General features: G+C 64.0%; 41 protein-coding genes, 1 tRNA gene and 1 pseudogene. 23 read left to right on the top strand and 20 right to left on the bottom strand.

Translation table 11 applies throughout. From position 1 onward, the window contains the following. Positions 1 to 270: 270 nt before the first annotated feature. From ABB26_RS16775 to ABB26_RS16750, 5 genes are all read left to right on the top strand, one after another. A complete protein-coding gene (locus ABB26_RS16775) occupies positions 271 to 1,353 on the top strand; it encodes an efflux RND transporter periplasmic adaptor subunit (protein ID WP_057635864.1) in 1,083 nt (360 codons plus the stop codon). Further along, positions 1,350 to 4,475 (top strand): efflux RND transporter permease subunit, encoded by a 3,126-nt coding sequence (locus ABB26_RS16770; protein ID WP_057635863.1) that lies wholly within the window; start codon positions 1,350 to 1,352, stop codon positions 4,473 to 4,475. Before ABB26_RS16775 ends, ABB26_RS16770 begins: the two co-directional genes overlap by 4 nt. Positions 4,476 to 4,783: 308 nt before the next feature. Then, positions 4,784 to 5,005, top strand: coding sequence for a GNAT family N-acetyltransferase (locus ABB26_RS19475; RefSeq protein WP_057635861.1), 222 nt, complete (start codon positions 4,784 to 4,786; stop codon positions 5,003 to 5,005). 145 nt (positions 5,006 to 5,150) lie between these two features. Beyond that, the gene (locus tag ABB26_RS16755) at positions 5,151 to 6,596 is read left to right on the top strand and encodes an alanine/glycine:cation symporter family protein (protein WP_425477273.1); all 1,446 of its coding nucleotides are present in this window, start codon (positions 5,151 to 5,153) and stop codon (positions 6,594 to 6,596) included. A 15-nt stretch (positions 6,597 to 6,611) separates the two neighbouring features. Next, positions 6,612 to 7,460 (top strand): TrmH family RNA methyltransferase, encoded by an 849-nt coding sequence (locus ABB26_RS16750; RefSeq protein WP_057635860.1) that lies wholly within the window; start codon positions 6,612 to 6,614, stop codon positions 7,458 to 7,460. A 400-nt stretch (positions 7,461 to 7,860) separates the two neighbouring features. Here the strand turns inward: ABB26_RS16750 and ABB26_RS16745 are convergent, their stop codons facing one another. The 4 genes from ABB26_RS16745 to ABB26_RS16730 form a co-directional block, all read right to left on the bottom strand. Beyond that, a complete protein-coding gene (locus tag ABB26_RS16745; protein ID WP_057635859.1) occupies positions 7,861 to 9,276 on the bottom strand; it encodes a M20/M25/M40 family metallo-hydrolase in 1,416 nt (471 codons plus the stop codon). A gap of 96 nt (positions 9,277 to 9,372) precedes the next feature. Further along, the gene (mscL, locus tag ABB26_RS16740; RefSeq protein ID WP_057635858.1) at positions 9,373 to 9,786 is read right to left on the bottom strand and encodes a large-conductance mechanosensitive channel protein MscL; all 414 of its coding nucleotides are present in this window, start codon (positions 9,784 to 9,786) and stop codon (positions 9,373 to 9,375) included. A 58-nt stretch (positions 9,787 to 9,844) separates the two neighbouring features. Next, positions 9,845 to 10,549, bottom strand: coding sequence for a fumarylacetoacetate hydrolase family protein (locus tag ABB26_RS16735; RefSeq protein ID WP_057635857.1), 705 nt, complete (start codon positions 10,547 to 10,549; stop codon positions 9,845 to 9,847). 361 nt (positions 10,550 to 10,910) lie between these two features. After that, on the bottom strand, positions 10,911 to 11,192 hold the full coding sequence (locus ABB26_RS16730; protein ID WP_057635856.1) for a hypothetical protein: 282 nt from the start codon (positions 11,190 to 11,192) through the stop codon (positions 10,911 to 10,913). Positions 11,193 to 11,367: 175 nt separating this feature from the next. Between ABB26_RS16730 and ABB26_RS16725 the strand changes: the two genes are divergently transcribed. Beyond that, positions 11,368 to 11,715 (top strand): Rieske (2Fe-2S) protein, encoded by a 348-nt coding sequence (locus ABB26_RS16725; RefSeq protein WP_057635855.1) that lies wholly within the window; start codon positions 11,368 to 11,370, stop codon positions 11,713 to 11,715. A 216-nt stretch (positions 11,716 to 11,931) separates the two neighbouring features. Here ABB26_RS16725 and ABB26_RS16720 read toward each other — a convergent pair whose 3' ends face one another. From ABB26_RS16720 to thiS, 4 genes are all read right to left on the bottom strand, one after another. After that, positions 11,932 to 13,779: an SLC13 family permease gene (locus tag ABB26_RS16720; RefSeq protein ID WP_057635854.1), complete on the bottom strand. Its 1,848-nt coding sequence runs from the start codon at positions 13,777 to 13,779 to the stop codon at positions 11,932 to 11,934. A gap of 118 nt (positions 13,780 to 13,897) precedes the next feature. Then, positions 13,898 to 14,650 carry a tRNA (guanosine(46)-N7)-methyltransferase TrmB gene (trmB, locus tag ABB26_RS16715; protein ID WP_057635853.1) on the bottom strand — a complete coding sequence of 251 codons (753 nt, stop codon included), beginning with the start codon at positions 14,648 to 14,650 and terminating at the stop codon, positions 13,898 to 13,900. Beyond that, entirely contained in the window at positions 14,650 to 15,444 is a 795-nt protein-coding gene (locus ABB26_RS16710) for a thiazole synthase (RefSeq protein WP_057635852.1), read from the bottom strand. Before ABB26_RS16710 ends, trmB begins: the two co-directional genes overlap by 1 nt. 187 nt (positions 15,445 to 15,631) lie before the next feature. Then, the gene (thiS, locus tag ABB26_RS16705; protein WP_057635851.1) at positions 15,632 to 15,832 is read right to left on the bottom strand and encodes a sulfur carrier protein ThiS; all 201 of its coding nucleotides are present in this window, start codon (positions 15,830 to 15,832) and stop codon (positions 15,632 to 15,634) included. Between the two features lie 171 nt (positions 15,833 to 16,003). Here thiS and ABB26_RS16700 point away from each other — a divergent pair, with 171 nt between their 5' ends. Both ABB26_RS16700 and ABB26_RS16695 read left to right on the top strand, forming a co-directional pair. Beyond that, positions 16,004 to 17,794, top strand: coding sequence for an autotransporter outer membrane beta-barrel domain-containing protein (locus ABB26_RS16700; protein WP_169790161.1), 1,791 nt, complete (start codon positions 16,004 to 16,006; stop codon positions 17,792 to 17,794). Between the two features lie 141 nt (positions 17,795 to 17,935). Then, positions 17,936 to 18,009 (top strand) — tRNA-Gly (locus tag ABB26_RS16695). A 14-nt stretch (positions 18,010 to 18,023) separates the two neighbouring features. Here the strand turns inward: ABB26_RS16695 and ABB26_RS19560 are convergent. Further along, positions 18,024 to 18,146: a hypothetical protein gene (locus ABB26_RS19560; RefSeq protein WP_275452824.1), complete on the bottom strand. Its 123-nt coding sequence runs from the start codon at positions 18,144 to 18,146 to the stop codon at positions 18,024 to 18,026. Positions 18,147 to 18,197: 51 nt separating this feature from the next. Here ABB26_RS19560 and rimK point away from each other — a divergent pair, with 51 nt between their 5' ends. From rimK to ABB26_RS16675, 4 genes are all read left to right on the top strand, one after another. Continuing rightward, positions 18,198 to 19,073, top strand: coding sequence for a 30S ribosomal protein S6--L-glutamate ligase (gene rimK, locus ABB26_RS16690; RefSeq protein WP_057635849.1), 876 nt, complete (start codon positions 18,198 to 18,200; stop codon positions 19,071 to 19,073). 237 nt (positions 19,074 to 19,310) lie between these two features. After that, a complete protein-coding gene (locus tag ABB26_RS16685; protein WP_152982723.1) occupies positions 19,311 to 19,757 on the top strand; it encodes a hypothetical protein in 447 nt (148 codons plus the stop codon). Between the two features lie 145 nt (positions 19,758 to 19,902). Continuing rightward, positions 19,903 to 20,580 carry a response regulator transcription factor gene (locus ABB26_RS16680; protein WP_057635848.1) on the top strand — a complete coding sequence of 226 codons (678 nt, stop codon included), beginning with the start codon at positions 19,903 to 19,905 and terminating at the stop codon, positions 20,578 to 20,580. Beyond that, positions 20,573 to 21,916 (top strand): sensor histidine kinase, encoded by a 1,344-nt coding sequence (locus ABB26_RS16675; protein WP_057635847.1) that lies wholly within the window; start codon positions 20,573 to 20,575, stop codon positions 21,914 to 21,916. The genes ABB26_RS16680 and ABB26_RS16675 overlap by 8 nt, the downstream gene beginning before the upstream one ends. A gap of 191 nt (positions 21,917 to 22,107) precedes the next feature. Here ABB26_RS16675 and coaE read toward each other — a convergent pair whose 3' ends face one another. From coaE to ABB26_RS16660, 3 genes are all read right to left on the bottom strand, one after another. Then, positions 22,108 to 22,734: a dephospho-CoA kinase gene (gene coaE, locus ABB26_RS16670; protein ID WP_057635846.1), complete on the bottom strand. Its 627-nt coding sequence runs from the start codon at positions 22,732 to 22,734 to the stop codon at positions 22,108 to 22,110. Positions 22,735 to 23,004: 270 nt separating this feature from the next. Beyond that, positions 23,005 to 23,871, bottom strand: a complete 867-nt coding sequence (locus ABB26_RS16665) for a prepilin peptidase (RefSeq protein WP_057635845.1) — start codon at positions 23,869 to 23,871, stop codon at positions 23,005 to 23,007. Between the two features lie 7 nt (positions 23,872 to 23,878). Further along, complete coding sequence (locus tag ABB26_RS16660) at positions 23,879 to 25,138, bottom strand: type II secretion system F family protein (RefSeq protein WP_057635844.1); 1,260 nt, start codon at positions 25,136 to 25,138, stop codon at positions 23,879 to 23,881. A gap of 552 nt (positions 25,139 to 25,690) precedes the next feature. On the opposite strand from ABB26_RS16660, the gene ABB26_RS19720 reads away from it, so the two are divergent. From ABB26_RS19720 to pilB, 3 genes are all read left to right on the top strand, one after another. After that, complete coding sequence (locus ABB26_RS19720) at positions 25,691 to 26,038, top strand: prepilin-type N-terminal cleavage/methylation domain-containing protein (protein ID WP_057635843.1); 348 nt, start codon at positions 25,691 to 25,693, stop codon at positions 26,036 to 26,038. A gap of 184 nt (positions 26,039 to 26,222) precedes the next feature. Continuing rightward, entirely contained in the window at positions 26,223 to 26,561 is a 339-nt protein-coding gene (locus ABB26_RS19715) for a type II secretion system protein (RefSeq protein ID WP_083490895.1), read from the top strand. A gap of 182 nt (positions 26,562 to 26,743) precedes the next feature. Continuing rightward, entirely contained in the window at positions 26,744 to 28,474 is a 1,731-nt protein-coding gene (gene pilB / locus ABB26_RS16645) for a type IV-A pilus assembly ATPase PilB (RefSeq protein ID WP_057635842.1), read from the top strand. 132 nt (positions 28,475 to 28,606) lie between these two features. Here pilB and ABB26_RS16640 read toward each other — a convergent pair whose 3' ends face one another. After that, positions 28,607 to 30,004 carry a sigma-54-dependent transcriptional regulator gene (locus tag ABB26_RS16640; protein WP_057635841.1) on the bottom strand — a complete coding sequence of 466 codons (1,398 nt, stop codon included), beginning with the start codon at positions 30,002 to 30,004 and terminating at the stop codon, positions 28,607 to 28,609. Positions 30,005 to 30,063: 59 nt separating this feature from the next. Continuing rightward, on the bottom strand, positions 30,064 to 31,686 hold the full coding sequence (locus tag ABB26_RS16635; protein ID WP_057635840.1) for a sensor histidine kinase: 1,623 nt from the start codon (positions 31,684 to 31,686) through the stop codon (positions 30,064 to 30,066). A gap of 258 nt (positions 31,687 to 31,944) precedes the next feature. On the opposite strand from ABB26_RS16635, the gene sucC reads away from it, so the two are divergent. From sucC to ABB26_RS16620, 4 genes and pseudogenes are all read left to right on the top strand, one after another. Beyond that, on the top strand, positions 31,945 to 33,114 hold the full coding sequence (gene sucC / locus ABB26_RS16630; protein ID WP_057635839.1) for an ADP-forming succinate--CoA ligase subunit beta: 1,170 nt from the start codon (positions 31,945 to 31,947) through the stop codon (positions 33,112 to 33,114). A 21-nt stretch (positions 33,115 to 33,135) separates the two neighbouring features. Continuing rightward, entirely contained in the window at positions 33,136 to 34,011 is an 876-nt protein-coding gene (gene sucD, locus ABB26_RS16625) for a succinate--CoA ligase subunit alpha (protein ID WP_017356169.1), read from the top strand. A 437-nt stretch (positions 34,012 to 34,448) separates the two neighbouring features. Continuing rightward, positions 34,449 to 34,784: pseudogene (locus ABB26_RS19260) on the top strand (endonuclease domain-containing protein); the annotation flags it as partial. 45 nt (positions 34,785 to 34,829) lie between these two features. Then, a complete protein-coding gene (locus ABB26_RS16620; RefSeq protein WP_057635865.1) occupies positions 34,830 to 36,467 on the top strand; it encodes an NAD+ synthase in 1,638 nt (545 codons plus the stop codon). Between the two features lie 248 nt (positions 36,468 to 36,715). On the opposite strand, the gene ABB26_RS16615 is transcribed toward ABB26_RS16620, so the two are convergent. After that, complete coding sequence (locus tag ABB26_RS16615; protein ID WP_057635838.1) at positions 36,716 to 37,597, bottom strand: outer membrane protein assembly factor BamD; 882 nt, start codon at positions 37,595 to 37,597, stop codon at positions 36,716 to 36,718. A 113-nt stretch (positions 37,598 to 37,710) separates the two neighbouring features. Between ABB26_RS16615 and rluD the strand changes: the two genes are divergently transcribed. The 4 genes from rluD to ABB26_RS16595 are packed head-to-tail and all read left to right on the top strand — an operon-like array spanning position 37,711 to position 40,409. Next, positions 37,711 to 38,700: a 23S rRNA pseudouridine(1911/1915/1917) synthase RluD gene (rluD, locus tag ABB26_RS16610; protein WP_057635837.1), complete on the top strand. Its 990-nt coding sequence runs from the start codon at positions 37,711 to 37,713 to the stop codon at positions 38,698 to 38,700. Continuing rightward, on the top strand, positions 38,700 to 39,479 hold the full coding sequence (gene pgeF, locus ABB26_RS16605; protein WP_057635836.1) for a peptidoglycan editing factor PgeF: 780 nt from the start codon (positions 38,700 to 38,702) through the stop codon (positions 39,477 to 39,479). Before rluD ends, pgeF begins: the two co-directional genes overlap by 1 nt. Before the next feature lie 2 nt (positions 39,480 to 39,481). Next, on the top strand, positions 39,482 to 40,015 hold the full coding sequence (locus ABB26_RS16600) for a DUF4166 domain-containing protein (protein WP_211261984.1): 534 nt from the start codon (positions 39,482 to 39,484) through the stop codon (positions 40,013 to 40,015). Further along, positions 40,005 to 40,409 (top strand): thiol-disulfide oxidoreductase DCC family protein, encoded by a 405-nt coding sequence (locus ABB26_RS16595; RefSeq protein ID WP_057635834.1) that lies wholly within the window; start codon positions 40,005 to 40,007, stop codon positions 40,407 to 40,409. Before ABB26_RS16600 ends, ABB26_RS16595 begins: the two co-directional genes overlap by 11 nt. Positions 40,410 to 40,436: 27 nt before the next feature. On the opposite strand, the gene otsA is transcribed toward ABB26_RS16595, so the two are convergent. The 5 genes from otsA to ABB26_RS16570 all read right to left on the bottom strand — a co-directional run. Continuing rightward, positions 40,437 to 41,807: an alpha,alpha-trehalose-phosphate synthase (UDP-forming) gene (otsA, locus tag ABB26_RS16590; RefSeq protein WP_057635833.1), complete on the bottom strand. Its 1,371-nt coding sequence runs from the start codon at positions 41,805 to 41,807 to the stop codon at positions 40,437 to 40,439. Further along, complete coding sequence (locus ABB26_RS16585; protein ID WP_057635832.1) at positions 41,804 to 43,585, bottom strand: glycoside hydrolase family 15 protein; 1,782 nt, start codon at positions 43,583 to 43,585, stop codon at positions 41,804 to 41,806. Before ABB26_RS16585 ends, otsA begins: the two co-directional genes overlap by 4 nt. Before the next feature lie 15 nt (positions 43,586 to 43,600). Continuing rightward, entirely contained in the window at positions 43,601 to 44,356 is a 756-nt protein-coding gene (otsB, locus tag ABB26_RS16580) for a trehalose-phosphatase (RefSeq protein WP_057635831.1), read from the bottom strand. A 135-nt stretch (positions 44,357 to 44,491) separates the two neighbouring features. Further along, on the bottom strand, positions 44,492 to 45,823 hold the full coding sequence (locus ABB26_RS16575) for an OmpA family protein (protein WP_057635830.1): 1,332 nt from the start codon (positions 45,821 to 45,823) through the stop codon (positions 44,492 to 44,494). 235 nt (positions 45,824 to 46,058) lie between these two features. Next, a partial coding sequence (locus tag ABB26_RS16570; RefSeq protein ID WP_057635829.1) for a TonB-dependent receptor plug domain-containing protein occupies positions 46,059 to 48,153 on the bottom strand: 2,095 nt, incomplete at its 5' end.

The raw sequence follows: 48,153 nt of genomic DNA, 5'->3' as shown, positions 1-48,153 counted from the left end.
GGGAGAAGGTGCCCGAAGGGCGGATGAGGGCAGCTCTTGGCCGTTGGTGTGGTGAACAGGCTGAAAAGCTGAAAAGCTTTAAAAAAGCGCCCTCATCCGGTGCTGCGCACCACCTTCTCCCGCAGGCGGGAGAAGAGAGCAGAGCCAAAGCCAGAGCGCCATTTGGCTCACACCAATTCAGATACAAGTCGCTATTCCCCCCCTAACGGCACATTCGGCCGTCATCTGCCGTCGCTAGACTGCTTGATCGTGTATCAGGCGGGACTGCGTATGTTGGGGCGTTTTGCCGTCACCGTAGTGGGTGGCACTGTCTTGGCGCTGGCATTGGCCGGTTGCAATCGCAAGGGCGCAGAAGCGCCGCGCAGCGCGGGCGAGGCCGTGCTTGTCACTACCCAGTTGGTGCAGACATCGGCATGGAGCGACACGCTGCAGGCCATCGGTACCGCCAAGGCGCGTGAGTCGATCATCGTCACCGCCAAGGTGAGTGAGATCGTGGACAAGGTGCACTTCGAGAGTGGCCAGCAGGTCACTGCTGGTACGCCGCTGGTCACCCTGCGCGGCGACGCCCAACAGGCCGCCCTGGCCCAGGCCCAGGCAACCTTTGCCGAAGCCGACCGGCTGTACCTGCGCCAGCGTGAACTGGCCGCGCAGCAGTTGGTGGCGCACTCCACGCTGGATACGCAGAAGGCAATCCGCGATGGCGCCGAGGCCCGCGTGCGGCAGATGCGGGCGGACATCACCGACCGCCAGGTGCGGGCGCCGTTCGCTGGCGTCATGGGCATCCGCCAGATCAGCCCCGGCTCGCTGGTCAGCCCGACCACCACCATCGCCACGCTGGATGACATCTCGCGCGTGCATGTTGATTTCCAGGTGCCCGAGGCCGAACTGGCCTCGCTCAAGGCGGGCGACAAGGTCACCGGCAGCAGCATCGCCTACCCGGGCCGCAGCTTTGAAGGTGACGTGAGCACGATTGAAGCGCGTGTGGACCCGGGCAGCCGCGCGGTCACCGTACGTGCCGATTTCGCCAATGCCGACCACGCGCTGCGCCCGGGCATGCTGCTGGACGTGCGTCTGTTCCGTCCCGAGCGCCAGGCACTGGTGATCCCGGAGATCGCGGTGGTGCAGGTGGGCCGTGACTCCTTCGTGTATCGGGTGAAGGACGATGCCAGCGTCGAACGCGTGGATGTCCGTACCGGCACCCGCCGCTCCGGCGTGGTGGAAATCGTTGATGGCCTGGCCGCCGGCGAGCGCATCGTGATCGACGGTACCGGCAAGTTGCGCCCGGGCATCCGCGTCCAGGATGCCAAGCCGGCCAAGGCCGCCGCGCCGGTTGCACAGGCGAGGGCCGGATGAAGCTCTCCGATCTTTCGATCAAGCGGCCGGTACTGGCCGTGGTGATGAGCCTGCTGCTGGTGGTGCTGGGCGTGATGTCGTTCAACCGCCTGACCCTGCGCGAGTTGCCGGCCATCGACCCGCCCATCGTCTCGGTTTCGGTGGACTACACCGGCGCCTCGGCGGCGGTGATCGAAAGTCGTGTCACCCAGGTGCTGGAAGATGCGCTGGCCGGTATCGAAGGCATCGACACGATCAACGCGCGCAGCACCAATGGTCGCGCCTCGGTGAGCATCGAGTTCACCGCCAACCGCGATATCGAAGCGGCGGCCAATGACGTGCGCGACGCGGTCAGCCGCGTTGCCGATCGCATGCCGGAAGAGACCCGCCCACCGGAAATCGCCAAGGTCGAGAGCGATGCCGACCCGATCATCTGGTTCAACATGGCCTCCTCGGCGATGGACACGCTGGAGCTCAGCGACTACGCCGAGCGCTACGTGGTGGACCGTTTCTCCAGCATCGATGGCGTGGCACAGGTACGTATCGGTGGCCGCCAGCGTTATGCCATGCGCATCTGGCTGGACCGCGACCAGTTGGCTGCGCGTGGGCTGACCGTCGGCGAGGTGGAAACCGCGCTGCGCAACGAGAACGTGGAGCTGCCGGCTGGTCGCATCGAGTCGGCCGACCGCGATTTCACCCTGCGCGTGGAGCGCAGCTACGTGGCGCCGAGCGACTTTGCCAGCATCCCGCTGGGCAAGGGCAACGATGGTTACGTGGTACGGCTGGGTGATGTGGCCAAGGTGGAACTGGCCTCGTCCGAGCGCCGTGCCTATTACCGCAGCAACGGCGAGCCGGGCATCGGCCTGGGCATCGTCAAGACCTCCACCGCCAACGCGCTGGACGTGGCCCGCCTCACCCGCGCCGAGGCCGAGCGCATCGGCGCAACCCTGCCCAAGGGCACGCAGATTTTCGTCGCCTTCGACAACACCACCTTCATCGAGGCGGCGGTCGAGCGTGTGTACTGGACACTGGCCGAAGCGATGCTGCTGGTGCTGGTGGTGATCTGGCTGTTCCTGGGCAGCCTGCGTGCGGCGCTGATCCCGGCGGTGACGGTGCCGGTGTGTCTGGTGGCCGCGTTCATCGCACTGTTCGCGTTCGGGTTCTCGATCAATCTGTTCACCCTGCTGGCGCTGGTGCTGTGTATCGGTCTGGTGGTGGACGACGCCATCGTGGTGGTCGAGAACGTGCAGCGCCGTATCGACCTGGGCGAACCGCCGTTGGTGGCCGCCCGTCGCGGCACCACGCAGGTGGCCTTCGCGGTGATCGCCACCACTGCGGTGCTGGTGGCGGTGTTCCTGCCGGTGGGCTTTCTGGAAGGCAATACCGGCCGTCTGTTCCGCGAGTTGGCGGTGGCCCTGGCTTCGGCGGTGGCGTTGTCGGCCTTCGTCGCGCTGACGCTGACCCCGATGATGGCGTCCAAGCTGCTCAAGCCACACAGCGAACAGAAGACCAGCCGTCTGCATGGCTTCATCAATCGTCAGCTTGGGCACGTGTCGGCTGCCTACGGCCGCGTGCTGGACAAGCACGTGCAGCGCACCTGGATCTTCGGCCTGGTGATACTGGCCGCGCTCGGTACCAGCTGGGGCTTGTTCAAGCTGCTGCCGTCGGAACTGGCCCCGGCCGAGGACCGCGGTTCGTTCCAGATCACGATTGATGGCCCGGAAGGTGCCGGCTACGACTACACCGTCGGCCAGGTGCAGCAGGTCGAGCAGATCGTTTCGCGCTTTGTCGGACCGGATGAGCCCATCGTCCGCGCCAACCCGCGCGTGCCCGGTGGCTGGGGCAACAGCGAGGAAATGCACACCGGCCGCATCAGCGTGTTCCTGCAGCCGTGGCGCGACCGCACCGAGGCCACCACCGATGTGGCCAATGACCTGCAGAAGCAACTCAACGACCTGAGCGGCGTGCGGGTGCGTACGATGGTCGGTGGCGGGCTGGTGCGCAGCATGGGCCAGCCGTTCCAGATCGTACTGGGAGGGCCGGAATACGCGGAGATCGCGCAATGGCGTGACCGACTGCTGCAGCGTATGGACGCTTACCCCGGGCTGGTGGGCGCCGATTCGGATTACAAGGAAACCCGGCCGCAGATGCGGGTCAACATCGACCGCCAGCGTGCGGCTGACCTGGGCATCTCGGTCACCGACATCGGCCGCGCGCTGGAAACCATGATGGGCTCGCGCCGCGTCACCACCTTCGTGGACAACGGCGAGGAGTACGACGTGCTGGTGCAGGCCGGTCGCGAAGGCCGTGCCTCGCCGGCCGACCTGGCGGCGATCCAGGTGCGTGCGCGTTCGGGCGAACTGGTGCCGCTGTCCAACCTGGTCAGCCTCAGCGAAGTCGCAGAGGCAGGCAGCCTCAACCGCTTCAACCGTCTGCGTGCGATCACGATCAGCGCCAACATCGCGCCCGGCCACACCCTGGGCGAAACCATCGCCTGGGTGCAGGACGTGGCCCGCGAGGAACTGCCGGACTACGCGCAGATCGACTGGAAGGGGGAATCGCGCGAGTACCAGAGTGCCGGCGGCGCGGTATTGCTGACCTTCGCCATGGCCTTGCTGGTGGTGTACCTGGTGCTGGCCGCGCAGTTCGAGAGCTTCATCCACCCGCTGGTGATCATGCTGACCGTGCCGTTGGGCGTGCTTGGCGCCTTTGTCGGCCTCTATATCAGTGGCGGCACACTCAACCTGTTCAGCCAGATCGGCATCGTCATGCTGGTTGGCCTGGCGGCCAAGAACGGCATCCTGATCGTCGAGTTCGCCAACCAGCTGCGCGATGAAGGCCGCAACGTGCATCAGGCCATCGTCGAATCCTCGGTGGTGCGCCTGCGCCCGATCCTGATGACCTCGATCGCCACCGTGGTGGGTGCGATCCCGCTGGTCGCTGCGGGCGGCCCGGGTTCGGCCAGTCGCGGCACCATCGGCATCGTGGTGATCTTCGGCGTCGCTGTTTCCACTTTCCTGTCGTTGTTCGTGGTGCCGGCGTTCTACGCGTTGCTTGCGCCATACACACAGTCGCCGGAAACGGTGGCCAACGAGCTGGAGAAGCTGGAGAAGCAGACCCCGTCGGTTGGGGGCCATGCCTGACCGCAGCTGGCGGGTGCATGACGGCCGCGCGCAACTGCGGCCATGGCCGCAGGACGGGTTCGACTCCCCCTGCTGCTGCATGCCCACGTTGCCGCTGTGTCGCGGGGGCTGAGCACGTGCTTTCCGTCCCCCTGTCCCCGCGCCGATGGCCGGGCCTTTCTGGCCGGTGAGGTGATCGACCTGGGCGGGCAGGCGTTCGCACGGGTCATTGGCGGGCAAGCGTGTGCCGGCATCAGCGTCAGCCGGGGGCGGGGCGAGCGCCGCTTCAGTGCGACAGGTTCGGCCAGCGCCCTGGGGGACAGGGCGTGATGGCATCGGTGGTCGCCGCCCATGCGCCCTGGGTGATGCGGGAGCTGGGCCTGGCTCGGCTGGCAGCGCAGGTCATGGCGTACAACCCCGCCTCGGCGCGGGGGCTGGTCAAGAACGGATTCATCGAAGACGGCGTGGAGCGCCAATCGTTGTTCAAGGACGGGGCGCTGCATGACATGCGCTGCTTCGCCCGTTTTGAGTCATTTCTGCAATTGCCGTAGGGGCTCTGCACATCGCGGCTTAATCGTGGAAGAATCGGTCGGTCCCGGGACCCGGGGCTTGCTCACCTTCAGCTTTCCGGGGAACTACGTGGAATCTATCGTCGAATACATCAACGGCATCATCTGGAGCAACGCGCTCATCTTCATGTGCCTGGGCGCGGGCCTGTGGTTCACCCTGCGCACCCGTTTCATGCAGATTCGCGGATTTGCCGAGATGTGCCGCCTTACCGTGCGCGGGGAAAAATCCGACGCAGGTGTTTCTTCCTTCCAGGCGTTGGCCATGTCGATGGCCGGGCGCATGGGCATCGGCAACATCGCCGGCGTGGCCACGGCCATCGCCTACGGCGGCCCGGGCGCGATCTTCTGGATGTGGGTGATGGGCTTCCTGGGGGCGTCCACGTCCTACGTGGAATCCACGCTGGCTCAGATCTACAAGGTCAAGGACGCTGAAGGCCGTTACCGTGGCGGCCCGGCGTATTACATCGAGAAGGCCATGGGCCTGAAGTGGTACGCGGTGGCTTTCGCCGTGGCCACCGTCATCGCTGCGGGCTTCCTGCTGCCGGGCGTGCAGGCCAATGCGATCGCTGACAGTGCGGCCAACGTGATGTGCTCCGGTGCAGACGCATGCGCCTCGCTGGGCGGCGCTGGCAACGTGAAGCTGTGGATTGGCCTGATTGTCGCGGCGCTGCTGGGCGTGATCATCTTCGGCGGTGTCAAGCGCATCGCCAGCTTCGCCGAAGTGGTGGTGCCGTTCATGGCACTGGGTTTCATCCTGATGGCCATCGTGGTGATGATGCTCAACGCCAGCAAGGTGCCGACGATGTTCGCCGACATCTTCTCCAGTGCTTTCGGTGCGCATGCGGCGTTCGGCGGCATCATCGGACAGGCCATCGCCTGGGGCGTCAAGCGCGGCATCTATGCCAACGAAGCCGGCCAGGGCACCGGCCCGCACGCTGCTGCGGCCGCCGAGGTCTCGCACCCGGCCAAGCAGGGTTATGTGCAGGCGTTCGCCATCTATTTCGACACCATGCTGGTGTGCACGTCCACCGCGTTCCTGGTGCTGTCCACCGGCATGTACAACGTGTTCCGTGCGGTGACGGTCGATGGTGTGCAGAAACTGGAAGCCATTGTCACCGGCGTGCCGGGCGTGGCTCCGTCCGAAGGCGCGTTGTTCACCCAGGCCGCGGTTGAATCGGTACTGCCGGGCTGGGGCGCCGGTTTCGTGGCGCTGGCGTTGTTCTTCTTCGCCTTCACCACGATCATGGCTTACTACTACATGGCCGAAACCAACCTGACCTACCTGGCCGGCAGCAACCGGACCCACCCGCTGGCAACGCTGACGCTGCGCCTGGGCATCATGGGCATGGTTGTGTTCGGCGCGTATCACAATGCCAAAATGGCGTGGGCGCTGGGTGACATCGGCGTCGGTCTGATGGCCTGGCTCAACGTCATCGCCATCCTGATCCTGCAGAAGCCGGCGATGCTGGCCCTGCGCGACTACGAACAACAGAAGAAGCAGGGCCTGGACCCTGTCTTCAATCCGGATGCCCTGGGCATCAAGAACGCCGATTTCTGGCGCAGCAACAAGTAAGCGAGCACAACAGCAGTGAGCAACCCCTGGAACAACCGTCGTCCTTCCGTCCGCCCGCCGCGGGCAACGCCATTGCCGGCCAGTCCGCGCGATACCACCGGCAGCGGCGGTCCGCCGGTACGTGGCAGTGACGAGCTGCGCCTGTACGGCTTCAACGCCGTGCAGGCCATGTTCGCGCGTCGCCCGGAAGCCCTGCGCAAGCTGTACCTCGCCGAGGACATGATTCCGCGCATGCAGCCGGTGCTGAAGTGGTGCGTTGCCAACCGCGTGGGTTACCGCGTGGTCGCCGATGGCGACCTCAACAAACTCGCCGCCACCACGCATCACGAAGGCGTGGTCGCCGATGTCGTGCGCCAGGAGCCATTGGCATTGGCGGCATGGCTGGCAACGCTGGGTGAAGACGGCCCGGCGCTGGCGCTGTGGCTGGATGGCGTGGGCAACCCGCACAACTTCGGTGCGATCCTGCGCTCGGCCGCGCACTTTGGCGTTGCGGCGATCCTGCTGCCTGCAGAATCGACGCTGGCCCTGTCCGGCGCCGCTGCGCGCGTGGCCGAAGGCGGCGCGGAATCGGTGCCGCTGGTGCGGCTGCCGGCACTGCCGCAAGCGGTGGCGCAGTTGCGTGATGCCGGCTTCGGTCTGGCCGCAACCCTGGTGGAAGACGGTGACAACCTTTTCACTACAGCCCTGCCTGAGCGCATGGTCTATGTGATGGGCGCCGAAGGCGAAGGCATGGACCGCGGCTTCGCGCAGAGCTGTGATCTGCGTCTGTCCATCCCCGGCACCGGTGCGGTGGAAAGCTTGAACGTGGCTTCGGCCACGGCCGTGTTGCTGTCCAGCTGGTGCAGCCGCCACAGCAAGCGCTGATCCAACGGATCGCATGAACAAGAAAGGCGCCTTCGGCGCCTTTCTTGTTTTCGTCGTAGAAGCGGCCTCGGCCGCGAAGCACTGCTCTGCCGTAAACGAGTCGGGAATGCTTGATTCTGTCCCTTCTCCTGTTCACGGAAGAAGGTGCCCGCAGGTGGCGAATGAGGGTGCTTCTGCTTCGGATCTGCCTGCGACTCATTCATTCGAGGGGAGGGGCTACGGTGCTACGTCGCGGTTGGCGCACCGCTCGATCCTGCCGTGTGCGGCTGTTGCCGTTGGCGCGTTGGTATTCCACTCCAGGCTAAGGGTCTGAAGTCATCGGGTTCCGGCGCGGTACCCAGGCAACACAAAGGCGCCTTTCGGCGCCTTTGTGTCTGCAAGCCGATGCCACCGGCCGCGCTTACTCCTTCGGTGGCACCACATCCTTGGCTTCACTGCCAAAGCTGCCGTCCGACTCGGCCGCCAGATACGCGAACACGGTGTACGCGGCGACATTCTGTGCCAATGCCTTGGGGTCGATCTTGTCCAGCGTGTCGTCCGGGGTGTGGTGCAGGTCGAAGTAATCGGTCCCGTCCTGCGCCAGCCACGCCCATGCGCCGCCCTTGGCGGCCAGCGGGCTGACGTCCGGGCCGGGACCGCCTTCATTGGCGCGGTACTCAATGCCCAACGGTGCCAAAGCCTCACCGATCTGACGGGTGGCCTCGCGTGACTCCGCCGGATTGCCTGAGCCGGTGTTGAAGGCATAGATGCGCCCGGCTCCGAAGTCGCTTTCGGCAGCGATGTGCTGCTGCACGATCTCGCCGGCCTTCGCACGTGCCGCCGCATACGCCTTGCCGCCGTGCAGGCCCTGTTCTTCGTTGGCGAAGGCGATCACGCGGATGGTGCGCTTGGGTGCCTGCTTGAGCTGGCCGATCAGATGGCCGGCGGCCATGGTGATGCCCACGCCGGCACCATCGTCGATCGCGCCGGTGCCCAGGTCCCAGGAATCCAGGTGGCCGCCGATCACCACCACTTCCTTGGGCAGGCTGCGGCCGGTGATCTCGCCGATCACGTTCTGCGAGGTGTAGCTGCCGTCCCAGCCGCAATCCAGTGCGATGCGGATGCGGGTGGCGCCACGCGCGACCAGGCGGTTGAGCTGGTCGGCATCGGGACCGGACAACGCCGCCGCCGGTACCGGGGTCAGGCCCTCGTCGAAGCGGGTGATGCCGGTGTGCGGCATGCGATGCGAATCGGTACCGGCCGAACGCATGATGTAGCCGATGGCACCCTTGCGGATGGCTTCGGACGGACCGCGGCTGCGCACGGTGCCGCCGATGCCGTAATCCTCGCCGCTGCGGCTGCGGTTCATGGTGAAGTCGACGTAGGCGATCTTGCCCTTCAGCGAGCCTTCCGGCGCCGCCTTCAGCGCGTCCAGACCCTCGAAGCGCACCACCTCTGCCTCGACCGTACCCGCCGGGCTGCCGCCGAGCGCGGTGATGGTCAGTGGTTGCGGATGCGCGCCCAGCACCGAGGCGTGCTCACTGCGACGTTCCCACTTGGGAAAGGTCACCGGCTCGGTCCACACCTTGTCGAAACCCAGTGCCTTGAACTTTTCCTTGGCCCATTCCACGGCGCGGGCATCGGCTTCACTGCCGGCCATGCGCGGGCCGATTTCAGTGGTCAGTGATTCCACCACCTGCCAGCCGGTGTTGTCGGCCAACGCCTGCTCGCGCAGCTGTGCGGCTTTGGTGAGCGCCTCCTGCGGAATGGCCGTCGGTGCGGCGTATGCCCCGGCGCAGGCAAGGGTGGCGGCGATGGCAAGTGCAAGGCGACGCATGGCGGGCTCCAGAAACAGGGAAGCCGCGAGCATAGCGCTCGCGGCTCCGCGGTTACCGTGCTGGACGTCACCCGCAGGCGACACCAGCCACAGGACTCACTTTTTCAGGTTGTCGCGGATCTCGCGCAGCAACAGCACTTCCTCGCTCGGCTCCGGCGGTGCGGCCGGTGCTTCTGCTTTCTTGCGCGAGAGTCGGTTGAGCGCCTTGATCAGCATGAAGATGGCGAAGGCCACGATGATGAACTGGATCAAGGTGTTGATGAAATCACCGTAGCCGATCACCACGGCCGGTATTTCCTTGCCATCCGCGCCGATCTTGGCATCGGCCAGGGTCCAGGCCAGATTGGAGAAATCGACATTGCCGATCAACCAGCCGATCGGCGGCATGATCACCTTGTCCACCAATGAAGTGACGATCTTGCCGAATGCGCCGCCGATCACGACACCGACCGCCAGGTCGATGACGTTGCCACGCATGGCAAATTCCTTGAATTCGCTGATCATTCCCATGTGTTTCTCCTGTGGTTGCATCTGGGGGAGCTGGCGCAGCGTACTCCACTGCACGTCATCAGGCGATCACGCCTTCACAGCGCGCCACATCACCCAGTCGCGCGCTGAAATGGTCACCCCGCTGCAGAGCGGCAACACCGGCAGGCGTACCCATGTACACCAGGTCACCGGCACGCAGGGCATACAGCTTTGACAGCTCGTGCAGGATGTCGGGCACGTTCCAGATCATCTGGCCCAGTGTGGATTTCTGCCGCAGTTCGCCGTTGATCTCAAGCGACAGTGGCAGCGATGACAATTCGCCGACCTGGTCGGCCAGCACCAGCGTGCTGATCGGCGCGGAGTGGTCAAAGCCCTTGGCGATATCCCATGGGCCGCCCTTGGCTTTGGCCGCCGCCTGCAGGTCGCGGCGGGTCAGGTCCAGGCCAACGCCGTAGGCCAGCACCAGCGACATCGCATCGTCGATGGGCAACACGCCGTCCGGCGCGTCCTTGCCCAGCGCGACCACCAGCTCCACTTCGTGGTGCAGGTCGGATGTGCCCGGTGGGTACGGTACGGGTGCATCGCCAATGACCACGGCATCGGCGGGTTTCATGAAGAACATCGGCTGGCCACGCTCGGCGGCCGACGCCGGGGCTGCGGCGCCCATTTCGCGCGCGTGGTCGGCGAAATTGCGACCGACACAGTAGATGCGGCGCACGGGGAAGGTACCGCCACCGGTGACGGGCACGCGGGGTTGGGGCAGGGCGGGAATCAGATCGGTCATGGTTTGTGTCCGCAGTGAAACGACAGCGAAGTCTAGCGGATCAGTTCATGTGCTCTGCGACAGGCCGCGTACGGCGGCCGACCTGACGGAAGCGGAAAGAGCGCACGGTCGTGTGGCGGACGCGAGGCTTGAAGGGCATCTTGCTTCAGTGGTGTCACAGAGCGACGCCAAAACCCTTTCCCGCCAGTGGGAATGGGGCGGCGGTCTGTCAGCGTTGGGATGGAAGGTGGCCTCGATTGCCCGCAAAGCCCGTGGTGCGGAAACGGGACGTCCAGATGAGGTATCGCGTGAACAAAAGATCCCGCATATCGCGGGATCCTGAGGGTTGCCGACAGCGGGACGAGTGCCCGCCACGCCGCGCTTAGTGTGGCTGCGGCAGTGCGGCCTTGCGGACTACGCGGTACTCGGCGTCCACCACGTTCGGCTCGGCCTTGCGCACGGCACGCGCCTTGCGCGAGGCCAGCAGCTTCCAGCCCAGACCCACGAGGATCATCGCTGCCCCTACAAACACGCCGGCGACGATCAGCACCGCCAGGATCGCCAAGCCGAGCAGGCCCAAGGCAATCCGCACGAGCGGATTACGCGGCTTGCGCGGTGCAAACAGGTTGCGGAGTTTGGAAAACTGGACGTAGTTAATTTGCATGAAGATCTGATGACGGTGTGTCTGTAGGCGAGTATCGGTGCCGCCGCACTCGCATGCGTGAAGTTGTCGTTAAATCATGGCCACTTGGCGACCGGGGCAACCCTTGGGTCATGCGCCGTCCATCTGGGTGATACGCGCATGCGACAATCGCGCCCCTGTTTGTTGCGGTGTTCCAATGACCACGATCCACTCCCCCGAAACTGAATTGGCGCGGCTTGATGCCTTGCCCGACCAGGGCTTCCACGCGGTGACGGCAGTGCTCGATGGCGATGCGGAAACGCTGGTGCTGTATCGCGACGGTGACCAGGTGCGTGCCTGGTTGAATGTTTGCCCGCATGCCGGTCGCGCGCTGGATTGGGCGCCGGGACAGTTCCTCAAGAGCCGCGAAGGCCACCTTGTCTGCGCCGTCCACGGTGCCTCGTTCGAGCTGCAGGGCGGTGTCTGCGTGGCCGGCCCGTGCCGGGGCGATTCGTTGCGCGCGGTGCCGGTGCAGGTACGCGATGGGCGCGTGCTGCTGGGCTGAGGGAACGTCACAGCCAGGGCAAGTGCGGTGCGCCGCGGCCCCTGTGTTGAGGGCAGGACGACACGCCGTGGCAGCAACGCCGGATCGAATGACGTGATGTTCCCGAGCACCGCGTGCTCAGCCGGGCGACGCCGACAGTGCGGTATCGGATGATCCGGCATTCATGGATCGTCGGCGTCGCAGTGGAAACAGCGGTCAAGGCTGGCGCTTCCAGGCTCAGAACATGATGTTGATCATCACCACGACGATCAGCGTATAGAGCAGCGACAGCGGTCCTGCGACACGCCACATTTCGCGCGGCGTGTATTTGGCCGGGCCCATCGCCATCGAGATGACCGGGTTGGATGCGGTCATCAGGTTGTTGGACGCCGACAGCGCCACGATCAATGCGAATGCGGTGGGATTGCCGCCGGCTGCCAGCGCAAGGTTCACCGCGATGGGCACCATCACGATGGTCGCGCCGACATGGCTGATCACCAGCGAGAACGCGGTGGTCAGCAGTGCCAGTGCGAGTTCCAGCACCCACACCGGGATGCCGCTGGGCAATTTGTCGATGGTGTGGCCGGCGATCCACGCCGCCGCGCCGCTGCTGTCCATGGCCCAGCCCAGTGGAATCAGCCCGGCCATCATGAAGATGGTTTTCCAGTTGATCGCCGCGTAGGCCTCATCCATGCGCAGCACGCCGGTCAACAGCATGCCGGCCACGCCGGTGAGCAGGGTCAGTGCGACCGGCAGGTGCGAGGTGAGCGCGATGATGATGGTGATGGCGAAGATCGCCATGGCGATCTTGAATTTGTGCGGGCGCTGCTCGCCCTTCGGGTAGTCAGTGACCACCACGAAATCGCGGCTCTCCGCGGCGGTGGCCAGGTCCTGCCAGATGCTGTGGAACACCAGCATGTCGCCGGCGCGCAATGGCGTGTTGCGCACGTCCTCGCGGATCACCTGCTTGTCGCGGTTGATGGCCAGCAGGCTGATGCCGCGTTCCTTGCGCAGACGCAGCTCACCAGCGGTCTTGCCGATGACGCGTGAGGTCGGTGGAACCACCGCTTCTGAAATACCGGCGCGGGCGGGGTTGAACAGGTCACCCAACTGCTTGAGGCGTGAGGACATGCGCAGGAACTGGTTCTGCGCGAAATCGGAAACCTGCTGTCGCGGTCCCATCACACCGATGGCGCTACCCACCCAGATGCGCATGTCAGCAGGCGGCGACAGGCGCGTGTCGTCGCCGGTCTTCAAGGCGAGCAGCAGGGGGGCATCGAACAGGTTTTCCGCCTCGCCGACCGTCATACCGACCAAGGGGCTTTCGGCGGTAACCAGCAGCTCGAAGACATCGCCCTCGATGCCGTACGCCTTGGCGAAATAGCTTTCGGTGCGCGCCGGTGCCTGGCCGTCTTCGCTGGCGCCTTCTTCCTCCTTCAGCTTGGCGCTGCCGTAGAAGCGGAAGTACAGCAACGAAGCGACCAACAGTGCTACACCGATCGGCAACGGCGCGAACATCCGCAACGGCTCGATGGTCGCGGTGCCGGAGGGCAGGTTGTTATTGGCCGACATCAACAGATCGTTGAGCAGGATCAGCGGCGAGTTGCCGACCATGGTCAGCGCGCCGCCCATCACGATGGCCGCGGAAATCGGCAGCAACTGGCGCTTGAGGGTAAGCGCGGTGCGCGAGGCCAGGCGCGACGCCACTGGCAGGTACAACGCCATCACCGACGGGTTCTGCATGAACGAAGAGTTCAAACCGGCCGTGGCGCTGGTGAGGAACAACAGCCGCTTCTCAAGCCCGTGCGAGCGTCGCAGCAGCCAGCCTGCCAGACGATTCAAGGCGCCGGTACGATCGAGCCCGGCACCAAGAATCGTGGTGGCGATGATGCTCATCACCGCGTTGCCCGAGAAGCCGCCGAAGATTTCCTCCGGCGCGATCAACCCGGTCACGCCCAGCACCACCATCACCACCAACGCCACCACGTCGGCGCGGATGCGCTCGAACAGGAACATCGCCATCGTGAAGCCGACCAGCCCGAGGACGAGCTTCATGTCGGTGGTCAGCGTCAGCGCGGTGTCCATTTAGAGCGGCGAACCCGTAATGGGAAGTGGAAAGTGGGAACGGTGCGGCAGGTGAGCGCGCACCGTGTCCATCAGACATGCGTGGGTTTCACTGGAGCCTGAACGCATCATCGCAGTTTCATTCCCCGGTGCCCGTTCCCTGCTTGTCATACAGCAGGTCCCAGACGCCGTGGCCGAGTTTCTGGCCGCGTGTCTCGAAGTGCGTCTGCGGGCGCCAGTCCGGGCGGGGCACCGCGCCACGCGGGCCGGTGCGGTTGGTCAGTCCGGCGGTGGCATCGAGCACGTCCCACATCTGCTCGGCATAGTCTTCCCAATCTGTGGCGCAATGCAGGCGACCACCGTCGCGCAGCTTTCGCACCAACAGCTCGGCGAACGCCGGCTGCACCAGGCGGCGCTTGTTGTGGCGCTTCTTGTGCCACGGATCCGGGAAATAGATGCGTACTTCGTCCAGCGCGCCGTCGGCGATTTCCTTCTCCAGCACCTCCACCGCATCGTGGTGGTAGAGCTTGACGTGCTCGGCATTGTCATCGGCCAATGCATTGAGCAGGCGGCCTACGCCCGGGGCGTGTACTTCGATGCCGATGTAATCCTTCGATGGGTCGAACCGCACCGCATGACGCAGCGCGGCGCCATTGCCGAAGCCAATCTCCAGCACCTTGGGCGCGGAGCGGCCGAAGGTGGCGTCGAGGTCGCGCGGCTCGCCGGTGAAATCCAGACCGAAGCGGGGCCAGCGTTCGTCAAACGCGCGCTGCTGAGCCGGGGTGAAGCGGCCCTGGCGCAGGACGAAACTGCGGATTTCACGGCGCCCTTCCTGGACGGTGAACGGCTTGGGCGGAGCCTTGGAGCCAGCGCTTTCAAAAGGATTGGTCATCAGCCGATCAAGCCTTCAAGAGGGGAAGAGGCATTGGCATAGCGCTTGCGCGGAATGCGACCGGCCAGGAAGGCTTCGCGGCCGGCTTCGACTGCCTTGCGCATCGCGCTGGCCATCAGCACCGGGTTGCGGGCACCGGCGATGGCGGTGTTCATCAGCACGCCGTCACAGCCCAGCTCCATCGCGATGGCGGCATCGGACGCGGTACCCACACCGGCGTCGACGATGATCGGCACCTTGGCGTTCTCGATGATCTCGATCAGGTTGTACTTGTTCTGGATACCCAGCCCGGAGCCGATCGGCGCGGCCAGCGGCATCACCGCGGCGCAACCGATTTCCTCCAGGCGCTTGGCCAGGATGGGGTCATCGGAGGTGTAGACCATGACGTCGAAGCCATCCTTGACCAGCTGCTCGGCCGCCTTGAGGGTGGCCATCACGTCCGGGTACAGGGTTTTCTGGTCGCCCAGCACTTCGAGCTTGGTCAGGTTGTGGCCGTCGAGCAGCTCACGCGCCAGGCGGCAGGTACGTACGGCATCCTCGGCGGTGTAGCAGCCGGCGGTGTTGGGCAGGATGGCGTAGCGGTCCGGCGGCAGCACGTCGAGCAGGTTGGGCTCGCCGGGGTTCTGGCCGATGTTGGTGCGGCGGATGGCCACGGTGACGATCTGGGCGCCAGCGGCCTCGGTGGCCAGGCGGGTTTCTTCCAGATCCTTGAACTTGCCGGTGCCGGTCAGCAGCCGGGAGGAATAGGTTTTGCCGGCGATGACCAGCGAATCAGTAGGAGCATTTGCGTTCATGCGCCGAATTATCACCCATCGGGGCAGCCAAATGCCTTGCGATGCCGCGTAGAGGCGGCTTCAACCGCAAAGTCGTCACCGTCTCCGAAGCCGGATACCGCGCATTGCCCATCCGAAGAACGCCCGGGCTTTCAGCTCGACGGCTTCGCGCCCAAGAGCCTCCAGCAGCAGCCAGCGCTGGCTGTGCTCAGCCGCCCCCCAGCGCATGCACGATCTCGACCACGTCGCCGTCTTTCAGCTGGTACTCGCCATGTTGGCTGCGCGGCACGATCTCGTTGTTGACCTCCACCGCCACGCGGCGTTCGGCCAGGCCTTCCGCTGCCAGTAGTTCAATCAGGGTAAGGGGGCCGGGGAGCGGGCGGGTTTCGCCGTTGAGCTGGATGTTCATGCGGCCATTTTCGCCAGTGCCGCAACAAAAGCCCAGCGGCCATGCGGCGGCGCAGCGTGTACCTCTTACGCCGGAATGAAAAACTAACAACGTGCGGCGGCGTATGCGCCCCCGTTTCCCTTACACCAGGAGTTGCACATGTCCCTTTTCTCCCGCCCGCTGCGTTCGGCCATGGCCGTCGCAATTGCGCTGGCAGCCGTGCCGGCCATGGCACAGTCGCCGTTTTCAAAAACGGTGTTCTTCGGTGACAGCCTGACGGATACCGGCCACTTTCGCCCGGTACTGGTGAAGCTGGACCCGAACGCCTCCCTCGTCGGCCGTTTCACCACCAACCCGGGCCTGGTGTGGTCGGACTACCTGGCCAACTACTACGGCACCAACTCGGTGCCCAACGGCAACGGGCAGGGAGGGGACAACTATGCCGTCGGCGGCGCACGCGTCGGTGTGGACGACGTCAGCCAGCTTGGAGCGATTCCGTCGCTGAAGACCCAGGCCGCAGGCTACCTGGCTGCCAACGGTGGCAAGGCCGATGCCAGTGTGCTGTACACCGTGTGGGGCGGTCCGAACGATCTGTTCGCCGCACAGAAGGCACCGCCGGCACAGGCGCCGGCCATCATCGGTGCAGCGGTGAAGGACCAGATCACCCTGGTCGGCGGCTTGAAGGCGGCCGGCGCCGAATATGTGCTGGTGCCCAATCTGCCGGATATCGGCTTGACTCCCATGGCACGTGCCGGTGGCGTGCAGGGCATGGGCCAGGCCACTGCCATCGCCAAGCTCTACAACGATGCGTTGTATGGCGGGCTGAAGCAGGCGGGCATTGCGTTCATTCCGCTGGACACCTTCACCATCCTGCAGGAGATCGTGGCGACCCCGGGCGCCTACGGCTTCAGCAACGTCAGTGACATGGCCTGCACCTCGTCGTCGTCGCTGACCTGCAGCCCGCTGAGCCTGGCCAGCCCGAATGCAAACAACACCTATGTGTTCGCCGATGGCGTGCACCCGACCACGGCTGCCCACCAGATTCTGGGTGAGTACGCGATCTCGGTGCTGGAAGCGCCGCGGTTCCAGCAGATCCTGACGCATTCGGCGCAGACCACCGGCCGCGCGCGCGCCGATCAGGTGGGCATGCATCTGGCTGGCCGCCCGGCCGACGGCCTGGGCTGGTGGGGCAACGTGCGTGGCGACATGCAGCGCTACGCGCACGCCGACCTGTATGACGGCATGGCCCCGGCCGGCCTGTTCGGTGTGGATTGGGCGCGTGACGGCATGGTCGTTGGCGGTTTTGCCGGCTACGGCCGCATGAATGCCGACTTCGGCAACAGCAAGGGCGACTTCACCCAGGACGACACCACGCTGGGCCTGTTTGCCGGCTGGTATCGCGACAGCATGTGGGTCAACGGCCAGCTCAGCTACAGCTGGCTGGGCTACGACGTGACCCGCAAGGTCCAGCTCGGGCCGGCAACCCGTGAGCACAAGGGTTCGCCGGACGGCAGCAACCTGACCGCCGCGATCAATGCCGGTTACGAGTTCGGGCAGCAGGGCGGCTTCCGCCATGGCCCGGTGGCTGCGGTGATCTGGCAGAAGGTCAAGTTGGATGGCTACACCGAGAGCAACACCAGCGCCACGGCACTGGGCTACGGTGACCAGGACCTGGATTCCACGGTCGGCCGTGTTGGCTGGCAGGCGCGTTTCGACGGCGGCACCGTACAGCCGTATGTGCAGGTCACCTACGACCACGAGTTCGAGGAAGGCACGCAGGCCAGCGCATGGCTGCAGACCGTGGCCGACGTGGGCAGCTACAAGGTGCCGGGCCTGACGTTCGACCGCAACTACGCCACCGCCGTGCTCGGTGCACGCCTGAACCTGTGGGGTCTGAACAGCAACATCGGCGTGAGCACCACCACGATGCAGAAGTCTGCACGTGACGCTACGTTGTTTGCCAGCTTCAGCGGCGGCTTCTGAACAACTGAAGCTTAGGACAGTAGGCAATAGGAATGCAGGAAAGGCAGCGTTATCGCTGCCTTTCCTGTGTACGCCACTGGGCGGTGCCGCGCGTCAGCCCTTGCCCAGAACGGGCTGGGCCGCATAGACTTGCCACGCTGTGCGGGTGTAGCTCAATGGTAGAGCAGAAGCTTCCCAAGCTTACGACGAGGGTTCGATTCCCTTCACCCGCTCCAACGCGTACCGCACTTCACGCTTTGGCGTTTTTCCGCCATTGGCCTTTGCCATCTGCATTGGTCGAAAACATCTTCTCCTGGTGTCCTGGGTCCACCCGCTTCGGCGCGGTGATGGCGGCGCTCGCGATCTTTGTCATGGCCCGCTTGCGGCGCGCTATGCTGCGCGCCTCCTGCCCGGCATCGCCGTGATGAAACTCGCCATCCTCTCCCGCAACAGCAAGCTCTATTCCACCCGCCGTCTGGTCGAAGCCGGCCGCTCCCGCGGTCACACGGTACGGATTCTCGATCCGCTGCGTTGCTACATGCGCATCACCGCCGACGGTTTCAGCATGCATTACAAGGGCAAGCCGCTGGCCGGCTTCGATGCGGTGATTCCGCGCATCGGTGCGTCGGTCACCCGCTATGGCACCGCGGTGCTGCGTCAGTTCGAGATGATGGGGGCACGCACGCCGAACCCTTCCGACGCGATCCTGCGCGCGCGCGACAAGCTGCGCGCGCATCAGATCCTCGCCGCCAAGGGCATCGACATGCCGGTGACGGTGTTCGGCGACAACCCGGACGACACCGACGACCTGCTGTCCATGCTCGGGCCGCCGCCGCATGTGGTGAAGCTCAGCGAAGGCACACAGGGCAGGGGGGTGATTCTTACCGAGAAGCTCAGTGCCTCCAAGGGCACGGTTGAAGCCCTGCGTGGCCTGTACGCCAACTTCCTGGTGCAGGAGTTCATCGCCGAGGCAGAGGGTGCCGACCTGCGCTGCCTGGTGGTGGGCGACCGGGTGGTGGCGACCATGCGCCGTCAGGCCCAGGACGGCGATTTCCGTTCCAACCTGCATGCCGGGGGCACCGCCGACGCGGTGGTCTGCAGCAAGGCCGAACAGCAGGTGGCGGTACGCTCGGCACGGGCACTGGGGCTGGGAATCGCGGGCGTGGATCTGATCCGCTCCAAGCGTGGCCCGCTGGTGCTGGAGGTCAATTCGACACCCGGGCTGGAGGGCATCGAGAGTGTTTCCGGCGGTGATGTGGCCGGGCAGATGATCGATTACGTGACACAACTCAAGCGCTGACGCGGCCCTGCAATTTGTTTGCATGGTTTTAACAACCCTTTAATCCACCTGGCTCTAGCCTGATCCCACTGTACCCAGCCCTCCTCAGTGGGTCCGGTGATCGGGAATTCTTACGGCCCTGGCGGTTTTCGCCAGGGCCTTGTTTTTATTGGTAATTATTTGAGTTGTTGTGATGCTGAAGCAGCGCTAGAGTGGGACAAATCTAAGGAGAGAGTGCGTATGTCCCGGAAACTGCTGTTGTTGGTGATGTTGATGGCGCCTGGCGTTGTTTTGGCAAAGCCGGCGGAGCTTCCGTTCAAGGCGGGTGAGTCGTTCCAAGCGCAGCAGCAGAAAGTGCGCGCGGACCTGTTGGGCGGCGAGGTTTATAGCGAAATATCGGCGGAAGACCGCCAGCGCGTGGTTGCCGCGCTTGATCGCATGTCCGGGCTGATCGGCGAAGGCAGTGCCGAGTCGCTTTCGCCTGAGCACAAGACCCAGGTGGTCAATGATCAGGAGTTGGTCAATACCGTCCTGACCAAGGCCCGTGAAGACAGTCGACTCATTTGCAGGCGTGAGAAGAGCCTCGGCTCACAGATGGCATCGTCGCAGTGTTTCACCGTGGCGCAGCGTGATCGCATGCGGCAGGACTCGCGGAGTCGCTTGCAATCAATGCAAAGTGGCAAGGACGTAAAGGTCGGCAACTGATTCCCGTGGGATTCAATCGGGGTTTCATGCCAGCCAGCCAGCGCTTGTGGCTTGGATGTAAGAAATTAACGATGGCTGTGCTGTAATCCCAACAAGTGGGCTTCAAGCCCACTTGTACTTTCCAAGACATAAGGTCCTCGCACACGTGCGCATACTTGTAATCGAAGATAACAGCGACATCGCGGCCAACCTCGGGGATTACCTCGAAGATCGCGGCCACACGGTGGATTTCGCCGCCGATGGCGTCACCGGCCTGCATCTGGCCGTGGTGCATGATTTCGATGCGATCGTGCTCGACCTCAACCTGCCGGGCATGGACGGTATCGAAGTCTGCCGCAAGCTGCGCAACGATGCGCGCAAGCAGACCCCGGTACTCATGCTGACGGCGCGCGATTCACTGGACAACAAGCTGGCAGGTTTCGATTCAGGCGCCGATGACTATCTGATCAAGCCCTTCGCCTTGCAGGAAGTGGAGGTCCGCCTCAACGCGCTGTCGCGTCGTGGCAAGGGGGCGCACACCCGCGTACTGGAAGTCGGTGATCTGGAATACAACCTGGATACGCTGGAAGTGCGCCGGCAGGCCAAGTTGCTGCAACTCAATCCCACCGCACTGAAGATCCTGCAGGCACTGATGGAAGCGTCGCCGGCCGTGGTCACCCGGCAGGAGCTGGAAACCCGCGTATGGGGCGAGGAGCTGCCGGATTCGGATTCGTTGCGCGTACACATCCACGGGCTGCGCGCCGTAGTGGACAAGCCGTTCGAGGTGCCGATGATCCAGACCCGTCACGGCATCGGCTACCGCATCTGCGCTCCCGATGCCTGAAGCTGCATTGCCTGAGCCTGTCCGTAAGCGGGGGCGTTATCGCCGCCGCCTGCGCAGTCGCATCATCGTCTCCTTTGTGCTGCTGGGCTTCTGCCTGACGGCACTGTTTGCGTTTGCGACGAACTGGGCGCGTCAGCGGGTAGAGAACCAGTTGGTCGAAGATGTGATGAACCGGAACCTCGACGCATCCTGGCAGAGCTACGCCCGTAGTGGCGGTGCGGATGTGATGGCGCCGGTCCAGCAGATGCGTGCGTTCCTGATCCGTCCGGATATGCCTGACCGGCTCAATAGCTTGCGGCGGGACTTCCCGGAATGGGAGCGCTTGCAGGACGGTATCCACAACATCAGCGGTGAAGATGCGGACGGTAAGCCGTTTTCTTACAAGGTTGGGGTGCGCAAGACCCCGGATGCCTGGTTTTTCATCGCCTACGATATGAGTCAGGCGCTGCGCGGCGAGCAACAGCTCAAGCGCGCGCTGTTCTTCTCGGTGATTGTTTTCAGCTTGTTGTCGTTGGTGCTGGGCTGGTGGTCGGCGTCGCGGGTAATGCGGCCGGTGTCGGATCTGGCGGCGCGCCTGCGCGCTTATCGAGGCGGCAACGCGCATCCGGAGCCCTTGGCGCCGCGTTTCCCCGACGACGAAGTCGGTCAGCTGGCTGAAGCGCTGGATGACTATTCCTCGCGCTTGACCGAGGTGGTGCAGCGTGACCGCGAGTTCAACGCCGACGTCAGTCATGAGCTGCGCACGCCGCTGGCGGTGATTCGTGGCGCCACCGAATTGCTGCTGGCGCGCCCGGGCCTGGACGAGAAAGTGCTGCAGCGCCTTCAGCGCATCCAGCGCGCCGAGCAGCAATGCACGGACTTGATCGGTTCGCTGCTGTTGTTGTCACGCAATGAGCGCGGGCAGGGCAGTAGCAATGTGGCGCGGGTTGCGGAACAGTTGCTTGAATCGCATCGCGCACAGTTGGGTGGCAAGCCGCTCGAATTGGAGCTTGAAGGTGAGCGGGATCTGGTCGTCGATGCGCCGGAGGCGGCGCTGTCGGTCGCGCTGGGCAATCTGATTGGCAATGCGGTCAAGTACTCGCAGGAAGGCCGCGTGTTGGTGCGCGTGGGGGCGGGCATGGTGGAGGTGATCGATACCGGGCCCGGTCTGAGCGAGAAGGATGCCGCCAGCCTGTTCCAGCGCGGCTATCGCGGTACCCACGCGGGGTATTCGCAGGGGGGCGGCATCGGTCTGTCCATCGTCAGCCGGCTGTGCACGCTATATGGATGGCAGGTCAGCATCCGGCCGGGTGACGAGCGCGGTGTGATCGCGACATTGACCTTCACGCCGGGCTGAGCGTGCACGCGCGAGCGGTGTGAGGTGGGCGGTAGCGGGAATGCTTGGTTCCGGCTGCGTCGGCCGGGAAGTCAGAAGCACCGAAAGCCAGGCGTGCCAGGAAATACTGAATTCCTTTTCCCTTCTCCCGTTCACGGGAGAAGGTGGCGCGCAGCGCCGGATGAGGGGGGGCTTCTCGCTCAACCTTACACCTACAAAACAGCGCCTCTTTCGGCAGCCAGTTCCCGATACTTCAGATCCAGGGTTTCGATATGCACCTGCAGGTGATCGGGATGCCCGTCGTTGACAACCACGTCATCCGCCAGTGCCAAGCGCTGCTCACGGCTGGCCTGCGCCAGGATCATGCGGTCAGCAAGCTCGGCATCGATATTGTCGCGACGTAGCAGGCGGGCATGCTGGACGGCTTCCGGTGCGTCCACTACGAGGATACGATCCAGCCAGTCATAGGCTGCGCGCCCGCCAGCTTCGGTTAGTAATGGAATCGCAGCGATCGCATAGGGGCTTCCGGCCGCGTCACAAATCTCACGTACACGGGCGCGAATTGCTGGATGGGTGATGGCCTCGAGCGCGCGTCGCTCCTCGTTGTTGGCGAAGATGTGTTGACGCAACCGGGCGCGGTCCAGGCTGCCGTCCGGCAACAGGATGTCGGGGCCGAATCGATGGGCGATCTCCGCCAGTACAGAGCTGCCCCGTGCGACGACTTCGCGCGCTGCGATATCGGCATCTGCCACGACGATCCCGAGCGCTTCAAAGCGGCGGCTGACCTCGCTCTTACCGGAGGCAATGCCGCCGGTAAGGCCAACGATGAAGTTGCTCATGTGTGTGGCAATCCGTTCGGAAGGCCCAATGGTAGCGCTGAACAATCGGACCGGATCACCAGCGTGTGGCCCGGCCAAGCGCTGCGCACATGGGAGGCTGCGGATAGGTGGTGGCCTCTGGCAAGGGTGCGGGTGATGGCTGATTGCGTCGTTGAAGGCCCGGGTGCGCTGCGCGTACCCGGGTCAGGGTCTGGCGTTGATCGACTGGATCAGTGTGGGTGATGCTCTTGCCAGTCGCTCGGTTGGCATCACGGTTGCAGGCGGAATGCCTTATGGCTGCAAGCCTGCAAGGCGCATGTAACCGCCAATCATCTGATCGCCCCACATGAAGACCAGCCAGCCGGCAATGGCCAGGTAGGGGCCAAACGGGATGGGCGTTGCACGGTCGCGCCCGCGCGAGTACAGCCAGATCGAACCGATGATGGCGCCGACCAGGGAGGACAGCAGGATGATCGGCAGGATGCCCTTCAGGCCACACCATGCGCCGAGTGCCGCCAGCAATTTGAAGTCACCATGGCCCATGCCTTCCTTGCCGGTGAGTTGCTTGAACAGCCACCACACCGTCCAGAGCGACAAATAGCCCACTGCCGCACCGATCAATGCGGGTTTGGCCGGCATGTACAAGTTGTCCATGCTGCCGATCAGGCCCAGCCACATCAGTGGCAGCGTCAGCTGATCGGGCAGTAGCTGGGTGCGCAGGTCGATGCCTGACAACGCCACCAGGAAGCAGCTCAGCACTATCGCGCCAAAACCCTGCCAGCCGAAGCCGAACTGCCACACGCTGGCCAGCACCATCAGGGCGGTGACCAGCTCCACCAGGGGGTACTGCAGCGAAATCGGCGCCTGGCAGTGGCGGCATTTGCCGCGCTGGATCAGCCAACTGAACAGTGGAATGTTCTCGTACCAGCTGAGCTTATGCTTGCAGTGCGGGCAGTGCGAAGGCTCGACCACAATCCCCGGCGGAGGCGGCTCATAGATGTCCGGCTCGCCGAGGATTTCGCGCGCATCGCGCTTCCACTGCCACTCCATGCGCTTGGGCAAGCGCAGGATCACCACGTTGAGGAAGCTGCCGATCAGCAGTCCCAGCGCCGCCGCTGCGGGGTAGCCAATGGCGGTGTGCTGGTCGAGAAATGCCATGTGCTAGTTATCCAACAGTAGAGGCGAGCTTGAAGATTGGCAGGTACATGCCGATGACCATGCTGCCGACAACAACGCCGATAAAGACCATGATCAGCGGCTCAAGCAAGCTGGTGAGTGCGTCCACCGCGTTGTTTACTTCCTGCTCGAAGTACTCAGCCACTTTGAACAGCATCGTATCCAGAGCGCCGGCTTCTTCGCCGATGGCGGTCATTTGCACGACCATGTGCGGGAAGATGTTCACCTGCTTCATCGCCATGTTGACGGGGTAGCCAACCGAAACATCGTCACGCATACGGAGGACCGCATCTTCGTACACTTTGTTGCCAGTTGCGCCTGCGACGATGCCGAGGGCTTCGACCAGCGGTACGCCAGCTTTGAATGTCACGGCAGTGGTACGGGCAAATCGGGCGATCGCGCTGTTGTTCATGATCTGCCCAATGACTGGCACCTTCAGGACAATGCGGTCGAATGTGTGTTGCATCTTTGGCGAACGCTTGTACATAAAGCTGGAGCCAAAGATGACGACGATAGCCAGCAGTAGAATTGCCCACCACCAGCCGACCATGAAGTCTGAAGCGCGCACGATCATTTGAGTGAAAACAGGGAGGTCGGTGCCGAAGCTCTTGAAAATGTCCTCAAACTGCGGCACCACCCAGATCAACAATACCGAGCTGACCATCAGTGCAACTGCGATCACCATCGCGGGATAGAACAAGGCCTTCTTGATCTTGCCCTTCAGTGTCTCCAGGTTTTCCTGGTAGTTGGCGATGGTCTCCAGCACGGTTTCCAGCACACCGGCGCCTTCGCCGGCCTTGACCAGGTTGCGGTACAGCTCATCGAACTGCACCGGGTGCTTGCTGATGGCCTCATACAGAGAGGAGCCGCCCTCCAGGTCCGCACGAATCGTACCTACCAGTTTGGCCATGCGCGGGTTTTTGTGTCCGCTGCCAATGATTTCCAGTGAACTGACGATGGGCACGCCGGACTTCATCATGGTTGCCATCTGGCGACTGAAGAACGCAATGTCCTTGGGTTTGACTGGGGTTCCAGTGGCACCAAACAGTGGCTTGGACTTGGGCTTGACCACCGTGGGCGTGATGCCCAGACGGCGCAGCTCGGCCCTGAGCAGGTTGGCGTTTTTGGCGTCCTGTTCGCCCTTCATCTTGACGCCGCGCTTGTCTGTTCCCTCCCAGACGAACGGCTGCATCTGACTGGTGCTACGCCCAGCCGACTCTTTACTTATCGCGTTGCGGGTAACGGCCATCTTTCTCTCCCCGTCCGACCATCCCCAGGCCAGACAACAGCCGCATGGTAGCTGGTCAGGCGGCCATAGGCACAGTCTGGCGATGGGCTTTGGCGGCATCGGTCACATAGGTGCCTGATTCGCACTATAAGTGGGTACTGCTTCCCCCAATTTGGGCGCCGCTGGATGATCGCTTGGGAGGTTGCGGCCGCTGGATTGGCCCGCTACTACGGTGCCGCTTAGCTGGTGTATGCCCTGCGGTGACCCGTCATGCCTAATGCTTGGCGAAGTGGTGAGTCGCCATCCTTTAGTCACGCAGCCGGGGTGAGGGTAGTCTTGCGGTAGGTTCAGTGTATCGGGGTGGGTCATAAAGTGACGCACTGTGTCAGCCTGTGGCGCTGTTCCTCAATTGCATCATTGGGGCTTCCCTTCTATGCCGATGCTGCCATCATTGGTGCCGGGGAGCAGGGGGGGCGTGTTGAATAGTTGGCACGAGACCTGCTTTGTAACCCCGTGCGAGTAGGCAGGTGCCTGCAACCATGTTCACAAACCAAACCTCTAGGGGATGTACTCATGAAGAAGCAGCAGGGCTTTACCCTGATCGAACTGATGATCGTGGTTGCGATCATTGCCATCCTGTCGGCCATTGCGTTGCCGGCTTACAACAACTACCGCGTGAAGTCTGCCAACAATGCATGCTTGGGCGAAGCCAAGGCGTTCATGAATTCTTGGGTTTCGGCGGTCAAGGGTGGCATTGATGCGGCTGAGCAGCCGACGTACACCGCTCAGGCCTGTACCAGTGGCCCGACCTTGAACGTTGCTGATGCGGAAACCTTGAAGGCCTATGACTTCGTCAAGAAGGCGCCGGGCGATAAGGACGTGACCTGCGAATCCAATACTGCTACCTGCAAGTTGAAGTAATTCAGCGGAAGCGGTTTTGAGAAAGGGTCTCTGGTGATCCTATCTAGGAAAAGCCCCGCGTTTGCGGGGCTTTTCTTTGGTTCGAGTACCACAATAGCCTTGAATTAAGATGTCGATTGCTTGAATTGGGGGATGTGGCTCGTTCCTTGCTTAATTCTTGCTGCACAAAAAGGAGGGGGGGCTAATGCGTAGCGAGCAGGGGTTTACTTTGATTGAGTTGATGATCGTTGTGGCGATCATCGGCATTTTGGCTGCGATTGCTCTGCCGGCTTACAATAATTATCGGAAGGGCGCGGCCGAGAACGCTTGTATGGCCGAGGCGAAGGCATATGCGAACAATGCGCTCGCGATCTTGTACGACGAGCAGGTTCCTCCGGCGGCAGTTAACAATGCTTGCGCCGAGATAAAGGGGGGGGCAGCAATTGGCGATGCTGTCACTGGTACTCCACAAATGCCTGGTACTCGCACCACTACCTGTCAAATGGATGGTGCTAGCGGCCAAGGAAGCTGCAAGTTGAACTAGTTGCACTGAGGTGAAGATCGGGGTTGGGTGTTTGCTCTGGTCGTTTGCTTGCATAAGCTCACTGCTGCCGAACGGTTAGCTTGATTCTGAGTTTGCACGTAGAGCCGAGCCATGCTCGGCTCTACATGCATGTGTAGCCGCGCGTACAATCACCGGGCTACCGTCCGGCCCAGGGGGAAATCATGAATACCGCCATCACCGCCAATCTGGTTGGCATCACCGGAATTGCCCGACGCCTGGTCCAGGACGGGGCGCTGGATGAGGCGGTTGCCCGTACGGCGATGGCACAGGCTGGCGACGCCAAGGTGCCGTTGGCGCAGTGGTTGTCCGACAAGAAGCTGGTCTCCGCAGCGAACATGGCCGCTGCCAATGCCATGGAATTCGGCATGCCGCTGCTGGATGTGTCGGTGTTCGACGCCAACCAGAATGCGATGAAGCTGGTCAGCGAAGAACTACTGCGTAAGCATCAGGTACTGCCGCTGTTCAAGCGCGGCGGCAAGCTGTTCGTGGGCACCTACAACCCGACGCAGCCGCTGGATGAGATCAAGTTCCACACCAATCTGGTGGTCGAGCCGATCCTGGTCGATGAAGACCAGATCCGGCGCACGCTGGATCTGTGGCTGGCCAGCAATGACAGCATCGGCGGCGCCCTGGGGGGCGACGACGAGGAAATGGGCGATCTGGATGTCAGCGCGGGCGACGAGGACATGTCCGGCGGCGGTGACGCTGGCATCGACGCCAAGGGCGACGACACGCCGGTGGTCAAGTTCGTCAACAAGGTGCTGGTGGATGCGATCCGCAAGGGCGCCTCGGATATCCATTTCGAGCCCTACGAAGACGATTACCGGGTGCGCTTCCGTATCGACGGCCTGCTCAAGACCGTGGCCAAGGCGCCGGTGAAGTTGAACCAGCGCATCGCGGCGCGCCTGAAGGTGATGGCGCAGCTGGATATTGCTGAAAAGCGCGTGCCGCAGGACGGGCGCATCAAGCTCAACCTGTCCAAGAGCAAGCAGATCGACTTCCGCGTCAGTACCCTGCCGACCTTGTTCGGTGAAAAGACCGTGCTGCGTATCCTGGACGGCAGTGCTGCCAAGCTGGGTATCGACAAGCTGGGCTATGAGCCGGAGCAGCAGAAGTTGTTCCTCGACGCTATCCACAAGCCCTATGGCATGGTGCTGGTCACCGGCCCGACCGGTTCGGGTAAGACGGTGTCGCTGTATACCGCGCTGGGCATCCTCAACGACGACACCCGCAACATTTCCACGGCCGAAGACCCGGTGGAAATCCGTCTGCCCGGCGTCAACCAGGTGCAGCAGAACAACAAGCGCGGCATGACCTTCGCCGCAGCGCTGCGTTCGTTCCTGCGACAGGATCCGGACATCATCATGGTCGGCGAAATCCGTGATCTTGAGACGGCGGAAATCGCCATCAAGGCCGCGCAGACCGGTCATATGGTGCTGTCGACGCTGCATACCAATGATGCCCCGCAGACCATCGCGCGTCTGATGAACATGGGCATCGCGCCATACAACATCACTTCGTCGGTAACGTTGGTGATCGCCCAGCGATTGGCGCGCCGTTTGTGTGGCAACTGCAAGCGACCGCAGCAGTTGCCGGAGAACGCGCTGTTGGCCGAAGGCTTCACCGCCAAGCAGATTGATCGCGGCATCCAGCTGTATGAGCCGGTCGGTTGTGACGAGTGCACCGAGGGCTACAAGGGCCGTACCGGCATCTATCAGGTGATGCCGATGACCGATGAGATCGCGGCCATCGTGCTGGAAGGTGGCAACGCGATGGATATTGCCGAGGCGGCGCAGAAGGCCGGGGTCAATGACCTGCGGCAGTCGGCACTGGTGAAGGCGGCTGCTGGCACGACCAGCCTGGCCGAGATCAATCGTGTGACGAAGGACTGATGCGGGTTGGGTGATGTGGGGTGTAGTGCCGAGCGGTGCTCGGCAGAGGTGGTTTCCGGCAAGAGCCAAAGCGCCCTCACCCCCAACCCCTCTCCCGCAAACGAGAGAGGGGCTTTTAGCATCTTTTCCGCGCTATTCCATGCCCAGCTTTTTGAGCTTGTAGCGCAGGGCGCGGAAGGTGATGCCGAGCTGGACGGCCGTCTTGGTCTTGTTCCAGCGGTTTTCTTCCAGGGCTTTCTGGATGGCGGCGCGTTCCATCTGCTCGATGTAGGAGGGCAGGGCGCCATTGCCGGTGTCGATATCTTCGATTTCTTCTTCGACCACCGAAGCGGTGCCGGCAATGACAGGCAGTTCTGCACGGATGCCGTTGGCGGGCTGGGGTAGGCGCAAGTCGCTGGCGCCGATGTTTTCGTCGTCGGCCAGGGCGAGGGCGCGTTCGAGGATGTTTTCCAGCTCGCGCACGTTGCCCGGGAACGCATAACCGGCCAGTGCCTCCAGCGCCGAAGGCGCGAGCTGCGGCGGTTGTTGGCCCTGGCCCTGCGCGAGCCGGCTGAGGATGGTGGTGGCCAGCAACGGCAGGTCGCCGCGGCGTTCGCGTAGCGGCGGCACCCGTAGTTCGATGACGTTGATGCGGTAGTACAGGTCGTGGCGGAAGCGTCCGTCCTGTATCAGCGTGCCGAGGTCCTTGTGCGTGGCTGACAGGATGCGCACGTCTACAGGTACTTCAGCAGATGCACCTACCGGACGGATGGACTTTTCCTGGATGGCGCGCAGCAGCTTGACCTGCATCTGCAACGGCAGCTCGGCGACTTCGTCCAGGAACAGCGTGCCGCCGTTCGCCGCCTGGAACAGCCCCGGCTTGTCGGCATGGGCACCGGTGAAACTGCCCTTGCGGTGGCCGAAGAACTCGCTTTCCATCAGCTCGCCCGGGATGGCGCCGCAGTTGACCGGGATGAACGGGCCGTTGGCGCGGGCACCCTGGTCGTGGATGGTGCGTGCGACCAGCTCCTTGCCCACACCGGATTCGCCCAGGATGTAAACCGGTGCCTGGCTGCGTGCGACCTTGGCGATGGTGGCGCGCAGTTCGTCCATGGCCACCGAGCCGCCGAGCAGGCGGGTGGCGTTGTCCTGCGGCGGGGCCTGCGGGGCACGGGCGGTATTGTTCAGTTCGAGCGCATGCCGCACCAGACCGCGCAGGACATTGATGTCCACCGGCTTGCTGACAAAGTCGAAGGCGCCGGCTTTCAACGCTTCCACGGCCAGATCCATGCTGCCGAAGGCGGTGATCATGGCCACCGGTGTGCGAGGGTGGTCGCGGGCGATCTCGGTGACCAGTTCGATGCCGTTGCCATCGGGTAGGCGCATGTCGGTCAGGCACAGGTCGAAGGGGTTGCTGGCCAGAAGCTCGCGCGCTTCTGCCAGGTTGGCTGCGGTGCTGATGCGCAGGCCCATTCGCCCGAGTGTCAGAACCAGAAGCTCACGGATGTCGCGTTCGTCATCGACGATCAGGGCGCTGTGTGTTGCATTCATGGGCGGAACGATAGCCGAGGAAACCCCGCGCTCCAAGCCGGCCGCCGCTGAGGCGGGCGTCAATGGGCGCTGCGGGTGAAGGTGGATTGGGCGGTGGAAAGCGTCAGGCGGAAGCATGCGCCGCCGGCCGGGACGGAAACGTAGTCCAGTTGGGCCTGGTTGGCGCGGCACAGTTCGCGGGCGATATACAGGCCCAGTCCGGTGCCATGTTCGGAGGTGGTGTAGAACGGGCGGAACAGTTGCGCGGCGACACCGTCGGCGATGCCGGGGCCGCGATCCATGATGTCGATGACGGCATGACGTTCGGACGAGGCGACACGGATGCGTACCCGTGCAGGCTCGTCGGCGGTGCGACCGTACTTGAGCGCATTGTGGACCAGCGCGGTGAGCACCTGATGGAGATGGCGCGGGTCCATCATCGCCGGCACCGAGGATTCCTGGATCATCACTTCCAGGCTGTCGGTGTCCGAGGACAGCGTCTGCTTGTGTTCGATGACGAAGCGGCGCACGAAGGCGGCCAGGTCCAGGTTCTCGGGGTTGGCGCGTTCACGCCGGGCCAGCGCCAGCACGCTTTCGACGATGCCGTTGGTGCGTTGGCACTGTTGGTGGATGATTTTCAGCAGGCGCCGGTCGGCATCGCCGATGTCTTCGGATTCTTCCAGCAGCTGCGTGGCGTAGTTGATCGCCGCCAACGGGTTGCGGATTTCGTGGGCAAGGCTGGCCGAGAACCGGCCCAGGGTGGAGAGCGTCAACGACTCCGCGCGCTTGGACACCACCGTGGTGTCATCCAGGAACACCAACGTCATGTCGCTGTCGGCCAGCAGCCGGGCGAAACGCGGCAACACTTCCACCTGTTCCGGCGCCAGCTGCAGCGGTTGTTGTTCCTCGTGCGAACCGTTACGCCAACGCTGCAGACGGCGGGCGAGTTCGGGCGACGCCGATGCCAGCGTACTGCGTTCGGTGGCCAGGGTGCCTTCCATGTCGCCGAGTAGTGCGGTGGCGGCTTCGTTGGCCAGGGTGATGCGGCCGTTGATGTCCACCACCAGTACCCCGGTACGCATGCGGCGGATGATCAGTTCATTGACTTCGACCAGGTTGGCCACTTCGGCGCCACGTTGGTCGGCAAGCTGCTGGGTGCGCCGGGTGCGGTTGCCGATCTGGTAGCAGATGAAGGCCAGGGCGAGATAACTGGTGACGAACATCGCCAGCTCGGCCACGGTGCGGGTTGCATCGATGGACTCAAACGCGGTCCAGAGAAACTCGGCAACGCTGGCGATGCCGGCAAGCAGCGCCACCAGCAATGCCCGCGACAGCGGCAGCAACAGGCTGGCCGCAGCGATGTTGAACAACAGCGACATCGAAATGCCGGCACTCGCGCCCGGCAGCGCATGGCTGAGCAGAGTGGCGGCGAGGATGTCGAGCATCACGCTCCAGAACACGATGGCCTGCAGCCAGCGCTCGTTGCGCCCCCAGAACAGCAACGCGGCGGCAAGCACCAGGTAACCGATGGAGACCGCTGCCGCCAGCGATGGCTGATGCGCTTCGCCCACCAGCAGGGTCAGCGGCCCGAACACCAGGGCGCATAGCAGGGAGGCCACCAATACCCGGTACAAGGCGAAAAAGTACAACTCGCGCCGGGGGATCGACTCGATCCGGTCGATGAGCGAAGGGCTGGGGGCCAAGCCGGACTCCTATCCAGGGCGAATCAGGCAAGTATAGGTGCGCGCCGGCTCGCGCAGGACACGCGGGCCGGTATCTGGCCTGCTCGGCAAGTTGCTGAAAAAACGTCAAAAAACGTGCCGGTACTGGCCATTTGTACAGACTTCTTTGCGTGCTGCGGCCGGCTCGGCCACAATAGTGGGCCCGCCGCGGTCCATGCTGGCGCCCCAGCCGGGGGCCCGAGGAGATGCGTGCGGTCGTTCCTATTCCCACGGTGACGCATGAATTTCCACGAATACCAGTCAAAACAACTGCTTGCCGAGTACGGCATCCCGGTCCCGGCCGGCAAGGTCGCCGCGACCCCGGACGAAGCCGTTGCAGCTGCCCAGTCGCTGGGCCAGGGCCCCTGGATGGTCAAGGCGCAGATCCATGCTGGCGGTCGCGGCAAGGCAGGCGGCGTCAAGTTCTGCAAGACCACCGACGACGTGAAGGCCGCTGCGGCCAAGATGCTCGGTACCAAGATGGCCACCTACCAGACTGCGGGCGTCGAGCTGCCGGTCAACCTGGTGCTGGTGACCACCGCCGGCGAGATCGTCAAGGAACTGTACCTGTCGGTGCTGGTTGACCGTGGCACCAAGACGATCACCTACATCGCCTCTTCGGAAGGCGGCGTGGAGATCGAGCAGGTTGCTGCTGAAACCCCGGAGCTGATCCATTCGCTCAACGTCGACTTCGTTGAAGGCGTGCAGGGTTACCACGGCCGTGATTTCGGCTTCAAGCTGGGCCTGACCGCCAAGCAGGCCGGCCAGTTCGCCAACATCATGGTGAACCTGTACCGCCTGTTCAACGAAAAGGACCTGGCGCTGGTTGAGATCAACCCGCTGGCCATCCTGGACGACGGCAACCTGTACGCGCTGGACGGCAAGTTCGACAGCGACGACAACGCCGCGTTCCGTCAGAAGGCACTGGTCGCCATGCGCGACAAGACCCAGGAAGATCCGACCGAAGTGATCGCTTCGGAGCTGGACATCAACTACGTCACCATGGACGGCAACATCGGCTGCATGGTCAACGGCGCAGGCCTGGCCATGGCCACCATGGACGTCATCAAGCTCAACGGCGGCGAGCCGGCGAACTTCCTGGACGTGGGCGGTGGTGCCAACAAGCAGCGCGTCATTGAAGCGTTCAAGCTGATCCTGTCCTCGGACAAGGTCGAAGGCATCTTCGTCAACATCTTCGGCGGCATCGTCCGCTGCGACATGATTGCCGAAGGCATCATCGCCGCCGTGAAGGAAGTGGGCGTCAAGGTTCCGGTCGTGGTGCGCCTGGAAGGCACCAACGTGGAAGAAGGCAAGCAGCTGCTGCGTGACAGCGGCATGGCCATCATCCCGGCTGACAACATCAACGACGGCGCCAAGAAGGTCGTTGAAGCTGTCAAGAACGCCGCCTGATCCGACACCGAAGGAAATCCAATGTCAGTTTTGATCAACAAGAACACCAAGGTGATCGTGCAGGGCTTCACCGGCCAGCAGGGCACCTTCCACGCCACTCAGATGATCGAGTACGGCACCCAGGTTGTCGGCGGCGTGACCCCGGGCAAGGGCGGCACCACCCACATCGACCTGCCGGTGTTCAACACCGTGGCCGATGCCGTGCAGAGCACCGGCGCCAACGCTTCGGTCATCTACGTGCCGCCGCCGTACGCGGCTGACGCGATCCTGGAAGCCGCTGCTGCCGGCATCAAGGTCATCGTCTGCATTACCGAAGGCATCCCGGTGCTGGACATGCTGCGCGTCAAGAACGTGCTGACCCGTTCGCATCCGGACACCGTGCTGATCGGGCCGAACTGCCCGGGCGTCATCACCCCGGGTGAGTGCAAGATCGGCATCATGCCGGGCCACATCCACAAGCCGGGCAAGATCGGCATCGTGTCGCGTTCGGGCACCCTGACCTATGAAGCGGTCAAGCAGACCACCGAAGTCGGTCTGGGCCAGTCCACCTGCATCGGCATCGGTGGTGACCCGATCAACGGCCTGAACTTCGTCGACTGCCTGAAGCTGTTCAACGAAGACCCGCAGACCGAAGGCATCATCATGGTTGGCGAAATCGGCGGCGACGCTGAAGAAGCCGGTGCCGAGTACATCAAGAACCACGTGAAGAAGCCGGTCGTCGGTTTCATCGCCGGTGCTTCGGCTCCGGCCGGCAAGCGCATGGGCCACGCCGGTGCGATCGCATCGGGCGGCAAGGGCACTGCCGAAGGCAAGTTCGCGGCAATGGAAGCTGCAGGCGTCGTCACCGTCCGTTCGCCGGGCGACCTGGGCGCTGCCATTGCCAAGCTGGTCAAGTAACAGCTGATTGCTGGTGATGTTGCGAGAAGGCCGCCCTTGGGCGGCCTTCTTTTGTTTTGGGGGTTGGGTGAAAAGCTGAAAGCTAAAAGCTAAAAGCTGAAAGCCGAAAGCCGAAAGCCGAAAGCCGAAAGCCGAAAGCCGAAAGCCGAAAGCCGAAAGCCGAAAGCCTTAAGAGCTGCCCTCACCCCTACCCCTCTCCCGCAGGCGGGAGAGGGGACAGCCAAAGCCAAAGCCAGAGCCAGAGCCAGAGCCTGAAATTGGGTCGCAGGGGGGGCGGGAGTTGGTGTGGGCAGGAGCAAGCTGTTGCCGTCCCCTCTCCCGTTTTCGGGAGAGGGGTAGGGGTGAGGGCAGCTTTCCGAGCAGAACGAATCGCTACCCCGATTCCGGAATCAATCCGTTCAAAAGACCCTCGTTCCTCCAACGGAAGGAGCGATCCCATGCGGAAAGGGGCCAAAACCAACAACGCCCGAGCCCTGCGCCGGGCGATGACCGATGCCGAGCGTCGGCTCTGGTATCACCTGCGCGATCACCGGCTGCCTGGCTTCAAATTCCGTCGCCAACACCCCATCGGCCCCTACATCGTCGATTTCGTCTGCCTCCAGCACCGCCTTGTCGTGGAACTGGACGGAAGCCAGCATGCCGATGATGCCGACGATCCGGTTCGTGAAGCCTTCCTGAGGGGCAAGGGCTACCGCGTGCTGCGCTTCTGGAATAATGAGGCCCTGAAGCACACCGCCGCGGTCTGCGAGAGCATCCTCCGCGAAATGTCGGTCAATCCAGCCCCCGCCGGGTGCGGGGGCAAGCAGAAGGTTGTTGATATGTCTCAATCGCTACGCATCGCCATGGCCCAGTTCGATTTCCCGGTGGGGGATGTGACTGCCAACACCGGCCGCATCATCGAGCTGATGCAGGAGGCGCGCGATGAGTACGGCGCCGATGTGGTGGTGTTCCCGGAACTGGCCATCAGTGGCTATCCACCGGAAGACCTGCTGCTGCGCCCGGGGTTCCTGCACGCCTGCGCGCAGGCGCTCGAGCGCATTGCTGCCGAGGCGCAGGGCATCGTCGCCGTCGTGGGCTGGCCGCAGAGCGCCGGAGCGGTGGTCTACAACGCGGCCAGTGTGCTGCGCGATGGTGCGGTCGCCACCACCTACCGCAAGCGTGAGCTGCCCAACTACGCGGTCTTCGACGAGCGGCGCTACTTCGATGTGGACCCGGACGGCGGCAACTGCGTGTTCGAGGTCAATGGCGTGCAGGTGGGGCTGGTGATCTGCGAGGACCTGTGGTTCTCCGAGCCGATGATGGGCAGCATCCAGGCCGGTGCCGAGTTGCTGCTGGTGCCCAATGCCTCGCCGTACGAGCGCGGCAAGCACGCCCAGCGCGATGCGTTGCTGGCCGAGCGCTGCGCCGAGGGTGGGGTGGGTATCGCCTACCTCAACACCGTGGGCGGCCAGGATGCGCTGGTGTTCGATGGCGCGTCGGTGGTGGCTGACGGTGACGGCACGGTGCATCCGGCGGCCGTGGCATTTGCCGAGGAAATGCTGCTCGTCGAGTACAACGTGGCCGCGCGCAGCTTCATGCCGTTGCGCTGGATCGACGATGGTGACGAGAGCATGGACGCGCTGGCCTGGCGTGCAGTGACCCGTGGCATCCAGGACTATTGCCGCAAGAACGGCTTCAGTACGGTGTGGCTGGGCCTGTCCGGTGGCATCGACTCGGCATTGGTTTTGGCCTTGGCGGTGGATGCACTGGGCGCGGAGAACGTCCGCGCGGTGAGCCTGCCATCGCGCTATACGGCTGATCTATCCAACGACCTGGCGGTGGAGCAATGCCGCGCGCTGGGCGTGAAGCTGGACACCGTACCGATCGAGCCGGCCTTCCAGGGCTTGATGCAGTCGCTGTCGGCGATGTTTGAAGGCCAGGCGGCGGATGTCACCGAGGAGAACCTGCAGTCGCGCAGCCGCGGTGTGATTCTGATGGCGCTGGCCAACAAATTTGGTGGCCTGCTGCTGACGACCGGCAACAAAAGCGAATATTCGGTTGGCTACGCGACCATCTACGGCGACATGTGCGGCGGCTACGCACCGCTGAAAGACCTGTACAAGACCGAGGTCTACGGCCTGTCCAAGTGGCGCAACACCGTGGGCGGTGCACCGGTGATACCGCCAGCGGTGATCGCCCGCGCACCGTCGGCCGAACTGCGCGACAACCAGACCGACCAGGATTCGCTGCCGGCCTATGACGTGCTGGACGGGATCCTGTACCGCTATATCGACCAGGAGCAGTCGCGCGAGGACATCCTTGCCGCCGGGTATGCGGCGGAGGTGGTGGACCGTGTGCTGCGGCTGGTGCGCATCAGCGAGTGGAAGCGGCACCAGGCCGCGCCGGGGCCGAAAGTGTCGCGCAGGGCCTTCGGGCGTGAGCGGCGATATCCGATCAGCAATGGCTATCGGGGTTGAGGGCGCAGGAGCGGGGGAATGCAAAGCGCCGCTCTGCTGTAAGGCGTCAGAGCCCCTAATGCCTTAGTAGCCCGCATCCGCCCCTTTGGAGCACCTTCTCCGGCCTTGAAGGAGAAGGGATAGGGGGCGTCTCAGGCTCCTGTTTGCGCTGCAGGCCACAGCCCCCTCCGGTTGGAGGGGCTAAGAACGAAAAAAGGGGCCGTCAGGCCCCTTTCTGGTTTCCGTTGCTGGCTGGAACGGAACGCCGATTACTTGCTCATCGTGGCGTTGCGCTGGCCGGTGGCCACCGACTTTTCGCCGGCAAACGGGTTCAGCTTGCGGATCATCCACGGGTACTTCGGCCAGTTGCCGGCCAACCAGGGGTGCTGCGGCTGGTTCAGCTCAAGCACACGGCGGGCGTCGTCGGCGAGGGTCTTGTTGCCCAGGTGGGTGTAGGCCTCGCCCAGCAGCGCCACGGCATCGTACTGGAAGGCGCTCTGCGGGTAGGTTTCCAGCAGGTAATTGGCGCGGCCGGCGGCCGACACCCAGGCGCCACGACGGGCGTAGTACAGGCCGTCGTCCAGTTCGTGCTGGGCGAACACGTCACGCAGTTCGACCATGCGCTGGCGCGCGTCGGCGGCGTAGCGGCTGTTCGGGTAGCGGTCGGCAACGATGTTGAAGTCGGCGTAAGCCTGACGCGGGGTGGACAGATCGCGACGGCTGGCGTCCAGAGACCACACGCGGCGCAGGAATACCGTGTCGCGGTTGCCGTTGGCCAGGCCGCGCAGGTAGTACATGTAGGCGATGTTGCGGTGGGTCGGGTAGGTGCGGATGAAGCGGTCGATGCTGGAGACCGCGTCATCGTTCTTGCCGGCCTTGTACTGGGCGTAGGCGCTTTCGATCATCGCCTGCTCGGTATACGGGCCGTACGGGTACTGCGCAATCAGGCGCTTGAAGCTGCCTTCGGCGCCGGACCAGTTGCCGCCTTCCATGAGCTTGTGGCTCTTCTCGAAGAGCTGCTCAACCGGGGCGCCTTCATCGGCGTCCTTCTTCTTGTCACCGCGGTGGCAGCCGGTGGCAGCGAAAACCAGGACCAGCAACAGGGCGGTGAGGCGGACGGGCGCGGACAGCAGCGAAGAGCGTCGGATCATGGGTTCAGGGCAGGACGCGGCAGGAATACGAAGGGGCGATGATAGCCTAGTGGCCTGTCCTGCGACTGACTGTTGCCGTCAGGACCCCCAATTTCGTCTCCGTTGGTCTAAACATGTCCGAAAACGCCTCCTCCAACCTGCGCCAGGCGCAGGTCCCCGATTCGGCCGCTGGCCGCCGCTTTGATGCGGTGCTGGCCGAGCTTTTCCCTGAATTTTCGCGCTCGCGGCTGACCGAGTGGATCAAGACCGGCGCGGTGCTGCTGGACGGCGAGCCGGCGCGGCCGCGCGATCCGGTCCGTGGCGGCGAAGTGGCGACCCTGAATGTGGTCCTGGAAGTGGAGACCACCGCGCAGCCGGAGGATATCCCGCTGTCGATCCTGTACGAGGACGAGCATGTCTTCGTGATCGACAAGCCGGCCGGGCTGGTGGTCCACCCGGGCGCGGGCAATCCGACCGGCACCCTGGTCAATGCGCTGCTGTTCCGTGACCCGGAGATGGCCAAGGTGCCGCGCGCCGGCGTGGTCCACCGGCTGGACAAGGACACCAGCGGCGTGATGGTCGTGGCCCGTACCGTGCAGGCGCAGACCGCACTGGTCGAACAGCTGTCCGCGCGCGAAGTGCACCGCCAGTACCTGGCCGTGGTGGTGGGTTCGATGGTGTCCGGTGGCAGCGTGGATGCCGCCATTGACCGGCACCCGCGCGACCGCCTGAAGATGGGCGTGCGCGAGGACGGCAAGGATGCAGTCACCCATTACCGCCTGCGCGAGCGTTTCCGCGCCCACACCGCGCTGGAATGCCGCCTTGAAACCGGCCGTACCCACCAGATCCGTGTGCATATGGCCCACCTGAAGCACGCGATCATCGGCGATCCGCTGTACGGCGGCGCCCTCAAGCTGCCCAAGGGCGCCAGCGATGAGCTGGTCGCGCAGCTGCGCGGTTTCAAGCGGCAGGCGCTGCATGCCGAGACGCTGGAGTTCGTGCACCCGATCACCGGCGAATCCATCCGCAACACTGCACCGACACCGGCCGACCTGTTGGCGTTGATGAAGGCGCTGCGTGACGACACGCAGGCCTTCGCCGAGCGCGAGCGGAACCGCTGGTGATGGGCACGGCATCGCCGCTGTGGAGGGCCGAATGGCCCGCGCCGTCAGGCGTACAGGCGTTCACCACGCAGCGACACGGTGCCGGTGGCTCACTACCGCCGTTTGACAGCTTCAACCTGGGTAACCGCACCGCCGCCGACGGCGACGACCCGGCGCAGGTACAGCGCAACCGCGATGAACTGCAGCGCCTGGCGGGGTTGCCGTCGGCGCCGCATTGGTTGCGCCAGGTACACGGCACCGGCGTGCTGCGCTTCGATGCGCCGCCGCAGGCGCAGGGCATCGAGGCCGAGCCGGTTGCCGACGCGGCGGTGACCTCGGTCCCCGGCGTGGTGCTGGCGATCCTGACCGCCGATTGCCTGCCGGTGGTGTACGCCGCGCGCGATGGCAGCGAAGTGGCGGCGGCCCATGCCGGTTGGCGCGGGCTGGCCGACGGCATGCTGGAGCGGACGCTGGCGGCGATGCAGAGCCCGGCCAGCGACGTGATCGCTTGGTTGGGCCCGGCCGCAGGGCCGGCGCATTACGAAATTGGTGCCGATGTGCGCGATGCCTTTCTGGCGCATTCGGCGGCGGCTGAAGTTGCCTTCGTCGCCACCCGGCCGGGGCATTGGCGGGTGGATCTGTATGCGCTGGCACGCCAGCGGTTGCTGGCGGTTGGCATGAACTCGGCCGACATTCACGGCGGTGACCTGTGCACCATCGCCGACCCGCAGCGTTGGTTCTCGCACCGCCGCGACCGTCGTAGTGGTCGTATCGCCACCCTGGTGTGGATGTCGCAATGACCTTGCCGTTGTTCGCGCAGGTGCTGGGCGCCGCGTTTGAACGGCTGTCGCCGCAGGTGCGGGCGCTGCATTCGGTGCGCCGCCGCCAGCGTTGGAGCGGGCGGGGCGAGGTAATGCGGGGGACGCATTGGCTGGTGGCGCCCTGCGCGTGGCTGGCGCGGTTGCCGCCGACATCCTCGGTGCCGGTAAGTGTCGAGTTCGTGGTGGATGAGCATGGCGAGCAATGGAGCCGGCAGTTCGGCCCGGCGCGCATGCACTCGCGGCTATGGCAGCGTGACGGGCGGTTGTGCGAGCGGCTGGGCGCGGTGCGCTTCCGTTTTGGTCTGCGCGAGGAGGCAGGACAGATCCTGTGGCGGGCCGAACGGGTCTGGGCATTCGGCCTGCTGCCATTGCCGGCAAGCTGGTTCGCGCAGGTGCAATGCCGCGAGCGCGAACACGCCGGGCGTTACGAGTTTCTGGTGGATGTCTCGATGCCGATGATCGGGCGGTTGATTCGCTACGAAGGTTGGCTGCTGCCGGCGTCCGATGAAGACTGAGGGCGCGGTGATCGTATTCGACGGCGTCTGCGCACTGTGCAGCCGCTGGGTGCGTTTTCTGCTGCGTTTCGATCGACAAGGGCGCTATCGCTTTGCGGCGATGCAGGGCGAGCAGGGGCGCCGCTTGCTGGCGGCACATGGACTGGATCCGGACGATCCGTTGTCATTCCTGCTGGTGGACGACGATGTGGCATACACCGATACGGACGCCATCATGCGCGTGGTCAGCGGCCTGGGTGGTGTGTGGCGCCTGGCGGGTGTGGTGCGTTGGATTCCGCAGGCATTGCGGGATCGGGGCTATCGCTGGCTGGCGCGCAATCGCTATCGCTGGTTTGGGCGGCATCAGACCTGTTTTCTGCCGACGCCGGAACAGCGAGCGCGGTTCCTGGATTGAGGGTCGGCGTGAAAGTGTGAAGCGCCCTCAATGCAGGCCTTCCAGCGCCTGCAGGTAGTCCCGTCGCCAGCGGTTGATGTCATGGACACTCAGGTGCTCGAACATGGCCCGCCAGCGTTCGATGCGTTCGGCGCGGGGCATGTTGGCGGCGGTGGCGATGGCGTCGGCCACGCCGTCCAGGTCGTGCGGGTTGACCAGCAATGCCTGCTTCAGTTCATCCGCTGCGCCGGCCAGCAGCGATAGCACCAGCACGCCTGGATCGTCGGGATTCTGCGATGCCACGTATTCCTTGGCGACCAGGTTCATGCCATCACGCAGCGGTGTGACCAGGCCCACCGCCGCTTCGCGGTAGAAGCCGGTCAACGTGCTGTGTGCGTAGTTCTGGTTGACGTAACGCAGCGGTGTCCAGTCGGCTTCGGCATGGCCGCCGTTGATGTGGCCGGCCAGCTGTTCAAGCTCCATGCGCAGCTTTCGGTACTCGTTGACGCTGCCGCGCGACACCGGTGCGATCTGCAGGTAAGTCATGCTGCCTTTCTGCTGCGGGTAGCGGCGCAGGTAATGCTCGAAGCCATGGAACCGTTCGGGCAGGCCCTTGGAATAATCCAGCCGATCAACACCGATGGCGAGTTTGCGGTTCTCCAGGCTCTGGCGCAGTGCGCGCACCGGCTTGTTGCTGGTGGCGGTCCGTGCCTGGCGGGCGATGTGTGCGGTGTCGATGCCAATGGGGAATGCGGAGGTACGCACGCGACGGCCATCGGATGCCTGTATCCAGTTCGCATCGATCAACCGGCCGCCGCCGAACAAGCGGGCATAGGATTGGAACCGGTCCACGTCGCGGCGGGTCTGGAACCCCAGCAGGTCGTAGGAATACAGCGTGGAAAACAGCGCCCGGTGGTCGGGCAGGGCCTGGATCAGATCGGCCGACGGTACCGGTACATGCAGGAAGAAGCCGATGCGGCAGCCGATGCCACGTTCGCGCAGCAGGGCCGCCAACGGAATCAGGTGATAGTCGTGAATCCACACGGTGTCGTCTTCGCGCAGCAAGGGCGCAAGCTTGTCGGCGAACAAGGCGTTGACGCGCCAATAGCCTTCGCGCTTGCTGCGGTCGTAGTCGATCAGATCCAGGCGGAAGTGCAGCAACGGCCACAACGTACGATTGGAAAAGCCGTTGTAGTAGCTGTCCAGATCCTTCTTTGACAGGTCCATCGTGATGTAGCGGATGTTGCTCTCGCTCTGCTCATGCATGTCACCGCTTTCGCCCTGCACGCTGCGTCCGCTCCAGCCGAACCAGACGCCACCGCGTTCCTGCAGTGCCGCCTGCAGGCCCACGGCCAGACCACCCGCGCGGGATTCGCCGGGAACGGCGACCCGGTTGGAGACCACGACCAGGCGGCTCACGAAGCCTCCTGCCAGTTGCGCGACAAGCGCATTGCGGCGGTGATCAGGCCGACGTGCGAATAGGTCTGCGGGAAATTGCCCCATTGCTCGCCGTCGCTGAAGGCCAGGTCCTCCGACAGCAGCCCGACGTGATTGCGCTGCGCCAGGACGTTCTCGAACATTTCGCGTGCTTCTTCTATGTGACCGATGGCGGCCAGCGCGTCGATGTACCAGAACGTGCAGATGGTGAAGCTGGTCTCCGGCGTGCCGAAGTCGTCCGGGGCGATGTAACGGAACAGCGCATCGCCATGCTTGAGGTCGCGGCCGATGGCATGGACCGTGGCGATGTAGCGTGGGTCCATCGCATCGATGAAGCCGATGTCGGCCAGCAGCAGCAGCGAGGCATCCAGGTGCTGGCCATCCCAGGTGTCGGTGAAGTGACCGCGCAGGGGATTCCAGCCACGCGCCAGTACGCGCTGTTGAATGGCATCAGCGCGTTCGCGCCAATGTGTGGCGCGGTCGTGCAGTTGCAAGCGGATGGCGATCTTGGCCAGGCGGTCGCAGGCGGCCCAGCACATCGCCGAGGTGTAGGTGTGCACCGAGGTGCGGCCACGGAACTCCCACAGGCCCGCGTCGGGCACGTCGTGCAGGGCGAAGGCGCGCTCACCCAGCGGTTCCAACCGCGTGAACATATGCGTATCCCCCTGGGCTTCCAGGCGCTGGTCGAAGAATAGTTGCGTCGACGCCAGTACCACCGAGCCGTAGACATCGTGCTGCTTCTGCACCCAGGCCAGGTTGCCACGCCGTACCGGGCCCATGCCGCGATAGCCTGCCAGCGAAGGCACTTCATGTTCGTCCAGCTTGTCTTCCATGCCGATGCCATACAGCGGCTGCAGGCTGCCATCGCTGGTAGCGAGATTGAAGATGTAGTGCAGGAATCCTTCCATCGAGCGGGTTGCACCCAGTCGGTTGAGTGCACGCACCACAAAGGCGGCGTCGCGCAGCCAGCAGTAGCGATAGTCCCAGTTGCGGATACTGCCGGGTGCCTCCGGGATCGAGGTGGTCATGGCGGCGATGATCGCGCCGCTGTCCTCGTACTGGCACAGCTTCAGGGTGATCGCACTGCGGATCACCGCTTCCTGCCATTCCAGCGGGATGGACAGGTAGCGCACCCATTCGCGCCAGTATTCGGTAGTGCGTTGCTGGGCCTCCTGCGCGTAGCCGGCCAGGGTGCGGTCCAGCGTCTCGTCGACGCCGAGGATGAATTCCATGGGATGCGACAGCACGAACGGCGTCCCATCACGGACGAAGCGCACCGGTACGTCGGTGGTCAGGCGCAGGGTGAATTCGGGCAAGAGCCAGCGCATGTGATTGCTGCCCCAGGTGGTTTCGGGAACACGCGCGCCCCAGTCGGCCAGCGGTCGCGCCCGTACGCGGATGCGTGGGCTTCCGGACAGTGGGCGAATGCGACGGACAAGGCTCGGTGGTCGGTACAGGCGGCCGTTGCGCTTCCAGCGCGGTGCGAAGTCGATCACTTCCACTTCGGCGCCGTGGGTATCGCGAAGTACCGTGCGCAGGATGGCGGTATTGGCGATGTAGTGCTGCTCGCTGTCGGCGAACTCTTCCAGTTCGATGACAAAATCACCGCCTTCGTGATCGCGTGGAGACAGCAGCGCGCAGAAGGCGGGATCACCATCGAACGCAGGCAGGCAACCCCAGACCACCCGTGCGCGTTTGTCGATCAAGGCGCCATAGCTGCCATTGCCGACGACGGCCAGATCAAGGTTGGCCTGCTGCATGTGTACCTCCGGGTTTCATGTGGGATGTGGCATGGCAGTGCGCAGCCAGGCATGCACGGCTGCCACGTCAGGCAATGCATAACGGGCGTGGCTGTTGGCACGGGTGCCGACCAGCACGCCATGGCCGTGCAGTTGCTCGGCTACGGCGAAGCCGTGTTCGTCGGTCAGGTCGTCACCCACGAATACCGGGCGCCGGCCGGCGAAGGGGGCTGACGCCATCAACGCGAGCAGTGCCTGGCCCTTGTCGTGGTCGGCGTTGATGAATTCGACGACATGGTTGCCGGGTTGCAATCGAACGCCCGGCAGTCGCGGTAGTTGCGCATGTGCGAATGCATGGATGGCTGCGGCTGCGTCGGGTGCGTTGCGCCAGTGCAGGGCAAGCGCCTGGCCTTTGTTTTCCAGCAGCATGCCGGGATGTTGATGGGCGATTTTTTCCGCCTGGCGATGCAGCTCATGCAGCCAGCCGGCTGTGTCTGCCTGTGGCGTTTCGTCGGTGCCGCGGCGTCGCAGCTGGGCGCCATGCAGGCCGGCGGCGGGCAAGCGCAGCGGGGCGAACAATGTATCGAGCTGCGCGACGCTGCGCCCACTGACCAAGGCCAGTGCGCCGTTGAGCTGGAGCGCGAGTACGGACAGCAGGTGCGGCAGATCGTCGGCTGGCATCACCTTGTCAGGATGGTCGGCAAACGCGACCAAGGTGCCATCGACATCCAGAAACAGCGCATCGTTGTTCGCCAGCGCCGGGGGGAGCGGTCGCTGTAGTTCTTCGAGCATGTGGACACTATGCCGCAGGGGTTGTTAGGAGGAGGTAAGGGCGATTGGTTGGGGTGAGGCAGCTCCTGAGGCTGTGCGCACAAAAAACAAACCGGCCTCTCGGCCGGTTTGTCATCACAACCATTGCAACGGACCTTACTTGGCCACGGTGAACTCGATGCGGCGGTTCTGTGCCTTGCCCTCCTCGGTATCGTTGCTGGCACGCGGCTTGTCCTGGCCATAGCCCTTGGCGGTCAGCGAATCCGCCGCCACGCCCAGTTCGCGCAGGCGTGCGGCCACGGCATCGGCGCGTTGCTGGCTCAGGGTGACATTGGCGGCAGCATCGCCGGTGCTGTCGGTGTGGCCGCCCACCTCGATGCGGGTGCCGGCCGGTGCCTGCTTGATCGCATTGGCCGCATTGGCCAGGGTTTCCGAACTGTCACGCGAGATCGTCGCCGAGCCGGTATCGAAGTAGATGTTCATCAGGTTCAACGCCTTGACCAGCTCGTCGCCGCTGAATCCGGCTTTCAGGCCGGCCATCGCGGCGGCGGCACGATCCCACAGGCCGCTGATCTCGAAGCCACCGAACAGGCTGCGCAGTTTTTCGCTGACCGCAAAGCGATCCGCTTCGGGCAGGCCGCTGGTGTCGATGTTGAGCTTGTCGCCATCGAAACCGAATTTCAGCCCACTTGCCTTCAGATCAGGCAGCGCGGCGATCAGCTTGTCCATCCAGCCGGCCGGCAGGGTAGCTGGATCCACAGCGATGTTGCCGCTGAGGTTGGCTTCGCCGAAGGTGGCTTTCAATGCATCCCACAAGCGGGTCTTGTCGGTGTCGCTGGCGACCTGGCCATTGACCGTCACCTTGCCGTTGACGTTATCGAAGCCGAAGCGCGGATTGGCCTGTACCGCCGGTGTGGCTGGTTGCGTGGTGGCAACCGGCTCCGCTGGTGGCGGGACGACCGCTTCCTCTTTCTTGCAGCTGCGGAATGCGAGAAACGCGGCCAGCAGGATCAACAAGGGGATCACCCATTTCCACCAACCGCCCGAGGTGGCGGTGGCAGCTGTGGCAGAGCCGGCATATCCCGCTGCCGGTGTTGTGGTGCCAAACCAACGGTCGTAGTCAGCCGGGCGCGAGGTGGGGATGTTGCCGCCGGCAGTCAGTTGGCCGACGATCTTGGGCAGCAGCCAGGCACCTGCCATGTTCACCGCGGCGGCGGGGATCCCGAGCTTGCTGGCGATGCCGCTGGCCAGGTTCTGGCCGAAGCCGGCGCTGAACTGATCTGGCTGCAGCACGTTGTCGCCGGGTGTCTTGCCGATCCAGGACGAGAACAGATCGTCCAGACCGGCGTCGGTAAAGCGCTTTCGCAGACCGGTGAAGCCGCCGTTGGCAGGATCAAAGATGGCGTCGGCAAGCAGGCGCACGAGACGCCCTGCGTTGTCGCCCAGGTGAAAGCGGGTGGCCGCTTCGCGAATCAGGGACTCGAACATATACGCCTCCAATCATTGAGATGGACCGGGCAGCGTTCGACCGGTAGGCGTAAGGGACGCGCAGGGCTGTTAAATCGGGATGAATCGTGTTTAAACGCGATCGTCACCTGCGCGAAGTTGCGCCATGCTGGGCAGCTTCGCGCCAGCAAAGGAATGACCCGCAAAGCATCAGTGCGTGGAGAGCCAACCCCTCTTCCGCGACGCGGGAGAGGGGGAGGGGCAGCCTGTCGCCCGATCAGAACGTGTAACGCACGCGTCCGTACCAGTACGCGCCGTTGCTGCCGATCGGTGAGAGCACGTCGTAGGGGAGGTTGCCGAAGTAGTAGATGTCCTCGTTCGACTTGTCCGGGTAGTTGTCGGTCAGGTTCTGTCCGCCGACGGCCACACTCCATTGCGGCGTGATGCGGTATTCCACTTCGGCATCCAGTTGCCATTCCGCGCCATAGGTCTGGGTCGGGATGTAGCCACCGCCGAAATCGAACACGCGCTTGGCGCTGCCATGGCGGCTGACGCGGCTGCTCAGCGACCAATCGTCGTTGCTCCAGCTGGCCGCCAGCTGCGCGCGGGTGCGGGGTGCCGCATCGGTCAGCGTGTTGCTTTCTTCCACGCCGAACAGCACGTAGTCCGGGTCCAGCGCGAGCAGCTGTGCCGGCGTGGCCAGCACGTTCTTCAGCTCGGTCTTGGCGTAGCTCCAGGTGCCGGTCAGCAGCAGGTCACCATTGCCGAGTGATTGCCGCCAGTTGGCGACGAATTCCGCGCCACGGGTGCGGGTGTCGGCGGCATTGACGAAGTAATGCGCGCTCTCCAGCCCGCCAACGCCGAACTGCTGCTGCACGAAATCGGTCAGCGCATCACCGGTGATGCTCTCCGACAGTGCGATGCGGTCGTCGATGTCGATCTGGAACAGATCCAGTGACAGGTCAAGGTGGCTGCCGATCTGGCTGGTGAAACCAAGGCTGTAGTTGATCGACTTCTCCGGCTTCAGGTCGGTGGCGCCCAGTGCGCGCGCGATCGGGTTGTTCACCGACAGCAGGCGCCCCTGCACCAACTGGCCGCCCGCGGTGTAGCCGGTGGAGGTGGATTCGTAGCCGATCTGGCTCAGCGACGGTGCGTGGAAGTTGTTGGACACCGAACCACGCAGCGCGAACGCAGGCACGAATGCATAGCGCGCACCGATCTTGCCGGTCAGCTCGCCACCGAAGTCCTGGTAATGCTCATAACGCGCGGCGATGTCGGTGGAGAACTTCTCGCCGAAGGTTGAAGACAGGCTGGTGTAGGCGCTGAGCACTTCGCGCGACAGGTCTGCCTCGTCCTGCGGGGTCAGGCCGCCACCGGCCTGCGAACCGGTTGGACGGTCGGTGTAGGGACCAGCGGCATAGCTGGCCGGGTCGCCGGCACCGGTTTCGTAGCGTTCGTGGCGTGCTTCCACGCCAAAGCCGAGGCTGTGGCTGTCATCCTCGCGCACGAAGATGCGGCCCAGGTCGAGGTTTGCGACGGTCTGGTCGAAGCTGAAGTCGCCGGTCTTGAAGCGGGTCGGGCTGGTCGGGCCGAGCGAGGCGTTGAGTGAGTCGCGCAGGCGGAACGTGAATTCGTTGCGGCCGTGATCGAGGCTGGCGTCGTAGTTCCATTGGCCCCACTCACCGCGCGCACCGGCAACCAACTGCACGTCGAGGTTCTCGCCTTCGGAAACCGGGCGATAGCCGTTGGGATACAGCGCCTTCCAGTTGGCTTCGCCATCCGGGTAGCGGAAGTAGTTGGCGCCTTCGGTATCGCGCTGGTTGTAGGTGCCGAACGCGTACGCCTTGGAGTTCGCCCCGAACGGGATTTCAGCGTTGAACCAGGCGTTGAGATCCTTGCTGGCACCATCGCCCAGCGAATAGTTGCGCTTGCCGGCCAGCGCCAGATTGTCCGGCGTCTGTGCTTCCCACGGCGGAATCTGATCGAAGCCGGCGCGGTTGGTGGCTTCGCGGTTCTTGTATTCCAGGCCGACGCGCAGGAAGCCACCGTCGTCGGTCAGGGCCGTGCCGACCTTGGCGCTGAAGTAGCTGCTCTGGCCATCGGTGAGGGTGCGGTTGATCGGCTTGAGGTCGGTGTGGTGGGCACCGAAGCTGGCTTCGATGGCGCCGCCTTCCGGGGCGTCGTCGAGGATCACGTTGATCACGCCGGCCACTGCATCGGAGCCATACAGCGCACCGGCACCATCACGCAGCACCTCGATGCGCTTGATCGCGCTGACCGGGATGGCGTTGAAATCCACCGGCGTGGTGCCCTTGCCGATCTTGCTGTCGGTGTTGACCAGCGCGCTGTTGTGGCGGCGCTTGCCGTTGACC

The sequence above is a fragment of the Stenotrophomonas humi genome, from assembly GCF_001431415.1.
Taxonomy (GTDB): domain Bacteria; phylum Pseudomonadota; class Gammaproteobacteria; order Xanthomonadales; family Xanthomonadaceae; genus Stenotrophomonas; species Stenotrophomonas humi.
The sequence above is the reverse complement of the archived record's forward strand: the minus strand, read 5'-3'. Positions and strand labels throughout refer to the sequence as shown.

Bases quoted from the DNA above. Each gene is read 5' to 3' on its own strand.
- ABB26_RS16775 (WP_057635864.1), top strand. From the start codon at position 271: ATGTTGGGGCGTTTTGCCGTCACCGTAGTGGGTGGCACTGTCTTGGCG.
- ABB26_RS16770 (WP_057635863.1), top strand. From the start codon at position 1,350: ATGAAGCTCTCCGATCTTTCGATCAAGCGGCCGGTACTGGCCGTGGTG.
- ABB26_RS19475 (WP_057635861.1), top strand. From the start codon at position 4,784: ATGGCATCGGTGGTCGCCGCCCATGCGCCCTGGGTGATGCGGGAGCTG.
- ABB26_RS16755 (WP_425477273.1), top strand. From the start codon at position 5,151: ATGTGCCTGGGCGCGGGCCTGTGGTTCACCCTGCGCACCCGTTTCATG.
- ABB26_RS16745 (WP_057635859.1), bottom strand. From the start codon at position 9,276: ATGCGTCGCCTTGCACTTGCCATCGCCGCCACCCTTGCCTGCGCCGGG.
- mscL (WP_057635858.1), bottom strand. From the start codon at position 9,786: ATGGGAATGATCAGCGAATTCAAGGAATTTGCCATGCGTGGCAACGTC.
- ABB26_RS16735 (WP_057635857.1), bottom strand. From the start codon at position 10,549: ATGACCGATCTGATTCCCGCCCTGCCCCAACCCCGCGTGCCCGTCACC.
- ABB26_RS16730 (WP_057635856.1), bottom strand. From the start codon at position 11,192: ATGCAAATTAACTACGTCCAGTTTTCCAAACTCCGCAACCTGTTTGCA.
- ABB26_RS16725 (WP_057635855.1), top strand. From the start codon at position 11,368: ATGACCACGATCCACTCCCCCGAAACTGAATTGGCGCGGCTTGATGCC.
- ABB26_RS16720 (WP_057635854.1), bottom strand. From the start codon at position 13,779: ATGGACACCGCGCTGACGCTGACCACCGACATGAAGCTCGTCCTCGGG.
- trmB (WP_057635853.1), bottom strand. From the start codon at position 14,650: ATGACCAATCCTTTTGAAAGCGCTGGCTCCAAGGCTCCGCCCAAGCCG.
- ABB26_RS16710 (WP_057635852.1), bottom strand. From the start codon at position 15,444: ATGAACGCAAATGCTCCTACTGATTCGCTGGTCATCGCCGGCAAAACC.
- thiS (WP_057635851.1), bottom strand. From the start codon at position 15,832: ATGAACATCCAGCTCAACGGCGAAACCCGCCCGCTCCCCGGCCCCCTT.
- ABB26_RS16700 (WP_169790161.1), top strand. From the start codon at position 16,004: ATGGCCGTCGCAATTGCGCTGGCAGCCGTGCCGGCCATGGCACAGTCG.
- ABB26_RS19560 (WP_275452824.1), bottom strand. From the start codon at position 18,146: ATGACAAAGATCGCGAGCGCCGCCATCACCGCGCCGAAGCGGGTGGAC.
- rimK (WP_057635849.1), top strand. From the start codon at position 18,198: ATGAAACTCGCCATCCTCTCCCGCAACAGCAAGCTCTATTCCACCCGC.
- ABB26_RS16675 (WP_057635847.1), top strand. From the start codon at position 20,573: ATGCCTGAAGCTGCATTGCCTGAGCCTGTCCGTAAGCGGGGGCGTTAT.
- coaE (WP_057635846.1), bottom strand. From the start codon at position 22,734: ATGAGCAACTTCATCGTTGGCCTTACCGGCGGCATTGCCTCCGGTAAG.
- ABB26_RS16665 (WP_057635845.1), bottom strand. From the start codon at position 23,871: ATGGCATTTCTCGACCAGCACACCGCCATTGGCTACCCCGCAGCGGCG.
- ABB26_RS16660 (WP_057635844.1), bottom strand. From the start codon at position 25,138: ATGGCCGTTACCCGCAACGCGATAAGTAAAGAGTCGGCTGGGCGTAGC.
- ABB26_RS19720 (WP_057635843.1), top strand. From the start codon at position 25,691: ATGAAGAAGCAGCAGGGCTTTACCCTGATCGAACTGATGATCGTGGTT.
- ABB26_RS19715 (WP_083490895.1), top strand. From the start codon at position 26,223: ATGCGTAGCGAGCAGGGGTTTACTTTGATTGAGTTGATGATCGTTGTG.
- pilB (WP_057635842.1), top strand. From the start codon at position 26,744: ATGAATACCGCCATCACCGCCAATCTGGTTGGCATCACCGGAATTGCC.
- ABB26_RS16640 (WP_057635841.1), bottom strand. From the start codon at position 30,004: ATGAATGCAACACACAGCGCCCTGATCGTCGATGACGAACGCGACATC.
- sucC (WP_057635839.1), top strand. From the start codon at position 31,945: ATGAATTTCCACGAATACCAGTCAAAACAACTGCTTGCCGAGTACGGC.
- sucD (WP_017356169.1), top strand. From the start codon at position 33,136: ATGTCAGTTTTGATCAACAAGAACACCAAGGTGATCGTGCAGGGCTTC.
- ABB26_RS16620 (WP_057635865.1), top strand. From the start codon at position 34,830: ATGTCTCAATCGCTACGCATCGCCATGGCCCAGTTCGATTTCCCGGTG.
- ABB26_RS16615 (WP_057635838.1), bottom strand. From the start codon at position 37,597: ATGATCCGACGCTCTTCGCTGCTGTCCGCGCCCGTCCGCCTCACCGCC.
- rluD (WP_057635837.1), top strand. From the start codon at position 37,711: ATGTCCGAAAACGCCTCCTCCAACCTGCGCCAGGCGCAGGTCCCCGAT.
- pgeF (WP_057635836.1), top strand. From the start codon at position 38,700: ATGGGCACGGCATCGCCGCTGTGGAGGGCCGAATGGCCCGCGCCGTCA.
- ABB26_RS16595 (WP_057635834.1), top strand. From the start codon at position 40,005: ATGAAGACTGAGGGCGCGGTGATCGTATTCGACGGCGTCTGCGCACTG.
- ABB26_RS16585 (WP_057635832.1), bottom strand. From the start codon at position 43,585: ATGCAGCAGGCCAACCTTGATCTGGCCGTCGTCGGCAATGGCAGCTAT.
- otsB (WP_057635831.1), bottom strand. From the start codon at position 44,356: ATGCTCGAAGAACTACAGCGACCGCTCCCCCCGGCGCTGGCGAACAAC.
- ABB26_RS16575 (WP_057635830.1), bottom strand. From the start codon at position 45,823: ATGTTCGAGTCCCTGATTCGCGAAGCGGCCACCCGCTTTCACCTGGGC.